Here is a 57671-nt window from a genome sequence, read left to right on the forward strand (position 1 = left end):
TATTCTTCTCCCTTTACAATTTGAACATATCCTAACCGCATAACTAACACTGTAAATAAGATAAAAATTGTAAAAAACAAAATATTCATTCGTAGGGAAAGATTGGCTCTCTGTTTTGCATTGCCGTTGGAGGAGCGCTTAGTTTTACCTTTATTCTTTCGCTTCATCAGTGGGCCTCCCTCTATCCTTTTCATAAATAGTAGTATATCATTTTTTTATGTAAAAAACAGTCTCACGCTACTCTTTATAGGTTCGTTTCCTCTCTTTCATGTATCCAATATCTTACATAAAAAGTCCTGTTTTCTAGAGAACCCATCCTTCTTTTTTTACATAGAAAAAACACGTCAACTTCATGACGTGAAGTTGGCGTGTTTTGTTCCGAAATTACAAAATTATTTTGCTGCTGCGTATAATTCTGCAACTTTGTCCCAGTTTACTACGTTCCAGAATGCTGCAATGTAGTCAGGACGTACGTTTTGATATTTTAGGTAGTAAGCGTGCTCCCAAACATCTAGTCCAAGGATTGGTGTTTTACCTTCCATGATTGGTGAATCTTGGTTTGGTGTAGAAGAAATTTCTAACTCACCGTTTACTACTGATAACCAAGCCCAGCCTGAACCGAAACGAGTTTTTGCAGCGTTGGCGAACTCTTCTTTGAACGCGTCGAATGAACCGAATTTTGCATCGATTGCAGCCGCTAATTCGCCTTCTGGAGCGCCTTTACCGTTTGGAGTTAATAAAAGCCAGAATAAAGAGTGGTTTGCGTGGCCTCCACCATTGTTGCGTACAGCTGTACGTACATCAGCAGGAACAGCATCTAAATTTGCGATGATTTCTTCTACAGTTTTACCTGCAAATTCTTCTTTGCCTTCTAAAGCAGCGTTTAAACCTGTTACATATGTTTGGTGATGACGATCATGGTGGATTTCCATTGTTCTTGCATCGATATGTGGTTCTAGTGCGTCGTTAGCATAAGGTAATTTTGGTAATTCAAAAGCCATAATTCAAATTCCTCCTTGGAATAACTATTATTTACTACACGTTTAGATTAACAAAAAATGATTCGTTATTCAAATGAAAATGCCTATTCCATATGTTTTTCAGTCTTTAGACGGAATTTTTATATTGCAAAAATAAACAGGAGAATCATAATAACTTGAATAATTCCCTTTGTCACAATGGACGTTAAGAAGCCTACTAATGAACCAACTCCCGATAGTACAGCATTCTTAATCGAACTACGTGTCACAATTAACTCTGCAATGACGGCACCTAAAAATGGTCCTAAAATGATTCCAGCAAAAGGTATAACGAACGGTCCAATCAATAAACCGATTGTACTCCCCCACATGCCTGCTTTGGAGCCACCAAATTTTTTCACACCGACAATATTCGATAGCGTATCTGCACTAAATAATAAAACGGTTAAAAGTATTTCAATAACCCAGAACCACCAAGCGAGGTCTCCAAATTCATAAAAAATTCCATAGAATATGAAGCCTAAAAATATAAATAGAACGGAAGGAATAATCGGATAGACTAAACCAATAAACGCGATGACGAAACTGAGAATAATTAAAATCCATGCAAGTATACTCATCCAAATCACTCCTTATTTTTGTAAAGTACTCTCTGTTAAATTGACGGCATGATCACCAATTCGCTCCAAATTACTCATCATATCTGTAAAAACAATGCCTGAATAAGCTGTGCATAACCCTTTATTCAAACGATGAATATGCTTTTTGCGTAATACGCGCTCTAATTGGTCAATTTGTTCTTCTCGCTTTTCAATTTGCTCGATACGTGTATAGTCATTCGTGTTCAGTACATAGAGCGCAGCTTCAACATTTTGTAAGACAAGTTCATACATTTCAGCTAATTCTTGTTTTGCGATTGCACTAAATTGTACACGATTAGCGACAATATCATCAATTAATTCAACAATGTTTTCAAAATGGTCACCAATTCGTTCAATATCTCGTATATTTTCAAGTAAGACGTGATGACGTGTTGAATCAGTATCTGACAACGATTGACTCGATACACGAATTAAATAGTCTGTAATTTTACGATCCATACTATTGATGACTTCTTCTATCTTTAAAGCTTCATTCCCTATTTGTCGGTCAAACGTTTCAAAATAATTCCACGTTTTCTTTAAGCCTTCTATACTATAATCACCCATACGAATTACTTCTTCTTTTGCCTGTCCAATCGCAATCGAAGGTGATGCACTAATGAATTGTTCGTCTAGTTGACTCGCACTAATTTGTACAGTGCTATCTTCTCCAGGTACGATTTTCGTTACAAGCCAGACCATTACACCGATAAATGGTAATTGTAACATGACATTTCCGATATTAAATGAACCATGTGCAAATGCAATCACCATACGTGGCTGTAAATTAAAGATATTCATCAACCATTCCAAATAGAGCGTAAAAAAATTAACGAATGTTAAAAATACGACTGTCCCAATTAAATTGAAAAGTAGGTGCGTGACTGCTGTTCTTCTTGCCATAACCGTTGTACCAATGGATGCTAAAATAACGGTTAGAGTCGTCCCGATATTTTCACCAAATAAAATAGGTAGAGCTGTATGAATTGGTAGCATTCCTTCATCGAACATTCCTTGTAAAATACCGACTGTCACACTCGAGCTTTGAACAATGAATGTCGACATAATACCAATTAGTACACCAAATAGAGGGAACTCGCTAATTTTCATCGACCACTCAACGAAAGAATTCAAGTTGGCAAGTGGCGCCATACCATTTGACATGAGATCCAGCCCGATAAACATGCCACCTAAACCAAATAATAATTGTCCTATATTTTGAAATAGAGGTGTTCTTACAAAATAAATAGATAATGCACCAATTGCTACTAATATGTATGCATAATTCCCTAAATTAAAGCCAATTAAAAATGCAGTTAATGTCGTTCCTACATTTGCGCCCATAATGACACCAATTGATTGTCTTAAAGTAAGAAAACCTGCTGAAACTAAACCAACTGTAATAATTGCGGTTGCGGCGCTTGAATGAAGTAGAATGGTTACAATAATTCCTACAAGTACACCTGAAAGTGGATTGGTCGTATAGCGATCTAAGACGTCCCGCAAACGATCTCCCGCCCACTTTTGTAAACCGTCTCCCATATATTTAATTGAAAATAAAAACAGACCTAAGCCGCCTACAAATTGTACCATCATCTCTTGCCAATTTATGTTCACATTAACATACCCTTCTTGAGTTAATATCTCTATTATGAACATGAAAAAAGAGAATTGTAAACACCCTACATTGGCTAAAAATGGTATTTTTGATATCTCCTCCTTATCTGTGCAACTTGTTTTTTCTTATTTCGTTCCTTTTTACGTATTTTTCAACACGAAAATAGGTAGAACCTATCTTATACAATGTTTCTCCCTTGTAAATTAGTTTCAAAGACTGATAGAATAGGGATAGTGAGGCTACTAGATCAGCCAATGAAGGAGAGAGTTTGATGAGCGAAATAACACACCGCTCCAAAACACGTAAAGTACGTGTTGGAGACTTAACAATTGGTGGCAGTAATGAAGTAATTATTCAAAGTATGACAACAACTAAGACACATGATGTAGAAGCAACAGTTGCTGAAATCCATCGTTTAGAAGAAGCAGGTTGTCAAATTGTGCGTGTTGCATGTCCAGATGAACGTGCAGCTGATGCATTAGCGGATATTAAAAAGCAAATTCATATTCCGTTAGTAGCAGATATTCACTTCGACTATAAATTAGCTTTAAAAGCAATTGAAGCAGGCGTTGATAAAATTCGTATTAACCCTGGTAATATTGGACGTAAAGAAAAAGTAGAAGCTGTTGTTAATGCAGCTAAAGCAAAAGGTGTTCCAATTCGAATTGGTGTAAATGCTGGTTCATTAGAACGTAAAATCCTTGAAAAATATGGCTACCCAACTGCAGATGGTATGGTTGAGTCTGCATTACACCATATTAAAATTTTAGAAGACTTAGATTTCCATGATATTATCGTGTCAATGAAAGCTTCTGATGTAAACTTAGCGATTGAAGCATATGAAAAAGCAGCAAAAGCTTTTGATTATCCACTTCACTTAGGTATTACAGAGTCAGGTACTTTATTCTCAGGTACGATTAAATCATCTGCTGGCCTTGGTGCAATCCTTTCAAAAGGGATTGGTAATACACTTCGTATTTCACTTTCAGCAGATCCAGTAGAAGAAATTAAAGTAGCGCGCGAATTATTGAAATCATTCGGTCTTGCTTCAAATATCCCAACATTAATTTCTTGCCCTACTTGCGGACGTATTGAAATTGACTTAATTTCAATTGCAAATGAGGTAGAAGAATATTTACAAACAATTAAAGCGCCAATTAAAGTATCTGTGCTTGGTTGTGCGGTAAATGGTCCTGGTGAAGCACGTGAAGCTGATATCGGTATTGCCGGTGCGCGCGGGGAAGGTTTATTATTCCGCCACGGGAAAACAGTTCGTAAAGTACCAGAGGAAACAATGGTAGAAGAATTGAAAAAAGAGATTAATATTCTTGCTGAAGAATATTATGCAAAACAAGAGGCTGAAAAAGAAGGTCTTAAAAAATCATAAATTACAATGGAGGCAAGACAATTGAAGGAATATAGTTTTGGAATTGATATTGATGGTACAATTACAGCTCAAGAGTTCTTGCTTCCGTTTATTAATAAACAATATCAAACAAATTTAATGCTAGATGATATTTTGGAATATGATTTATCGAAAGCTTTACCTGTTGACCCGAATGATTTTTATAAATGGTTTAAGGAAACAGAGCTTGAGATGTATCGTAACCCACCACTTCAACAAGATGTTGTACGCATTTTAAATAATTGGCATCCACATACGAAGCTAAACTTTATTACAGCGCGTGAAACGAATGCCACAGTTATCACAAAAACATGGTTACAATCTTCAAATATTCCGTTTGATGCACTTGAGATTGTTGGTAATGCAAGTAAAGTCATCGCAGCCAAAAAACAAGGTGTCGAATTATTTTTTGAAGATAAACATTCGAACGCTGTCATGTTAGCTGAGGAATTAGATATACCTGTTATTTTATTCGATGCACCGTATAATCGTGAAGCAGTTCCTCATAACGTCTTACGTGTTGATACTTGGCGCGAAGCAGAAAACTGGGTTAAAAAAGAATTTGGCATTTAATTATTAAAGAGGCTGAAAAGGCTGAGATAAAATATATCACTTCCCTTTTTAGCGTTCACAACGAAAAAACCGAAATCGCACAGCGATTTCGGTTTTTCTATGTTCATACAAGATGGTATTTCTATACTTATAGCATCTTTTAATTTATTTTGTAAAATCGATTACCATACGCCCTGTAATCTTACCTTCTTCCATCTCTTCAAAGATATCGTTAATATCTTCAATCGGACGAAGTGCTACTTTCGGTACTACTTTACCCTCAGCAGCAAATTGGAAGGCTTCTTCTAAATCTTGGCGTGTTCCAACTAGAGAACCTACTACTTGGATTCCGTCTAGTACAAGACGTGGAATATCTAAGTCCATTTTATCTACAGGTAAACCTACTGCCACAACACGTGCTCCTGCTTTTACAACATCGACAGCTTGGTTGAATGGTGTTTTGGCAACAGCTGTAATAACTGTAGCGTCTAACCCTTTCCCCCCTGTTAGTTCCTTTGCTTTTTCAACTGGATCTTCATTTAGTGAGTTCACTATTGCATCTGCACCTAGCTCTTTTGCGAATGCTAGTTTTTCATCGCTAATATCGAATGCGACTACTTTAGCACCGAATACATTTTTCGCGTATTGAACTGCTAAGTTACCTAAACCACCAATTCCGAAAACACCAATCCATTGTCCCGGACGAATATGAGATTCTTTTACTGCTTTATATGTTGTAACACCTGCACATGTAACAGATGAAGCCGCTGCTGGATCTAAATCATCTGGAACTTTTACTGCATAATCTGCTTTTACAATTACTTCTTCAGCCATCGCACCATCTACTGTATAACCTGCATTTTTCACGTCACGACATAATGTTTCGCGACCAGTTGTACAATATTCGCAATGTCCACAACTTTCATACATCCAAGCAATTGATACACGATCTCCAACTTTTAAAGTTGTCACATCTTCTCCCACTTCAATTACTTTCCCGACACCCTCATGACCTAATACAACACCTGTTACATCGCCAAAGTCAGCATTCTTTACGTGTAAATCTGTGTGGCATACACCACAATATTCCGTTTTAACTAAAGCTTCATCATACTTTAACGGACGTAACTCACGGTCCTCAATTTTAACTGTTTTATCACTTGCGACTACTGCTGCTTTCATTTAAACATTTCTCCTTCCATAGCGGGCAATTTTTTGGTGAAACATAAAATGATAAATCGCATCATTTATAATTATGATTATACCTATTATGGAATATAATGGTCAAATTAAAACATGTATTATCTAATTTTTTCCTTAAAATACTTTTTTTACATTTATTTTATGTAAAAAATAGACATAAGTTATACAAAATAAACTTATGTCTACAAATTATTAAAGAAGATATTTTATTTGTTATGCTGCGCGTTTATAGTATTTATTATTTGTTTGATATACCACATATTTACCTGATACATAAATATTTTTTGTAAATGTACGATTAAGATTTTTTTGCCCCTTACCGTTTGTCTTCATCACGGCTAACTCACCATGATTTGTATAGTTACTGAAGTAAATTTTACCACCTTTATAAGCTAAGTATTGTACACGAGTATTTGATATTTTCTTATGTTTGTTTGTTGATACATTATAGCTGTATAGACGTTGACGATTTTTATCATTTGCATAGTAGATTGTTGAACCGTTTTTTGTAACTGAAGATGTTGATTTAAAGAAGTTGAATTTTGTTGATTTTGCTACTGGTAAACCTGTGTTGTTCCAAGAATGCGTTTTACGTAATTCACTATCACTTAATAAGAAATACTTGTAGCTACGTTTATAGTTATTATTTGGTAGTGGATCATTCCAAGTAATATCTAAGTTGTACCATTGTCCACTTACTTTTACTTTTAACCATGCATGACCAACATTTTTTGAGCGACCTTCTACATATTTAATTGGGATACCCATTTCTTTAAACATACGGTAAGCTGTAATTGCATATCCTTGACATACAGCAACTCGATTTTTTAATACGCCATATGTTGTATATTTTGTTTGTGTACTACCACCATATGTCGCTTTTCCTACAATATAATCATTTACTGCTTTGACACGATCAAAGTTTGTTTTGTTACTTGCTTTAATTTTTCGAGCAATTTTTTTAGATTCTGTTTGTGCATATTTTTCCTGTGCTTTTGTTGCTAAATATGTTACTTGATATGTTACAACTAATTTATTTGATACTGTTTTACCTTTATAACGGTATGTTTTTAAGTTTGCTGCGATTAATGGTTCTTGTTTTTGTTGTGCTTTGACTAAGTTCGGTAACTCTTTACGTAAAGTTGCTTGATTACCAGTGTATGTGATTGAAAAACTCGTATTTAAATTTTTTAAATTACTTTTTAATACTTGATTATATTGTGTCATATTTTTTGCTGTGTTTGATGCTGCGTGCGCTTCTTCTATATTTACTCCGAATAAACCACCAAACACTACAATCATACCAAATAAAAATGCTGCAACTGCTTTTTTTACCATATCTAATCTTCTTCCTTTTTCCTCATATTTACTTTTCAATATATCTTTAGACTTATTGTTTTCTTAATTTGTTTTTATATTTCTAAATTAACATTTCTTTATATCTATTTTATTTTTCAATAAAAACATTTTGTTACTTTAGAACTTATGTAAGAATATTTTTTATTTTTTTCTTACTTTCCTTTACTTACAATCAAAAATTTATCATATATATATTATTTTTCAAGTTAAAATCAGTCTTTGTACCTATTTTAAACTCAAAAAAAAGCTAAAATCAATATAATCTAATCTATAAATAGTGTTTTATAACTAATAATAAGTTATTAATATTAAATTTCATCATTTTATAGTTCTACCGTTTTATCTATGTACTTTTTGGTTGTTTTTTTACAATCTAAGAAGTATTTTAAGCACAAAAAAATGACTGCTAGTGGAATTTACTAACAGTCATTGTTTAAAATAAATAAATTTTTACAAAGATTTAAAGAGAATCTTTTATACTATATAAATTCATTTTATTCACTTCATTAAAAAAATTTAACATGGATGTAATATAGAGTCCTGGACATACTCACGCTAAGTTAGTAAAATAACGAGAACGAGAGGACGTATCCGACATGAGTCAAAAAAAGTACAATCAAGAGTTCAAACAAACAGTGGTGGAGCTTTATCGCTCTGGCACTTCGGTCAATCAACTATCTAGCGAATATGGTGTATCAGAAGTGACAATTTATAAATGGATTAAACTACATTCTCCGATTGAAGGGACAAATGAGTTAACGGCAGCTGAAGTCGCTGCGATCCAGAAGGAAAATCTACGCTTAAAACAAGAGGTAGAGATTCTAAAAAAGGCTATGACCATATTCGCGCAAAAATAGATGACCAAGAATTGATTGACCACATTGAAAAAGAAAGCGAGCATCAGCCTGTTCAACTGATGTGTCGTGTATTAAAGATGCCTAAAAGTACGTATTATCAATCGTTTCATAAGCAGCCAAATAGCTATCATGTCGCCAATGAAAAGCTTTTAGCGCGCATTCGTGAAATCCACGCAGATAGTGATGGACGGTACGGAGCGCCTAAGATTTTCGCCCTTTTAAAGCAAGAAGGCTACACCGGCAGTATTGATCGCATTCAGCGCATTATGAAACACGCTGGCATCCGTTCGAACATCGTAAAAAAGTATAAACCGGCATCATCTAGTGCGCCCGTTGAAGAACGTGAAAACGTGCTCAATCAGGACTTCACAACCGAAGCAATCAACGAAAAATGGGTGGGTGATATTACGTATATCCATACCGTTCAAGATGGCTGGTGCTATTTGGCATCGGTACAAGATTTACACACAAAAAAGATTGTCGGCTATAAGTTCGGTCGCCGTATGACGGTGGACCTTGTTTTAGACGCGCTCGAAAACGCTGTGCAGGCCCAACAACCCGCACCAGGCTTGATTTTGCATACCAATTTAGGGACGCAATATACAAGTGAAGATTTTCGTAAAAAGCTCGAACAACATGGCATCACGCCTTCATACAGTCGCAAGGGCTGCCCGTATGACAATGCGTGTATTGAATCGTTCCATGCGACGTTGAAAAAAGAAGAAGTGTACCGCACGCGCTATGCCAATTTTGAAGCAGCTCGCATGGCGCTGTTTCGCTACATTGAAGGATGGTACAATCGCAAGCGCATTCATGGTAGCATTGGCTATTTATCACCGGATACCTTTGAAAAACTGTGCCATGCCGCAGCATAAATTGGGGTGATTGAAATCCCCACCCAACATTTTTGTGTGGCAACATCCGTATCTTTTTCGCTCTACATCCCAAGTAGGCGGTCAAAGGCTCTTTCCACTTTGACGGGCTACTTGGGATGTGGAACAATCCATTCGGGATGTTGCCCAAGAAAAAACTTAGGTAGAAGGTGTCCAAAGACTTGACGTAGATCCAACAATATTATGAATGAAAAGTGACAAAAATAATATAATTGGACGTTTTTAATGGGTACTGTTCTTTACCTCTATATGATTATCTTAAACCTTTTTATTAAATTAACTAGCTCTTTTACAAAACAACAATAAATTTACTCTTAAATAAGAAGTACTTTAATGCCAAATAACATAATATATTACTACTATTTTAAACTTTTACTTTATACATTTTTGCACCGGATTGATAGTATATATAGCTCCCCTTTACTGCAATGTTTTTAGCAGCTCGTGTTGCTATTTTTTTGAGATTTTTACCACTCGTATCTATACGATATAAATATGCTCCATTTGAATAATTACTAAAATACAGCTTTCCTTTTGAATACGTAATATATTGTACACGTACATTAGAAAGCTTAGTTTTTTTAGCTAATTTTATATCATATGCATATAAACGATGTTGATCTTTACTATTCGAATAATAAAATAGATTACCTACTTGAATAGCTGAACCTGTATCTGCCAAAAAATCATATTTGGTACTTATTGCTACAGGATAGTTTTCTTTTTTCCGTGTATGATCTTTCGAAAATACACGATCACTAATTAAAAAATAATTATAATTTACTTCTGTTGGCCTATTCGGCAATGGATCATTCCATGTTGAATCTAAGTTATACCATTTACCATCTACTTTTACTTTATTCCAAGCATGATTTTGTCCTAATGATGTTCCTACTACATAACGAACTGGAATCTTCATACGTGTTAGTAAATCATAAACTGTTAAAGCATATCCCTGACAAACCGCTTGTTTATTAGTAAGTAACCCATACACTGTATAACGATCTTGAGTTTTCCCGCCATATTGAGTATTCGATACAACATAATCATTCACTGCTTTGACACGTTCATAATCTGTTTTATTCGTTTTCATAATTTGCTGTGCCACTTTATTTAATAATTGACCGGCCTTTTGACTTTTTTCTTTAGATGTATAATATGTAAAATAATATGTCAGTTGTGCATTATCTTGTGTATACATTATTTGATACTTATACGACTTTAATGTCCCAGCCACTTCATCATGCTTTTGAATTATCTCGGGAATAATTTTCTTCACTTGTTGTGTAATATTTTCTGTCTCTCCTACATATTGAATAGTCTTTTCTGTATTTAAATTTTTCAAACTACTAGTTACTTCTTTTGTTAATTCTTCTAAATTTTCTACTTTCACTAAATTAGCAGCTTTTACTTCTGTAAATGGTTGTAACATGAAAAGAAAAAAACCACTCATAACTAAAAGAAATATTTGCTTTAATCTCATGCATAACAACTCCTATAGAACTATTTTTTTCTTTTAAATATAACTTTAGAATTAATATATATATTATAAATAAAAGAGTCAATAGACCTAAAACGAGGTTGTATAGTTATTTTACTTAATGTTTTTTTAACGATATATTTATTTTTATAAAAAAGGTATTATTTATCAAAAAAATGTTATAGCTTCTATTTTTTTATAAACTAAAGACTCTATTCTGAATTTATATTTTCGATATTTTTCGCAAAATAAAACCATAATGCTTATGAAATGATTGTTTTACCTAATAAAAAGTCTTTTGAATCATTTTATTTATAGTGCGTTCACAATGAAACATATTCGAAAAATTTCATGAAAATAAAAAGCACTTTGGCATATAAATATCTACCAGAGTGCTTTTCTTTTTAGCGTTTAATCGGTACAACACGTTGATCCTTTTCATTCGTCCCACGCAGTGTTACCTCTTTTAATTCTCTTGCATGATTTTCATGGATTTTAAAATCATATCCGCCTTTTTTACCTGTAAATTTAGCGGCTTTAATTGATAAATACATTTTACCATCTACAATTGTATAATTGTATCCTGCATAACGATCTGAAGCATTTTTAAAATCACCTGTTACATGTAAATAGCCATCTTTTTCAGATAGTTGTAGATTCGTTAAATCTTCTACAGGTACATTTTTTGCAACATAACCATAAATCGCCACCCAACCGATTACAATAATTACTACTGTTGGAACTATCCATTTCATATGCTTCATATTCGTCACCTTCATCTATCTATTTTGATATCAGTATAGCATAGTTTCGGTAGTCAAAATATTAGCATGCTGTGAACAATATAGAACTAGATTTTTTCTGTCGCAATTCGTACACCTAAACCAACTAAAACAAGTGCTGTGATTTTATTGAATGCACTTTGAACCTTCGGCTGTAAGAACCACTGACGAATCATATTAATGATGAATACAACAATTCCTAACCAAAAAATAGCGATAATCATTAGTACACTTGCTAATATAATCAACTGTATATTCGCTGCTTGATTTGGTTGAATAAATTGAGGCATCAATGTGACATATAACAATAAGGTTTTAGGATTTAATAAGTCCGTTGTCAAACCTTGCATCATACAATTTAACATCGTATTTTTAAACGGCTGTTTTTCAGGAATAGCTGCTTCTTGTAACGTCACACTTTGAGCGCGTGCACGCCATGATTGAATGCCTAAATATACTAAATAAAGCGCCCCTGCGTATTTGATGGATAGAAAAACATATAATGATTTCGATATGACCGCAGCGAGTCCTAGTACTGTTAGAGTCGTCCAGACGATGAGTACTAAAATAATGCCTAGCATCGTTAAAATACCCGCTTTTCTGCCATATAAAATCGTATTTTTTAATACGAGTAATGAATCTACTCCTGGCACCATGACAATTAATAGCGCAACTACCGCAAACATCTATACTTCTTGCATCTAACTCACTCATCCTTTAATTGATTATAAACAATTTTCAGATATTTTTTGAAGCTTTTTATATTTATCTATATATTATGAAGAAGCCTGCAAAATGTATCGCTACATTCTACAGGCTTCTTTGTTTTTTATAGTTATTAAACGTGCGCAACACATTCAGGACATTTTCCATAAATCTCAAATTTATGTTGATCGACTTCATAACCAGGTAATTGTTCCGTTAGCATCTCCATCGGGCAATGATGAATTTCTTTAATCTTGCCACAATCCATGCAGATAAAATGATGATGATGATGTGCTGTTTCACATTGCATACGGAAATGACGTTCTCCTGATAATTCAGTAGACTCTAAAATACCTAAATCTACAAAGGTCGATAGATTGCGATAAATCGTATCGTAGCTCATACCAGGATAATCTTTTTTCATAACATCCAATAAATCACGTGCTGTTAAGTATTTTTCACTTTCACTAAAAAGCGCTAAAATCTGTTCACGTTTATCTGTTTTCTTAAAACCTTTATCTTTTAAAATTTCCCAAGCTCGATGAACGTTCATCTCAAACCACGACTCCTCTCTTAGTTTACATTTGCCGCACGTTTATTCATGATTTTTTTTACGATTAAAACAATTAATAAAATAAGTATTGATGTTATCACAATTGTACCACCTGGTGCTAGATTTAGATAGAAGGCAGTTACTAATCCGACAATCACAGCTAATTCACCAAATAAAATAGCATAGACAATCGTCTGTTTAAAACTTTTTGCAATACGAATACTCGCCGCAACCGGTAATGTAATCAGTGACGACACTAATAAAATCCCTACAATACGCATTGAAGCAGCAATAACAAGCGCTGTAATAATCATAAAGATGGTATGAATCACTTTAACAGGTAAGCCGCTCGCTTTTGCATATTCGTCGTCAAATGATAGAACGAATAACTCTTTATATAGTAAAAAGATGAAAACCAGTACAATCACTGCTATCCCGATGACAATCCATAAATCTTGTCGACTTACAGCTGAAACAGAACCAAATAAATAACTAAATAAGTCCGTACTAAAACCTTGTGCCAGTGAGATAAAAATAGCGCTTAAACCAAGACCTGCTGACATAATAATCGGAATCGATAATTCTTCAAAATGCTTATATAGTCGACGTAATTTTTCAATTAACATCGACCCACCAACTGCTGCAACAATACCTAAGTAAAGTGGATTCAATGTAGCTAACCCAACAACACTCTGACTTAAATAAAGACTTCCTGCAATCCCTGCTAGTGTCACATGCGATAAAGCATCTGCAATTAATGATAGACGACGTACAACAATGAAGACGCCAAGTAATGGTGCAATTAATCCAATAATCATCCCTGCTAAAAAGGCATTTTGTAAAAATTCATAATGCAAGATGGATGTTAACATGTCTCATCCTCCTTGTGATGATGAATTTTTCGAACGGAATAGCCATACCATTCATTCAACTGTTCTTTTGACAAGTTCATATAGTCATTTTTAAAACCATGGAAATGAATCGTTTTATTCAGACATGCAACATGACTGATTTTACTTGAGACAATATCCACGTCATGCGTTACTAATAATAATGTCATATCATGACGACGATTCAAATGTGCCATTAAATCATAAAAACTTTGCACATTTTCATAGTCAATCCCTACTGTTGGCTCATCTAAAATTAAAATCTTTGGATCGGCGACTAATGCGCGCGCGATAAAGACACGTTGTTGCTGACCACCCGAAAGCTCTCCGATATTACGATGAATGAACGCTTCCATTCCTACCGACTGTAGTGCTTCTAAAACGAGTTTTTCTTCATTTTTAGACTTACGCTTAAATAGACCTAGCTTCTTCGTTAAACCACTTGCTACGACTTCACAAACCGTTGCTGGGAAGCCTGAGTTAAATGAATTCGACTTTTGCGATACATAGCCAATCCATTCACGATGATTAAACTTGGCGGCATCTTGTCCAAATAACTTCACCTGTCCAATTGTTGGCTTTAACAACCCAAGAATCAACTTTAACATTGTTGATTTACCTGAACCATTTGGCCCTAATAACGCTAAAAAATCACCTTCATTTACTGTCAGTGATATATCATTTAATACATTGGTATATTCATATTGAAATGAAACATTTTGCAACTCAATGAGGGGTTGCTTCTCCATATACTTCGCTTCTTTCTAATTCAGAATCATTACGATTTACAAATTAAAATTATAATAGAAGAATGTATGAATGTAAAGGATTTTTGCCTACTACTCATAATTAAAAAGTCTCTCGCACAATATGTACGAGAGACTTTTTTATTGTTCCTTCATTTCAGCGATTGGTGATGTTGAAAATACACCTGAACACAACATATCAATTTCATAACTATATGGTGCTTTTGACTTCTTCTTATCAAGTCCTACCCATGGTGTTTCTAAAATTTTCGGTACGTCTACAAATGCTTCATGATGAACAATTTGACGTAATGGCTCAAAACCAATATGACCAAAACCAATATTTTCATGGCGATCTTTATGAGCGCCCATTGGGTTTTTACTGTCATTAATGTGTAATACTTTAATGTTGTTCAAGCCAATATGATGGTCGAATTCAGCAAGTACACCGTCTAAATTATGAACGATATCATAACCCGCATCATGCGTATGGCATGTATCAAAACAAACGGATAGACGTTCATTATTGACAACACCATCAAAAATACGAGCTAACTCTTCAAATGTACGACCACATTCAGAACCTTTACCTGCCATTGTTTCTAAAGCAATTTGAACAGGTGAATCGACTTGCAATACTTCATTTAAACCTTCAATAATTTTAGCAATTCCAACATCAGCGCCTGCTCCAACATGCGCACCAGGGTGCAAGACAATCTGTTTCGCACCTAGTGCTTCTGTTCGTTCAATTTCTTTTTGTAAAAATTCAACACCCAGTTGGAATACTTCAGGTTTTGTTGTATTAGCAATGTTAATGATATACGGTGCATGTACAACGATATTTGAAATACCGTTTGCTTCCATATGCGCACGTCCTGCTGCAATGTTTAATTCTTCAATTGCTTTACGACGTGTATTCTGTGGTGCACCTGTATAAATCATCATCGTTGTGGCACCGTATGAAGCTGCTTCCTCACTTGAGCCAAGTAGCATTTTCTTTCCACTCATTGAAACATGTGAACCTAATAGCATCTTCTCAATCCCACCTATTTTTTATTTCGAGAACGTGCGCGTTTACGACGCTCTTTCTTTTTAATTTTGTCCATTTCCCAGCGCATATTACGTTTATAACCTGGTTTTACTTTTTTCGGTTTACGAACACGCGATTTCGCAATACGATCAATCTCGTCCTCTTTTTTCGCACCATCACGTTTTTGACGTGAGTGACGCTCTTTCATATCTACTAACTCATCATTTTTAATGTCTTTCATTTCAAATGAAATATTCATTTTTTCAATACGAGCTAATGCATCTTCTTCAGACGGTTCAAAGATTGTAATCGCCTGTCCTTTATTCCCTGCACGTGCTGTACGACCCACACGGTGAATGAAGAACTCTAAATCCTGTGGTAATTCATAGTTAATAACATGCGAAATACCTGGAATATCAATCCCACGTGCTGCTAAATCAGTCGCTACGATGTATTGGAATTCTAAATCACGAATTTGCTTCATCATACGCTTACGGTCACGTGGTGTTAAATCACCATGAATACGACCCGTTTTGATACCATTGTTCGCTAAGAAATCAGCTACATAATCTGCTTGCTTACGTGTATTTACAAAGATAATGGATAAATACGGATTAATTGCTTTAATCACTTCAAGTAATTTTTCATTTTTTGATTGACTACGTGTTGGTACTAAATAGAAATCTAAGTTTTCTGCGACCGGACGCTTATCATTCATTTGTACATGCACTGGAGAAGCCATGTACTTGCGTAAAAATGGTTGTAAGCTTTCAGGTACTGTTGCTGAGAAAACGTACATCTCTAAATTCTCACCCATTTGAGAAGCAAACTGATCGATATCTTCAATGAATCCCATATCGAATGCTAAATCTGCTTCATCAACTACAAGCATTTGTGCTGTATGAACAAGTAATGCTTGTTCATTTACTAAATCGCGAATACGTCCAGGCGTTCCTACAACAATTTGTGGTTGTGATTTTAATTTATCAATTGAACGTTGTTTATCTGTTCCACCAATAAATAATTTGGCTTGAACCTCTGCTCCTTCAATTAACTTGCCAAGTTCGATGAAGATTTGTTGTGCTAACTCACGAGTTGGCGCAGCAATTACTGCTTGTACTTCTTCTTTTTTGGCGTTCATACGCTCCACAATTGGAATTAAGAAACTATGTGTTTTTCCTGTTCCTGTATGTGATTGGCCAATGGCACTTTTTCCTTTTAAAATTAAAGGAATCATTTCTTTTTGAATTTGTGTTGGTTCTGTAAAACCTAACTTTCCAATCGCTTCACGAAGAAAAGGTTGGAAATTATAATCTGTATATTTTGACATTTTGTCACTCCTCACATGCTTTCTACATTGTAACATGATTCCCGTTCAAGTAGCACATTTCGTTATCATATCGAATGAATTTATACTCTGTCAATTGATTTTTGTAACAATTTCTTCATTCCTATACGCGTGAATTGTATAACAGCTGGGACTTCGTTATAATAGAACTACTGGTATTGAAAGGAGTTTGAACGAATGAAAGTTGTAAAGATTACCCCTCGTGGTTATTGCTATGGTGTTGTTGATGCTATGGTTATCGCACGAAATGCGGCATTAGATAAGACTTTACCTCGTCCAATCTATATTTTAGGGATGATTGTTCATAATAAGCATGTAACGGATGCATTTGAATCTGAGGGAATTATTACATTAGATGGTGCAAATCGTTTAGATATTTTAGAAAAAGTAAACTCTGGAACTGTTATTTTCACTGCCCATGGTGTCTCACCAGAAGTACGTGAATTAGCACGTCGTAAAGGGCTTGTGTCGATTGATGCTACATGTCCAGATGTAACGGTGACACATGAATTAATCGAAGAAAAAACAAAAGAAGGTTACGATATTATTTATATCGGTAAGAAGGGACACCCTGAACCGGAAGGAGCAATTGGTGTTGCGCCAGACCGTGTCCACCTTGTACAGCATATTCCTGATATCGAGGCACTCGACTTACAAAATGATAAATTGCTTGTAACAAATCAAACAACGATGTCACAGTGGGATGTTCATTCTTTAATGGAAGCGCTCAAACTGAAATATCCACATATTGAAGTACATGAAGAAATTTGCTTAGCTACACAAGTGCGACAAGAAGCTGTTGCAAAACAAGCAAATCAAGCTGAGCTTCTCATCGTTGTTGGTGATCCGAAAAGTAACAACTCGAACCGTTTAACACAAGTATCTGAAGAAATTGCGAATATAAAATCATACCGTATTTCAGATGTATCTGAATTAAAAACAGAATGGCTTGAAGGTATTAATGTTGTCGGCGTAACAGCAGGCGCTTCTACACCAACACCGATTGTAAAAGAAGTCATTAAGTTTTTAGAGCAGTATGAACATGACAATCCTGAAACATATAAAATCGTCCGCACGGTTACACTTGATAAAATCTTACCAAAGATTAAAGAACCTAAACCAGTTGTACGTATTGAACCATACGAAGCACAATAACAAAAATGAGGTATCGCAATTATCGCGACACCTCATTTTTATTAAATGAATTGGAAAGGCTCTGTTGATGGTTCACTTACAATAAATTCACATGGAATGTTTTGTTCTGCACATAAGGCTGTCATCTTATTAGCGACGCCCTCTTTCATCACACTCTCAACATGATGTCCTGGGTCTACAATTGATAAACCAAGCGCTTCAGCATCTTGTGCAACATGGAAGTATAAATCGCCTGTTACAAAAACATCGGCTCCTGCATATTTTGCAGCACTTACATATTTATTACCGTCTCCACCGAGTACAGCAATTTTTTGAACAGTTGATGTAACGTCACCTACTACACGAACAGCTGGTACATGTAATGTGCGTTTAACATGTTCTGCAAATTCTTTTAGGGTCATTGGATTTTCTAATAAACCTAAACGTCCTAGTCCCATCTCTTTTGAAACGGTTTCTAAACGATATAAGTCATACGCTACTTCTTCATACGGATGATTTTGCTTCATTGTTCTAATGGCTTTCTTCTGTAAAGATTCTGGAATCACAACTTCCACTTTCACTTCAGCCTCTAAATGTACTTCACCTTTTTCACCAACAAAAGGTGTCGCACCGTCCAATGCTCTAAAACGTCCTTCACCTGCTGTTTGGAAACTACAGCTATCGTAATCACCAATATGACCTGCACCGATTTGTGCAAGTGCTGTACGCAGTTGTTTTGCATGACTTTCAGGAATATAGACAGCTAGTTTAAAGTAGTGTTCTTTATACGTTGGCACTAATACTTTTGTTTCGTGTAATTCAAGTGCCTTGGCTAATAAATCGTTCACACCACCCTCAGCTACATCTAAATTCGTATGCGCTGCATAAACTGCAATATCATGTTTAATGAGTTTTTCAAATAACTGACCTTGAGGAGAGTCTGTACGTAAATGCGCTAATTTACGGAAAATTGGTGGATGGTGTGCGATGATCAATTCGCAACCTTTTTCAATTGCTTCATCTACCACTGCATGATTCACATCTAATGTAACCAACACTTTTGTAATATTCTTATTTAGTGTTCCAACTGCTAAACCGATGGGATCATTTTCCATTGCCGCATATTTTTTTGGTGACCATGATTCAAATAATTGAATAATTGTTTGACCACTTACTGATTTCATGCCAACACATCCTTTACAATCGCTATTTTTGCGTGTAACTCTTTCTGCTTTTCTTGAATAGCTTCCGTTTGCTCAACTTCTGCAATCGAAGCTAAAATTTGTTGCCACTGTTTGACTTCACCTGTCCATTTTTCAACGAATACGTCATTTTTTTCACGCATAAGGTAAGGTCCAACTAATAATTCTGCTTCTGTTAAATCTTCTGTCCCACGTTCTAATACGAGTACTTCATAAATTTTACGATCTTCTTTTAAAATCGCTTCATCTATCACTTTCCAACCATTTTGCTTTGCCCACACACGAATAGCCATTGCATGAATATTCGGCTGTAAAATAAGACGCTCAACAGTTTGTAAACGTGTTAAATCCTTATTTAAAATAGAGGCAATTAACGGGCCGCCCATTCCAGCAATCGTTACAGTAGTTACACCATCTTCATGTTCTACTGCTTCCATACCATCTGCTAAACGCACCGTAATTTTGTCTTGTAATTGTTCCGTTCTTACTTCTTTACATGCAGATTCATAAGGTCCTTTAACAACCTCACCTGCAATTGCTTTTTGCACAATTCCCTGATGTACAAGATAACATGGTAAATACGCATGATCTGACCCGATGTCAGCTACTACTGCGTTTTGAGGCACATACGCCGCAACTGTTTGTAGTCTTTTCGATAATTTTTGGGCATTCATAAATCACGTGCCCTCCCTTCCCTCCTATTGTAGCGAATTCCCTGAATAAAGAAAAGAGGCTGAGGTTAAATCCCTCGCCTCTCTATCCCTTATAAAAAAATAAAATAATAGCCTAACATTAAAACAATACCTAAAATACCAGAAATCATGAAATAAATAAGCTTTTTCTGAACTCCTACAATAATCCAAAGTATGCAGTTTATTAAGAGAACACCAAGCGTAATGAGCGAATGTCTTGGCGCTAATAAAGTGGATACTTTAATGGAGATTGCAAACAGTAACAGTGCTGCTGTTGCATAAATGAGCGTATTTGTTAAAGTTCGACTATTCGCTGTTTTCAGTAAATAATACACAAGTGCAATGAAAATAGTACAGCTTAATGCGATAGGAATGATTACATATTTTTGTGCAAATAAAAACATGAGTACAATCATCGCTAATGTCGTTAATGCTAACATGAGCATCTGTACTACTTTAATAATCGGTGCAGAGTCATTTTTCAATACAGCTTGTTTCGATAATTCTTCTTCTTGTTCTTCAAGAAGCGCTTCTCCTTCTGTATATAATTGCATTAAAAAATCGCAATAATGTTCAGGTAATAAATGATTCTTTTTCCAAAAAGAAATCTCTCGTATAATTAGCTTCTTCTTTATTTGTTCATTATCCATAAACGCCGCTCCTCCAACTACCATATCTATACATATTATCGGACTAAAACCAATTATGTAAAGTCTAATTTAGCAGGAACAAAAAAACGGTATATAGCTCTTATTAAAAGCTATATACCGTAATTATAATCCTACTCTAAGAAGTCTTTTAGACGTTTACTACGTGATGGATGGCGTAATTTACGTAATGCTTTCGCTTCAATTTGACGAATACGTTCACGTGTTACACCGAATACCTTACCTACTTCTTCTAGTGTGCGTGTACGGCCATCATCTAAACCGAAACGTAAACGTAGTACATTCTCTTCACGGTCTGTTAATGTATCAAGTACATCTTCTAATTGTTCTTTTAATAATTCATAAGCTGCGTGATCAGAAGGTGATTGTGCTTCTGAATCTTCAATGAAGTCACCTAAGTGAGAATCGTCTTCCTCACCGATTGGTGTTTCTAATGATACAGGTTCCTGTGCAATCTTTAAGATTTCACGTACTTTTTCAGGTGTTAAGTCCATTTCTTCACCAATTTCTTCTGGTGATGGTTCACGACCTAAGTCTTGTAATAATGAACGTTGTACACGAATTAACTTATTAATTGTTTCGACCATGTGCACTGGGATACGAATTGTACGTGCTTGGTCAGCAATCGCACGTGTAATCGCTTGACGAATCCACCATGTAGCATATGTTGAGAATTTGAAACCTTTACGGTAATCGAATTTTTCAACTGCTTTGATTAGACCCATGTTACCTTCTTGAATTAAATCAAGGAATAACATACCACGACCGACATATCGTTTTGCAATACTTACTACAAGTCGTAAGTTCGCTTCAGCAAGACGTTTACGCGCTTCATCATCGCCTGCTTCAATACGTTCAGCTAATGAAATCTCTTGTTCAGCTGTTAATAAGTCTACGCGACCAATTTCTTTTAAGTACATACGTACAGGGTCATTAATTTTAACGCCCGGTGGTACACTTAAATCGTTTAGGTCGAATACTTCTGCTGAATTATCCCCTGCTTTTAAAAGACGCTCTAAATTCTCTTCATCGCCTGCTTTACCGCCTAATTCGATACCATTCGTTTCTAATTTATCGATAAATTCTTCGACTTGGTCTGCTTCCATTTCGTAAGAACTTAATTTATCTGCTAGCTCTTTATACGTTAATTCACCTGATTTTTTACCTGCTTCAAGTAAACTTTTTTTCATTTCCTCTAATGTGTGCTCGTGTTCCACTTTTGTTACTTGTACAGCTTTTTTACTTTTTTTCGGTTTTTCTGCCATAGTTGTCTTCCTCCTCCTAACAGCCATATTCTCTAAAGAACTGCTAGTGATTTTTTTAAATCAATTATTTCTTGAGAAAGCGCAATTGCACTTTTTAAGTCATGCAGTTGCTCTGCTTCTTGCAATGCATGTGTTTTGTCTGCGATTTGTTGCTGGATTTTAAACTTTTTAACCTGTTTCAGACAATCGGCAATTTCCTCATCTTTATGGTCTGGATCTCGATCAACTAGTGCAGCTTCCATTACAATTTTACGCAATTCTCTATCTTCTACAATTTCAGCAAAACGCTGATAATCTGCTTTTTCATGTGATTCATAAAAGCCCATGAGATGGACGTAAATAGCCAAATAGTCTTCTCTTACAAAAGGTGCTCCTTCTTGATGTTCGCGAAAATCATCTGCCACATCAATACTATGCAGTAAATGAGCTAATAACAACCTTTCTGCTCGATCAATTGCTGTATAAACACGCTTTGGCTGAACCGCTTGTTGCATCGGTTGTTCTTGTTCATGTCGCGTATTTAGATTTGTCTGTGAGCGTTCTTGTTTTTGTGCTTCTTTAAGACGCAATTGACTTTGTAAGGTTTCGACTGAAACTTGTGTTTCTTCCGAAATACGTTTGACATACAGTTCTCTTTCAATTGGTGAAACACCGCTTGTAAGATAGGATAAAGCTTCATCCGCATACTGCTGGACATCATTTGGGTATTGAAAGTTTTTGTTACGCTTCGCATACATCATCATAAAGCTAATATAAGATAATGGCTCAGCAATGACTTGATTCTGGAACGCTTCCGCTCCGTTATTGCGTATATATTCATCCGGGTCCATACCTGCTGGTAAAGTTGCAACTTCAACGGTTAAATTTTCTGCATGTAACATTTCTGCAGCTCTTTTTGCAGCTTCAAAGCCGGCATGGTCACCATCGTAACAAACGATAATATGATTCGTGATGCGCTTTATTTTTTGAATATGTTGCGGTGTCAATGATGTTCCCATTGTGGCAACACCATGATGAACCCCGACATTCTTAGCAGCAAGTACATCCATAAATCCTTCGAAAATAATGAGCTTTCTTTCTTTCCGAACGATGGGTCTCGCTTGATCTAGGTTATATAATACTTCACTCTTTCGGAATATAAGCGACTCAGGGCTGTTCATGTATTTCGCCTGTTCTTTATCTGCTTCTAAAATTCTACCTGAAAAGGCAATAATTTTCCCCGTATCATCACGAATTGGAAACATAATTCGGCTTCTGAAACGATCGAAGTAGCCTGAGCCATCTTCACGTCGAATTGATAAGCCACTTTGTTCTAACTCTTCATACGTAAATCCTTTTTGATGTAATAAAGTAGTAAGCGATTCCCAGTGTGGCATACTGAATCCGATGCCATAGGTCTTAATCATTTCTTGCGTAAAGCCACGTCCTTCTAAATAACGTAAGCCTTCTTCACCTTCTTCTGTATTCAACAATAAATGTTGAAAATACTGTGCTGCAAGTATATGCGCTTCCTTCATTCTTTCTTCTTCTGGAGAAGTTTCGGTTGTTAATCTATGCTGCGCTTCAGAAGATGACACTTCAACATGTACACCAACTTGTTCACCTAATTTACGAACCGCTTCTTGAAAACTCAAATTCTCAATGTCCATAAGGAATGTAATCGCGTTACCGCCAGCACCACATCCAAAGCAATGAAAAATTTGTTTTTCTGTAGAAACAGAGAAAGACGGTGTCTGCTCACCGTGGAAAGGACATAATCCAAAATAGTTGCGTCCACGCTTCGTTAGCTGCATATAACTGCTAATTACGTCTACGATATCTGCCTGAGAACGAATTTCTTCAATTAACTCCTCAGCGATTCTTTGAGCCATTTCATCACCATCTTTTATACTTGCTATAGGTTACATTCTATATCCATCAATTAATATCCTTCTAATATGAGACATTTTATTTTAAAATATCTAAAATAATTAAAAGTTATTACTCTAATTTTTACCTCAATTTTTTATTCTAAAACATTTGTACCTTTAAATCTAGTATATTTGACGAATTCAACCAAAAAAAGTTTCATCTTTTATTTTCCATTTAGTACAACGTGGTAAAGACTTCTTTTTCTAAGAAAATAATTTATTGACTTAAAAGGAAAATAAAATCCGTCTATCCTCGCAATCATGTAAGAGGAATTAGACGGACTTTTATTGATTTTTTTGCAGTCGATGAATAATATCATTTGCAGTTTCTTCTACTGCTTTATTCGTCACATCAATAACCGGGCAACCGATTCGATCAACGATGCGTTTAAAATGTTCAATTTCTTCGTCAATGCGCTCGAACTTTGCATAATTCGCACCATCATTTAATCCAAGTGCGATTAAGCGTTCTCTTCGAATACCATTCAGTTTCTCAGGCGAAATAATCAAACCAAAGCATTTTTCCGGCGGTACTAAAAATAATTCTTCCGGCGGCTCTACTTCGGGCACAAGTGGTACATTGGCTACTTTATAACGCTTATGTGCTAAAAACTGTGATAATGGTGTTTTCGATGTACGTGACACACCAATTAGAACAATATCTGCCTTTAATAGACCACGTGGATCTCGTCCATCATCATATTTCACCGCAAATTCGATTGCTTCAATCTTTTGGAAGTAATCATCATCTAACTTCCTTACAAGACCTGGTTCTTCAATCGGTTCTAAATGTAAGGAATCACTTAACATATCCATTAAAGAACCCATTAAATCATTGTGTGGAATACGATACATTTCACACTCTGCATGCAAGAAGTAACGAAGCGATTCTTGGACAATCGTATAAACAATCATCGCTTGCTGGCTCACTGCAATCTGAACAATCTCGCTTAATTGTTCCTTACTATCGATATGTGGGAAGCGTTGAAATGTTACATCTTGTAAACCTGGTCTAAATTGGCTAACAGCTGCTTTCGCTACTAACTCCCCCGTCTCTCCGACAGAATCTGAGACTACATATACTAAAATTTTATCCATTTAACGCACCACCTTACAAATCATGATTTTCAGCGAGCGATAAAAACGCACGCGTAATATTTGTTTTTGTAATTCTTCCAATAACCTCATAACCATCTGGGTGCTCTACCACCACAGGTAATGCGTCAATTTGTCTTTCAATTAACTTATTTGCAGCTTGAATCAGTCCATCTGTTTTAACACAAAAAGCGATGTTCGGCATTCTTGTCATAATAATATGTACGGGAATATGATTCAAATCTTGGCTCCCTATACTTGTGCGTAGTAAATCTTTTCGAGATAAAACACCTGTTAAATACGCATTTTTATCAACAACAAAAAGTGTTCCAACATCCTCTAAGAACATTTGACAGATGGCATCATAAACTGACATATCCTCTGCTACAACAATCGGTATTGACTGGAAGTCTTTTACCTTCATATTGGTCATACTTTCAACAACTGCTTGTCCTGTTTTCTTACCAGAATAGAAATACCCAACGCGTGGACGTGCATCTAAAAAGCCCGCCATCGTTAAAATAGCGAGATCTGGTCGTAACGTCGCACGGGTTAAGGACAGGCGCTCTGCGATTTGCTCTCCTGTAATTGGTCCATTATTCTTGACAATTTCCAATATTTCTTCCTGACGTTTGTTGAGTTCGATATCACTCACCGCCCCAAAAGTGTTATACTTAATTCTTAATTATTATATACTACTTTTCTAAAGATTGCTAAGAAAAGTATTGCGTGATACAATATCTTCAAACAATATAGGCGATGAACGGAATATAAGTATGTGGTCATTTAAAAGCGAGTAGGGGTTGGTGAAAGCCTACACGAACACAGAAAAGGCATTCGGGAGCCATTTTATGTTAAAGAGGGCTATGTATATAGCCAATCGGGGTGGAACCGCGGGTTAAGTACTCGTCCCCGGGCAGAAAGTTTGCCCGGAGACGGGTACTTTTTTCATTTTTATTTTTTAGAGGAGGTCATTTTTATGACAAAATCAATGGAGAGTATTGTAAGTTTAGCAAAACACAGAGGTTTCGTATTTCCTGGTTCAGAAATTTACGGGGGCTTAGCAAACACATGGGATTACGGTCCACTAGGTGTTGAATTAAAAAACAATGTAAAAAAAGCATGGTGGGATAAATTCGTTCAAGAATCTGAATACAATGTTGGTTTAGACGCAGCGATTTTAATGAACCCGAAAACGTGGATTGCTTCAGGTCACGTAGGTAACTTCAACGATCCAATGATCGACTGTAAATCATGTAAAGCGCGTCACCGTGCAGATAAATTAATCGAAGATGCTTCACTTGAAAAAACAGGCAAAGAAATTATCGTAGACGGTATGAGCTTTGATCAAATGAAAGAAAAAATGGTAGAACTTGATGTAACTTGCCCGAACTGTGGTGCAAATGACTTCACAGATATTCGCCAATTCAACTTAATGTTCAAAACATTCCAAGGTGTAACAGAAGATTCTACAAATGAAATTTTCTTACGCCCTGAAACAGCACAAGGTATTTTCGTTAACTTTAAAAACGTACAGCGCTCAATGCGTAAACGTACACCATTTGGTATTGCACAAGTAGGTAAATCATTCCGTAACGAAATTACACCAGGTAACTTTACATTCCGTACGCGTGAATTCGAACAAATGGAATTAGAATTCTTCTGCAAACCAGGTGAAGAATTAGAATGGCACGCTTATTGGAAAGAATTCTGTAAAAACTGGTTATTAAACCTTTCAATGAAAGAAGATTCAATGCGTTTACGTGACCATGAAGAAGATGAATTATCTCACTACTCAAACGCAACAACAGATATCGAATTCCGCTTCCCATTCGGTTGGGGTGAACTATGGGGTGTTGCATCTCGTACAGACTTCGACTTAAAACGCCATATGGAACATTCAGGTGAAGACTTCACATACATCGACCCTGTAACAAACGAACGTTATGTACCATACTGTATCGAACCATCATTAGGTGCTGATCGTGTAACACTTGCATTCCTATGTGACGCTTACGAAGAAGAAGAATTAGAAGGCGGCGACACACGTACAGTTTTACGCTTCCACCCTGCTTTAGCACCATTCAAAGCAGCAGTATTACCATTATCTAAAAAATTAGCTGAAGGTGCCCATGACGTATGGGCTGAATTACGCAAGCACTTCCCAGTTGATTATGATGAATCACAATCAATCGGTAAACGCTACCGTCGTCAAGACGAAATCGGTACACCATTCTGTATCACATACGACTTCGACTCAGCTGAAGACGGTATGGTAACAGTACGCCACCGCGACACAATGGAACAAGAACGCATGCCAATCGCAGACGTAAAAGCATTCATTGAAAAAACACTAGAATTTTAATATAGAAAGATGAAGCTTCTGGTCACATCATAGGACATTGGAAGGCACGACGTGAAAGTCGCACTTCACTTTCACCCAAGTGACTGAAATGGACCGATGATGTAGAAGCTGAATCTGGACTTCATAGAAAGATGAAGCTTCTGGTCACATCATAGGACATTGGAAGGCACGACGTGAAAGTCGCACTTCACTTTCACCCAAGTGACTGAAATGGTGTGAAGATGTAGAAGCCGCATTTTAATCCGATTATATACACAAAATAAGCCAACGAATCGAAGTAACAATCGGTTCGTTGGCTATTTTTATAAATTTATTCGATAACAGCAAAAGTCATAATCAAATAGGAAGATACAGGCATATGGATAATTGTTCTAGAAAGTTGTTCACCATTTTCTAAATTAAATTCATTTATTTCACCACGTATATTTTCATCATCTTTACTATTACGAAGATCGTACATCGTAAAAATATAGGCTTTATTTCCTTTAACCGTTATTTGTTCAGTGAGTGTACTTTTTTGATCGAGGGTTGAACGTTGATTCTTCGGTATTTTGAACGTACGTTTTTGAATTTGTTCTTGTTCATTCATCACATACGCTTCTGAATACCCACTTAAAATTACAAGTTGATGATTGACAACTGCAAGCGAGTCCAGGTTGAAATTTTTATCACCAATCGGTATTTTTTTAACGACTTCCAATGTTTTGGGATCAATTTTAACCAGCTTTCCTGCGTTTATAACTGTATGATCATCCGCACCCGTTCTCACTTGACTGACTGCATAATACAAATAACCTTTATAAAAGACTAATGCTGGATTACCTGGTAAGCTAGATTTTGAGTATTCTTCATCATCTAACTCTAATTTCTTTGAAGAAACAACTTCCTCGCTTTTTAAATCAATGTGATGGATATAGGCGATTGCATCAGAGTCAGCTGTCGTAATGTATGCGTCATCTTTTTCAATATGTATGGAATGTGTAAAACCATGTGGGATTGTAAGAGATTTCTTATTACTTGGTTGATTCCGTTGCCAATATACAAGTTTTTGACCATTTTTTAAATCTCCTGCAATGTCATAGATCACATAATCATCATTCGATTGAATTGAAAATGAATGACTTGCATTTTTATTTAAATTAATAGACTCAATCTTACCTGTTTTTAAATCGATTGAAGAACGTTGGGAAGAGCGATTATTTACGACATACGCTTGATTGTTCGTTGATGTCATACTAATGGGTTCTGATAAATCTTGTTTGGTATTCTGCGATAAAAAGTTCCCTGCTTCGTCAATGACATAAAATGCGCCTGTATTCGCTTCATTCATACTTCTTAACTCTGAAAAGGCTAATACATATTTGCCGTTTTTCATATTTAATGCATTCGTTGCTTTAGGGATATTTTCTATAAGCTGCACTTCTTTTTCTCCTAAATGAGAAGAATACGCCATATAAACAATAAGACGTGGTAAAAAGTAAGCTGATGTCGCAATGACAATTAAAATGCTTCCGATGACATAAAACCATTTATATTTTTTCATTAATAGTTCCTTCTTCATATGTTTATGTAGAATTTATATTAAATCCATAAAAACTACGAACTCACTTGATTATTATATATATATACAAAAAAACAATATTTTTCATTTCTTTCTTCTATGTATAAAAGTGTTTTTATTTTTTAAAGTAGCTTATAATGAAAGGTATAGTACAAGCTTGAAAGGACTTGATGTTTTGAAACAAAAACTACATCGCATCTTTTCATATGGCACGCTCGCAATTAAATTCGATAAAGCTTTAACCGTTGGACTTGCTTTAGATGATGAACTCGTAGTGTCAAATGGACAATTCGATATACCACTTAAAGTAATTAGTGCGAACATCTCACCAACATATCCTGATATTCTCAACGTTGAAGTATCAAAAGTGTTTTCTTATGTAGCCAATCGCAAATATACACCGCGACAAATACACAATTTGAACACAAGTATATTAAATCAACAAAACATGCAAATCGATGCAGCACAGTTACCATATGAACAAAATATCGTTATGAGTCAAATTTTCTGGGATACTTCGATGTATCATGAAATGAATGACTTAGACGGCGAAGAATTTTTATATGAATAAAAAACAGCCCCCTGACTATTCTTCAGGGGGCTGTTTCTCTGTTTGATTGAATAACAGTGGCGTGCGCTCTAACTGCGTTATAAAACTTTTCGACTTAAAACGCATGCCGGATTGTTCTTCATAAATCATACTCACAATATTTTTAATAAAGCGTTTCGTTTCTTTTTTTAATGTCAAATTCCCCACTTGGTCAATTGGCATATTATAAAAAACACGAATTAACTTTAATTGTGTTGGCGTTAAACGAATAATATAAGGATCCATATGAAAACAACGATGGCATAAAAAGCCACCTTGACCAAATGAAAAGGCAAACTCCCCTTCTACACTGCCGCAACCTGCACAATGCGATAATGTCGGCTGTACACCTGTAAAGGGCAGCATCTTCCATTCAACAAATAAAGAAATCGCTTCTGGATCATAGCCTTCTTCAATTGCATGAAGTGCTTGTCTTAACATATGAAATACACCAGATTCTGGGCGATCATTTTCAACTAATCGGTCGACCATCTCCATGACATAACTTGCATAGGCTGTTGCTTCAATATCTTGCTGAATATGACGCATCGTCGAAATCGCTTCACCTTGTTGGAGCGTTCCCATACCTTTTCCCTTTGCCACTAAGAAGTTTCCATGTGTAAAAGGCTGTGTTATACCAGAAAGACGGCTAGAAGGCTTTTTAGCACCTCTAGCCATTACTGCAATCTTTCCTGCTTCTTCCGTCATTAAAATAACGACTTTATTCGTCTCACCGTATGCACGAGTTTTCAAGACAATGCCTTCTAGTTTACTGAGCAATGCCTTTCACTTCCTTCTAGTATTCGTCGTCACGATAACCGAAATCGCGTAATTGAGATGAACGGTCACGCCAATCTTTTTGTACTTTCACCCATAGTTCCAAATAGACTTTTGAGCCAAGTAAGTTTTCGATATCTTTACGTGCACGTATTCCGATATCTTTTAACATCGCACCGCGTTTACCGATAATGATTCCTTTTTGCGAGTCACGTTCAACGATAATCGATGCCGTAACACGTACTTTTTCATTTTCGTCACGACGAATTTTTTCAATTTCAACCGCGATTGAATGTGGTACTTCATCGCGTGTTAAGTGAAGTACTTTTTCACGAATCATTTCAGCGATGATAAAACGTTCTGGGTGATCCGTTACCTGATCTGCTGGATAGTATTGTGGACCTTCAGGTAAATATTTTTTTATTGTTTCTAATAGACGATCGACATTATTTCCTTGAAGTGCTGAAATCGGAATAATCTCTGCAAAATCAAATGCAGTGCGGTATTCTTCAATTTTCGCTAACACTTCATCAGGATGAATGGCATCAATTTTGTTTACGACTAAAAACACAGGTGTTTTTGTACCTTTTAGCATTTCCATTACATACTCGTCGCCAGGTCCTAATTTTTGTTCTGCGTTAACCATAAACATAATGACTTCCACTTCACGTAAAGCATTCTTTGATACTTTTAACATGAATTCGCCTAGTTTATGTTTTGGCTTATGGATACCTGGTGTATCGATAAAGATCATTTGTGCATCATCTGTTGTTAATACACCTTGTACTTTATTACGTGTTGTTTGTGGTTTATCACTCATAATCGCAATTTTTTGGCCGATAACACGATTTAAAAATGTTGATTTTCCGACGTTCGGACGTCCAATAATTGCGATAAAACCTGATTTAAATTGTTTATTCTGTTGCATGTAATACATCCTCCGGGGTAAAGGCTCCTGGTAGTAATTCTGCTACCGTTGTTTCTTGTACATCGCCTTTTAAATTTGTTAAATATACGGGCATATCAGGGGCACAGAATTCTGAAATCACCTGTCTGCAAGCACCACATGGAGCTACAGGACCTTCTGTATCTGCTACAACCGCAAGTGCTGTAAATTGTTTTGTACCTTGTGATACGGCTTTAAAAATTGCTGTTCGTTCAGCACAGTTTGTTAAACTATAACCCGAGTTTTCAATATTACAACCATGAAATACTTCGCCGTCTTTTGATAATAATGCGGCTCCGACAGGGAATTTTGAATACGGTACATAGGCGAATGAACGCCCTTTTTTTGCTTCTTCCATCAGTTGTGTGGGATTCATATACTCTCTCCATTCTATTTACTAGAATTCAAACCATTTTGGCAAAAAGATAATTAAGCCAATGATCACACTAAAAATTGCTGCGATTAACACAGCTCCTGCTGCTAAATCTTTCGCTCGTTTGGCAAGGGGATGAAATTCATCCGTCACTAAATCTACTACGCGCTCGATAGCGGAATTCGTCATCTCTAATGATAACACAGCTGCGATTACAAAGAGTAGAATTGTCCACTCATTTGCTGAAATTCCTGTTAAAAACCCAGCTACTATAACGACAACCATTGCAAATAAGTGAAATCGAAAATTCCGTTCACTACATACTGCCCGAATCCCTGCAAAAGCATACACAAATGATTTAAAAAACTTTTTAATCACGTTCATTTTTGTCACGTGACAAACCAAATGACTCTAAAATTTCATCTTGCTTTCCAAACATAACTTTTTCATCTTCTGGTGTCATATGGTCATAACCTAGTAGATGTAAGAAGCCATGAACCGCGAGAAAACCAAGTTCACGTTCAAATGAATGACCGAACTCCTCTGCCTGTTCACGCGTACGGTCAATCGAGATAATGATATCTCCTAATACACGCGGCATTCCTTCAGCAATAATCGCTGTCTCACCTTCACCTAATTCTTCTAAAGCGAATGAGATGACATCTGTTGGTGCATCTTTATCACGATACTGTTTATTAATCTCATGAATCGCTTCATTCGTCACAAACGTAACAGATAATTCTGTGCCTTCTTCAATATTTTCTACTTTTGCAGCATGTTGTAGTAAAGAGGAAACAAGTGCTATATCACTTTGTTGAACCTCTTCTGTTTCATCTAAAAAATCAATTTCTAATAGCATATAATGCCCTCCTAAGCTTTGTCTTGCTTCGGATACTCAATGCGTGAATGGAATGTTCCATTTAGTGTCTCACAAAAAACTTTTTCAATAATTTTAAGTTCTTTAATTGAAAGGTCACATTCATCCAGCTGACCATCCATTAATTTATCTTGTGCGATGGCGTGAACGAGATCACGAATTTTTTCTGCACTTGGCTCTTTCATCGAACGTACTGCTGCTTCTACACTATCTGCAATACAAATAATCGCATTTTCTTTTGACTGCGGTTTTGGACCACTATAGCGGAATTGCTCTTCCTCCACCTGATCATCCAATTCTTTTGCCTTGTAATAGAAAAATTTCACCAATGTCGTACCATGATGTTGCTGTGCAATGTCAATAATTTCTCTCGGCATTTTATGCTTCTCTAAAATTTCCACACCATCTTCAACGTGGGCAATAATTATATCGCTAGATGCGTCTGGTGGCAACTGATCGTGCGGATTCAATCCGTTCATTTGATTTTCAACGAAGAATCCAGGTCTTCTTGTTTTCCCGATATCATGATAATAACAACCGACACGCGCTAATAAACCATTCGCACCAATCGCTTCGCAAGCCGCTTCTGCTAAATTTGCGACCATCAAACTATGATGATACGTTCCAGGAGCTTCCATTAATATTTTCTTTAATAACGGGTGATTTGGATTCGATAATTCAATCAAACGGAAACTTGAAATAATCCCAAAACCTGATTCAATAAACGGTAACGAACCAATCGCAAGCGCTCCCGATAGAATCGCTGAAAATAATGCTGCAAGTAAATAGAATGAGAGTTCATTCCACGTATAATTAGATTGCGTTAACAATAAATAGAATGCAATAAACAAAATATTAATTCCCGCTACTTGAAAACTTGCTGTTAAAATCTTTGAGCGATTTTCAATTCTTCTCGTAAATACAACACTTGCTAGACCACTAATAATCATATAAAGCGCTAATTCCATCTGAATAACAGTCGAATATCCCTCTTGAAAGATGACACCTGCTGATAACCCTAACATGATTGTCGCTAAAATAGCGGCTCGTTCACTCACTAATATTCGAAGTAACAGCGGTGCTACAGCAGCTGGGAATAAGAAACCAACAATCACATCAAACTCGCCATCAATTAGATTTAAAATTTGCATTAAAATAATTGATAGTAAATAAATAAGAGATGTAATCAGAACGTCACGTGTTTTTTCTGTATCTGCTTTTCGCTTATTCGCTGCAAAACTTGCATAGAAGAATAGCATCTGTAGCAAAATTAAAATACCTAGACCAAGCTTTGGCTTAATGGACGCATCATCACTTAACAAACCAGTTAATTGAAGCTGACGGTAAATGTTCCGATCAATAACTTGTCCTTCTTGTACGATAATTTGTCCTTGTAAAATCTTTGTTGGATCTACACTCGCTCGTGCTAAGTCCATTCGCTCCTTTGTTGCTTTTTCATCTTTTGTCTCATTCACGACTAAGGCAGCTCGTCCAATACGGATACCCACTCCTTGAAGTTTACTTGGGAATGTTGAGCTATAACGAATTGTACGCTCTACGCTCGCTCGTGCCTCCATCAGACGATCTTCACGAATAGGTGAAGACATTTGACGTTCTACTGCCTTGACAAGATCTTGTTGCGCTGTTTTTAATTCGGATTCGCTACTTGTTAATAGTAACTTTAAATCCGCTTCATTTAGCTCAATCTTATTTTCGTTGTCTGTAATTTTAGCTAAATCTGACTGCATACTTTTGATTTGTTCATTTAATGCTTTTGAGCGTTCTTTTCCTTTCGTATCAGCTACCTTTTTTTGTCGGTCAATTAAATCATCAAACAATGTATTCAACATTGAAACTGTATTTTTCCCTTTTTCTTCTGAATACGTATAAACGGGCTCTACTTCAGAAGCTGCTTCTTCCCGTTCTTTTTCGGTTTTTTCTGTATCTTCAACTGTTTTAACAGAACGAATCGTATCTGGGGACACTTGGAACAACTTTAAATCGTAATGTTCACCTCGTACATCTTTCATCATTAATAAATATTGAAAAAGGCCTGTTAGAATTAATATACCAGCTAATAGCAGGGGGAAACGTACAATTTTCGTTATTTTTTCTATAAACTTTGACATCTTCACCCTACCTTTCTTTTATGTAGATTCATAGGAAAATTCGAGAACCCTTTTTGCATTCTCGAATTTCCTGTTCTATGCTTCACTTTTTTCATCATCATATGCCGTTATAATTTTCGCTACGAGTGGGTGTCGAACAATATCTCCCGCTTCTAAAATTTGGAAAGACACATCTTTCACTGAACGCAAGATATATTCAGCATGTGTAAGGCCTGAAGCTACACCCCTCGGTAAATCGATTTGTGTTTTATCTCCTGTTATAACCATTTTAGAACCAAAACCAAGACGTGTTAAAAACATCTTCATTTGCGCTTTTGTTGTATTCTGCGCTTCATCTAAAATAACAAAGGCATCATCTAATGTACGTCCGCGCATATAGGCTAGTGGCGCAATCTCAATCGTGCCACGCTCAATCATACGTGTTGTTTGCTCTAACCCTAATACGTCATGCAAAGCATCATATAGAGGGCGTAAGTATGGATCTACTTTTTCTTTTAAATCCCCTGGTAAAAAGCCTAGACTTTCTCCCGCTTCAACAGCAGGTCGTGTTAAGATAATACGCTTCACCGCATTATTTTTTAAAGCTGTAACAGCCATAACAACCGCTAAGTATGTTTTACCTGTTCCAGCTGGTCCAATTCCAAATACAAGGTCTTTATTGCGAATCGCTTTAATATAATTGCGTTGCCCAATTGTTTTTGCACGAATAATTTTCCCTTTTGTATTTCGCGCAATCACTTCATCATATAATTCTGCGAAATATTCAACCGTCCCCGCTTTTGACATCTCGATTGCGGAAACTACATCACGTTGATTGATGTTAATGTCTTTGCGAATCACTTTTAATAACTGTTCGATCAGCGCAGCCGCTTCAGCCTTTTGTTCGTCATTGCCAACGATGACAATCGAGTCGCCTCTTGTAATCATTTGAATATCGTATGTCTCTTCGATTAGCTTCAAATTTGCATCTGAAATACCAAGTAACATAACGGCTTCATTTGGATCTTTTAACGTTAGCTGAATAGGTTGTTGTTCTGTCATTTGAGCTCTCCTTAACGTACATCATATTTTTTATTTTTTTACTTTCATTACAAGTCTAAACATACTAGTACCTGTCTACACTTGTACTTTTTTCTAGCTTATCACTCTCTTTGTTTGCGTGCAAAAGTTTTATTGTTTTTCCGTAAAAGTTCTCGAAAAAAGAGTGAAGAGTTCGTGACATATAAAAAGAGACTTTGAAGTCTTTTTGATTTCAAAATCTCTTTTTGATTTATTTTCTTTTTGAAACAGGTGGCGCCAAAATTTCTGATACGATAATCGATTGAGCTAACTCACGTTGTGTACGTGGTAAGACGGACCGACTAGATGCAACTTTTCTTTTCGCAACCATTTTATTTGTTGCAGCAACCACTTTCGGACGTTCCGCTGCATTTTTAAATGGGCGAGAAGATTCGATAGTGTCGGTCGTAACATTTCGAGGTGCCGTAACACGCTTTTCTCTCTTAACGTGCTTCTTTTTTGGATTTTCTGTTAATTGACGATCTAATTCTTGTGAAACTTTCTTTGCGTAATCACCAAGTGCTTTAGATGTAGATGTCTTTTTTTGCGTTGGTCCTTGTCCCATAGAGGGCATTTGTTTCTTTGCAGATTTCTCTTCATCTTTTGATCCTAAACGACCAATGACAGCACTGATTACGGATATAATGAGAAATATAACCAGACCTTCCATATGCCATCCTCCTTTAGCAAATCAGATGCCTATTCCTCACCTTTTGCGTGGTTTTGATCCATCTTACTAATTGATTGACGCATACTTGTATCTGCTTGTATGTTTTGATAATTCATATAATCCATGACACCTAAATTACCAGATTTGAACGCCTCTGCTAGTGCAAGTGGTACTTCTGCTTCCGCTTCCACAACTTTCGCTTTCATTTCTTGTACTTTTGCGACCATCTCTTGCTCATTAGCAACAGCCATCGCACGGCGTTCTTCTGCTTTTGCCTGTGCAATATTTTTATCTGCTTCTGCTTGTTCAATTTGTAATTCTGCACCAATGTTTTTACCGACATCCACATCCGCAATATCAATCGATAGAATTTCAAATGCTGTACCAGAGTCTAAACCTTTTGCTAGAACGGTTTGTGAAATCATATCTGGATTTTCTAACACTTCTGTATGACTTTTCGCGCTACCAATTGTGGATACAATCCCCTCACCTACACGAGCGATGATTGTTTCTTCACCAGCACCACCAACTAAACGGTCGATATTCGCACGAACGGTAATACGTGCTTTTGCTTTTACTTCAATCCCGTTCATTGCCACACCAGCGATAAATGGTGTTTCAATTACTTTCGGGTTAACAGACATCTGTACAGCTTCTAGTACATCGCGACCTGCAAGGTCGATTGCCGCACAGCGCTCAAATGTTAATTCAATGTTTGCACGGTGTGCTGCGATTAATGCATTGACAACACGATCTACATTACCACCGGCTAAATAGTGACTCTCCAACTGGTTAATCGACACTTGTAATCCTGCTTTATGTGCTTTAATTAAAGGATTAACGATGCGTGACGGAATAACACGTCTTAAACGCATACCGATTAATGTGAAAATACTAACTCTTACACCTGCTGCTAAAGCTGAAATCCATAGTGCTACGGGTACAAATGTAAATAAAATCGCTAATAAAATGACCGCTACAACAATGACAATAATCATACTAATAGCACTACCTGTTAACGCTGCTGTTCCCATGATTTAAAACCCCCTGTTTAATCTTTTTTCTCACGCACAACAATCCGTGAACCTTCTACTTTGACAAAAATGACTTCTTTGTCTGTATCGATAAAATTACCTTCTGATACAACGTCAATTCGTTCCCCATTATACATTACAACACCAGACGGTCTTAGTGCTGTAACCGTTCTAGCAGTTTGTTGCAATAACTCTGTACGGTTGATATTTGACACGTATCCACTTTCTGTATCTGTTGAATCGAATAATACCATTCGATTTAGAACAGATAGCTTCTTTCCAAAGAATTTCATCATAACCACCATCCCTATAATCGCGAGGATTAGTGCGATTGCAACAGCATATGCCATGAACGTAAAATTCGCACCAGCATATAAGAAACTAATAACAATCAACACAAGACCTGTAATACCTATAATCATACCAGGAACCACTAACTCGACAAGCATACAAATAAACCCTGCAACAAATAGTAGCAATAAACCGAATGTCGCATACCCTGCTATTATATGTCCGATAAAAAAAGTCAACACGAGTGTTACAGCAATTATACCACTTGTATTCACTCCAGATGAAAATAAAGCACTGACAAATAACAAACTAATGATGGGCAACATGACGAGTACAACATATGGATTCGTTAGAAATTGTATTATTTCTCCCATAATACAGGCACCTCCAATCTTATAGGGTTCGTGTCTTTATAATGGTATTTACGAATAAATATGAAAATGGTTTCATAAAATTTATTTTTCAAATATTTCTTTTAGAATCCCGAATAACTTGAAGCGCTAATCTCACGAGTAGAAGCAAACTTAAAAAAAGACCTAAATAAGCTGCTGTATTCAAATAAACAACATAACTATTTTGAATAATTTGTGCTACGGCTAAAATACCAACTGATAAAACACCGAATGTAATTGCGACAAGTAGTAACAAAAACTGTGACAACCATTTCACTAAAAAAGCTTTGTTTGTTTCACTTGAAGTGAAGTCCATCTTCACCTTCACTTCACCTTTTTCAATTGTTCGTGCAATCTGATCGACACGATATGGTATTTCTTTAATAACTGGCCACGCAAGGAAGATCTCTTCTTGTGCTAGTTGTTTGAGTGACTTTACTTTTTCAATTGGCTCATGTATTTTAGCTGTATCTTTTGCAAAATCACTTGCTTCTTTAAAGGCGTCGAAGTCTTTTGAAACACTCTGAATTGTTCCTTCTAATGTTACAAGTGCTCTTAGTGCAATACCTACCATTGGAAAAAGTTTCATGTGATGTTTTTGAATAATTTTGAAGAGAGATTGTACGACTTGACTCGTCGAAATATGATCTAAATAAGCCATTTCAACAAGTAGCTGACTTACAGATTGTTCAAAACCTGGATCTTTTGCATGTTCGTCATTTTCCACAAGATGTTTTAATGAATCGACAACAATTCTTGCATTACCACGATGATAACCTAAAAATAATGTTTTGATTCCTTGCTGTTGCCCTTTACTAATACGTCCAACAGCCCCAAAATCTAAAAGCGCAACTTGTCCTGTATTTTTTACGATATGGACATTTCCAGGATGAGGATCCCCATGAAAAATTCCTGCCTTCATAACTTGAGATAAAAAACTTCCGAATAATTGCGTAAGCGCCTCTTCTTTCGTTACGCCATTACGATATAATGTTTCGTCTGCTTCTGTAATTTTCACACCATCAATATATTCCATTACTAGCACTGAAGAATTACTCATATGGCTATACACCTTAGGAATGACAACAGGATACTTACTATCTAAAGTAGAATTCGTAATTTGCTCCATATTTTTAAGCTCTATACAAAAATCAATTTCTTCTCGCATTCCTTTTGCAAAATTTTGCGCAAGTTCTGCAAAATTTAAATTCTCAGCCCACTGCGATTCCTCTGTAAGCCAGTGCGCAAAACTAATTAATAAATCTAAATCTCTTTGTAGCAAGTCTGCAATATCTGGACGTAATATCTTAACAACTACTTTTTCATACGTTCCGCTCAGCGTAGCTTGATGAACCTGACCAATTGAACCTGAAGCGAGCGGCTCAAAATCAAATCGATCGAAAGTTTTCTCCCAATCTTCACCTAATACAGATTGCATACGCATGGATATAGCTTCTTTCGGAATTGGTTTAATATTTTGTTGTAGCTCTGCTAACTCCGTTGTAAATGCCTCTGGTAATAAATCTTTTCTAGTAGATAACATCTGACCAAATTTAATAAAGATTCCATCACATTCTTCTAACATCATACGAAACGAATGTGCATTTTTTCTCTCGGCTTCTGATGTGCGCCAAATACCAAACGCACGACCGATTCCATATTTAAACGCAATTCGAAGTACTGAAGTCAAACGTCTTTGTAAGCGCCATCTTGTCATAATTCTAGCAAAGATATTTTGTTTCGCTTGCTCAGCACTACTAATATGAACTGGCTCAAATAATTCTAAAACAAGATGCAACAACATCGTAATCAATAATAAACTCGCAAACCATATGAGTGTACTAAAAAACATCGACTCATCTTCAATTGGAGTATAGTAATCTTTACGGTGTTGGATAAACATATACCAATAAATAACCGACGTAATCGTTACACTTAAACCAACTGCAAATAAGCGCTTGAAAATACTTAAACGCGTCCCGATTAATCTGCCTGTAAAGAAATAAATTAAAATTCCCACAAGCGTAAATTGGATAAACCAACTCAAAAATTGAATCATTTGGCTTCACCTCCCACTACTTTATATTGAAACATATTTCACAAATTTTTTCCTTTAAAACTATTTTCCTTTATAACGAATGTTACAATTATGTTATTTTAATCATAATGATTGGCAAAGTAAGTTTATGGGTGTAAAATAAATATATCAATTTTATAAAGGTGGCGTATTATAAATGAGAAAAAATTGGATCTTTTTCCTCGGTATCGGGATTTGGATTACTTCCATCGCTGCATTTTTTGAAATTACCAGTGTACCAGCTTTCAAGAGCTTTATAGATAAAATATTCGTTCAGCCGAATCCTGTTACATCAGTTTTAGCCTTTATTATGTTGGGTGTTATTATCTGGTACATCTTAAAAGGAATCGAGCTTGGTAAAAAACAATCTATGGATTGATTGTGAAACTTCTTACATACAAATGTAAGAAGTTTTTTTATTTTTCGGATTATTTCTATCATTTGGTTTTATTCCCTTTATTTTCTTTGCGCTAACGAATTTAGACAAAAAAACTCACATGATTTATTTGTCAATTCATACGAGTTTTTTTCTTATTTAATGCGTATTATTTTTCTTCTATTGTTTCACTTAATCGCGCCTCACGCTTATCCGCTATTTTTTTCTGAATATGATACCAGAAATAACATGCAATCATCGCCGGGGCACCAAAGTATAAAACGGAACGTTGTTCAGGATCTAATAATAGACCAAGTGTTGCACCTAAACAAAGTAAAAATGCTAGAATCGGTACAAATGGATACAATTTTACACGGAATTTTAAATCCTCTAATTTCCCGCCTTCTTTCAAGTATTGTCTTCTGAACATAAATTGTGAAACTACAATTCCCATCCAACCAACTACTACACCGAATCCTGCTACAGCAACTAACATCACATAAACTGTCGCCGGCGCAATAATACTTGATAATAGTGATAAACAAGAGATTAACATACAAACAATGAGCGCGTTCATTGGAACACCACGTTTATTAATTGTACCAAGTGCTTTTGGCACCATTTTTTCTTTTGATAATGACCAAAGCATACGTGTCGAAGCATATAAACCTGAATTTGCTACCGATAATAATGCGGTAATAATGACGAAGTTCATAATATCTGCTGCGTACGGAATGCCTAACATGTCAAATACTGTAACGAAAGGACTTTGCGATACACTCGAATCTTCCCAAGGTAATAATGCACCTAAAACAATCATTGCACCAATGAAAAAGAATAATGTACGCCATACGATGTTTTTAATCGAACGTGGAATATCACGAGATGGGTTTTCACTTTCCCCTGCTGTAATGCCGATTAACTCTGTTCCTGAAAACGCAAAACTAATTGATACCATCGCAATTAAGATAGGTGCAAAACCATTCGGCAGTAACCCACCTTCACCTGTAAAATTCGATAATAATGGTGCATGCTCATGTCCAGTAACTGGTACAATGCCAAAAATTGCTGCAGCACCTAAAAAGATAAATATAATAACAATAATTATTTTTAATCCAGCAAACCAAAATTCTGACTCAGCAAAAAATTTTACTGATAAAGCATTAAAGACAAATATTGTTACCCCAAAAATAGCGCTCCATACCCACACAGGCGATTCTGGGAACCATCTTTGCATCAATAATCCAACAGCTGTAAATTCAGATCCAACTGTTACTACCCAGTTTAACCAATAAATAATACCAACTGAAAAACCAACTCCTGGGCTAATATAACGTGTCGCATACTCATGGAATGATCCATGTATACTGCTAACTCTCCTAAACATAACATTACTAAAAACATTGTTAAACCGCCAACAGCATATGCTAAAAGCGTACCAAAAGGGCCCGCATTATGCATAATATTCCCCGTACTTAAGAAAAAGCCTGTTCCGATTACACCCCCAAGTGAAATCATGAACATATGTCGACTTTTAATCGAACGTTGTAACTCATTTTGTTTCCCCATCCTGTCTCCCCCCTAGTTGAAAAAAGCTAAATTTACTGTTTGTAAACGATTTCTTATAAGTATAAAAATTTTTCTGAAATTTCTTTTTCTACACTTTCTATATTTTTAAAATGTTCACAAAAAGTTCGTTAAGACTAAATTATCTTATATTATACAAAATGACAATACGAAAAATTTCTTTGCACTGCAATTTTTTTTTGCTATTTAATATTGTTTTTTTCTTTTGAATGCTAATTTCCTATGCGTAAAAGCTTATTCTTTCAGCTTTCCTCGAAAAAAGATAATGTGCTTTTCATTTTACGAAAAAAATATTTTTATAAAAATAATTCAAATGTACTACCACTTTTTTATTTGATACGCATTAAAAAAGCCTGAAAATCTCAAGGATTTTCAGGCTTTCATTCATTTGCAAGTTAAATAAATCATGATAGTGCGTGTTTTGAACGTAGGGATTGCATAGGAATTAAATTACCACTTACGTTTTCGTGCAGCTTCTGATTTCTTTTTGCGTTTTACGCTAGGTTTTTCATAAAATTCGCGTTTTCTTACCTCTTGAATTGTACCACTTTTAGAAACAGTACGTTTGAAGCGGCGAAGAGCATCTTCAAGCGATTCGTTTTTTCTAACGACAGTTTTTGACATCTCTCTTTCCCTCCCTCCGACACACGTCAAAGCACAACCAATATGAATAACATATCGTTGTTTACTACAAGATTATATCCTATATACGTATAATGGTCAAGCACTGTGTTACATTAATATTCAGAATCTGATGATAAACCGTTCATAATCTTTACACCTGAGCTTGCACCGATGCGATTTGCACCTGCTGCTACCATTTTTTCAACGTCGTCTAAGCTACGAATGCCCCCCGAAGCTTTTACGCCTAATTCAGCGCCTACAATACGTCGCATAAGTGCAACATCCTCAACTGTTGCACCGCCTGTTGAGAAGCCTGTAGATGTCTTTACAAAGTCTAATTTTGCTTCTACTGCTAATTCACAGGCTTTTTCTTTTTCTTCGTCTGTTAATAAACATGTTTCTAAAATAACTTTTACAAGTTTTTCACCCGCTGCTTCACGTACAGCTTTCATGTCTTCTAACACAACATCATATTGTCCCGCTTTTAATGCACCGATATTTAAAACCATATCAATTTCGTCTGCACCATTTGCAATAGCATCTTTTGTTTCAAAAGCTTTTGTCTTAGCTGTTGATGCACCCAATGGGAAACCAATTACTGTGCATACTTTTGATTTTGCTCCTTGTAATTCTTCTGCTGCTAATTTTACAAAAGATGGATTAACACACACAGATGCAAAGTCATATGTTCTCGCTTCTTTGCATAACTCTTTTACTTGTGCCGCTGTCGCCTCTGGTTTTAATAATGTGTGATCAATAAGTGATGCGATATTTGTTGTCATAAAATAGCTCCTTTTTCAAGTTGTACGTACCTCTTTATTAGCATAGCATGAATTCAATGAAAAGCCCAGTTTTACACAAAAAAATAGTAGAACGTATGCGCACGTTCTACTGCTCTACCGCTTTTTCAATTCCTCTTGCTAAAGCTTCTGCTATACGATTTTGATAAGCTGTTTTTGCTAGTCTTTCGTCATCTTGACGATCATTTAAATAGCCTAACTCTACGATTACAGATGGCATATTGGGCCAATTAAGTGCTGTCATTTGATCTGCATATAATAAACCTTTTTTATGAGTATCCAATTTTGCCGATTTTATTTCTTGTAAAAGCACTTGACTGACTTTACGGTTCTCTTTCGTCAACTTTTTCGTATAACGATTGTTTTCATGCGCCATTATAATGTACATACCACGACCATTTGCATCCTTTGCACCATCTGCATGTAGTTGAATATAAAGATCTGCATTTTGTTTATTTGCAAATTCTGCACGTTCTTTTGTCGACTTGGCAATGACATGTTCTGTACGCGTTAATTTGACTTCATATTTTGAAACATCTAATCGCTCTTTAATACGGTTTGCTACTTGTAGTGTCAATGCATACTCTGCTTGCCCTGTAGATACGCCATATGCACTTGCAGGCATTTTAGGCTTCCATGTATGTGAATCTGGTCCAATTGGCTCTAAACGCTGATCTCGATAACGTTGATGCCCTGGATCAATAACAATTATTTTTTTCTCTTTTTCTTTTACTTGTACGGGCTGTTCCATTGGCTTTTTCACAACTACTTGTTTTTTCGGTTGCACTTTTTGCACAACTTCTTTTTCTTCTACAATTGTTGATTTAGGCGGTATGTATTGTAAAGTTGCCATATGCTTCTTTAAATACGTTTGTCCAAAAAACAAAAAAATGAGCGGTATAACGAGTGCAATTGCCACAATGAACATCCTTAAATATCTCAATACAACACATCCTTTTTGTTGAGATATTCTTAGTATAGCCTTTTTAGACTAAAATTTCATGTACAGTTTATATTTTCACATGAAAAAAGCACTCCTAGATGTTTTAATCTAGAAGTACTTTTTACAATGCTACATATTATTTAGTGAATTTTGCTAAATCTGCAGTTGTTGGGTTCGCTTGGTAGTGTCCACCCTCGATTTCTAATGTTTGACCTGTCATGAATTTAGATTCATCTGACGCCAGGTACACAACACCATAACCGATATCATTTGCTTCACCATTGTAAGGTAATGCATTGTATTTTGTGAAAATATCAAGCATTTCTTGTGGTAAGCTATTTTTTGCTGCTGGAGTTAAAATTAGTCCCGGAGCGATTGCGTTACAACGGATATTATCTTTACCGTATTGTTTTGCAATATATTTTGTTAAGTGAACAACGCCAGCTTTTGAAGTTCCGTATGCTGAACGGATTGCATCTGAAGCGAACGCAGCCATTGAAGCTGTGTTAATAATTGAGCCGCCACCAACTTTTTGCATGTGTGGAATAGCGAAACGAGAACCTAAAAGCACTGATTTTAAGTTTAAGTCCATTAAACGATCTCACTCAGCAAGATCTAAGTTTACAACATCTAAGTCTTTGTGTAAGTTTGTGCCACCTACATTATTGTAAAGAATATCTAGTTTACCGTAAGTGTCTACTGTATAGTCAACAGCATCTTTAATTGATTGTTCTTCAAATGCATTTAAAAATACACCTTCTGCTTCAAAACCTTGTGCTTTTAATTCTGCTGCTGCTGCTTTTGCACCTTCAACGTTGAAGTCTGCTAAAACTACTTTAGCGCCTTCTTTTGCTAATAATTGAGCAGAAGCTAGACCAATACCTGATGCTGCTCCTGTTACTAATGCTACTTTATTTTCTACGCGACCCATAATTAACCCCTCCTAATATTACAATCATCGAATATTTTAACAATATAAGATTAAGAGGTAAAGTAAAAAACTATTCTTTTTCTTTCGGCTTTTCCCAACATTCAATTTCATCTAAGTCAGGCATATCTGATGCATAAAATACAGGATCTTCGCCTTTTTTTCGTTGAGCAGTATAGTGACTTAATAGTCGGAAAGCTACTTTATAAAGTAATAAAATCGCAGTCAAGTTAATAAGTGCCATAATCGCCATGAATAGGTCTGCCAAATTCCAAACAAGTGCAACTTTTGCATATGCTCCGAAAATTAAGAAACCAATTACTGCAATTCGGTAAATGAAAATCATTTTTTTAGAGTTTTTAATAAATTCTAAATTCGTTTCACCGTAATAGTAATTTCCAATTACAGAACTAAATGCAAAGAAGAAGATTGCAATCGTTAAGAAAATACCTACCCAATCACCAAGCTGATTTACAAGAGATTGTTGTGTAATATCAATTCGAGAATCTTCACCAGCTGTTTTGTAAACATCGCTTAATAGTACGATAACTGCTGTTGCTGTACATACTAAAATCGTATCAACAAATACACCTAATGTTTGAATTAAACCTTGTTTTACAGGATGCGATACACTCGCTGTAGCAGCTGCGTTCGGTGCAGAACCAAGACCGGCTTCATTCGAGAATAAACCACGCTTGAATCCTTGCATGATTGCTCCACCAATTAAACCACCAATACCTGATTGTAATGAGAATGCATCACTTACAATTAACGTAATTAAACTCGGAATTTCTGTAATATTTAACACAACAACCACAAGTGCAACTAGAATATAAGCAATTGCCATAATTGGCACAATCACTTGTGTTACATTCGCAATACGTTGTACACCACCAAAAATAATGATTGCTGTTAGAACGGCTACGAATACACCCACCCATACTTTATCAATTCCAAAACTTGTTGAGAAAGAAGCAGCAATTGTATTCGTTTGCACTGCATTAAATACAAAACCATAACAAAACGTAATCGCAATCGCAAACATAATTCCTAACCAACGTTTCTTTAAGCCCTTTTCAATGTAATAGGCTGGACCACCACGAAACGTATGACCATCTTTTACTTTGTATAATTGCGCAAGTGTACTTTCTACGAATGATGAGCCGGCGCCGATTAATGCCATTACCCACATCCAAAATACTGCACCAGGACCACCGATTGCAATCGCTGTCGCAACACCCGCAATATTCCCCGTACCAATACGAGATGCAGCTGAAATCGTGAATGCTTGGAATGAAGAAATACCTTTTTTACCACCACTGATTGTTGCTTTATCTGTTAATACTCGAAACATTTCAGGGAATAATCTAAATTGAACCCCTTTTGATTTAACTGTGAAGAAAATCCCTGTAAATAATAGTAGAACGATGAGTATATATGAATACAAATATCCATTTAACTGATCAATCCAATTGCTCAAAATATCCAACTATAAACTCCTCCTTTTAAAAGTACATCTTCTATTTTATACCTCAATTACGTAAAAAAAACCATCTCTTTTAAAAGAGATAGTTTTTTCGTTAAATTTCGACTTCTTCTAAAATGCGTACAAATTGTGCTTCTGTCTTTGGATATCCTGGTTTTGTAACTTTCACACGAACCATTTTACCAATCATATCTGGCGTACCTTCAAACACAACTTTTAAATAGTTCGCTGTATGCCCAACAAGCATCCCTGCATGCTCACCTTCTGATGTGATATCTTCTGGAATCACTTCTAGTAACTCTCCATCAAAACGAGAAGCATATTCTTTTGCTAATTGATCATTTAGTGTTAATAAGCGATGTACACGTTCATTTTTCACTTCTTCCTCCACTTGGTCTTCCATACGTGCTGCAGGTGTTCCTGTACGTTTTGAAAACGGGAATACGTGTAACTCCGCAAATTGATGTTTAGCAATGAAATTATATGTTTCCATAAATTCTTCTTCTGTTTCACCAGGGAAACCTACGATTACATCTGAAGTAATCGCTAAATCAGGTAATACCTCTTTCAAACGATCTAAGCGTTCACCGAAAAATTCCATCGTATATTTACGACGCATTCTTTTTAGAACCGTATCTGAACCAGATTGAATTGGAATGTGTAAGTGATTCACAATGACTTTTGATTCTTTTAATACTTGTAATACTTCATCTGTTAATTGAGACGCTTCAATTGATGAAATACGCAGGCGACGCAAGCCTTTCACCTGTGCTTCTAAATCACGTAATAACTGCGCTAAGTTATAATCTTTTAAATCTTGACCATACCCCCCTGTATGAATACCTGTTAACACAATCTCTAAATACCCTGCATCGACTAATTGTTGCGCTTGATTGATGACTTCTTTCGGATCACGTGAACGCATCAACCCACGCGCCCATGGAATAATACAAAACGTACAGAAGTTATTACAGCCTTCTTGAATTTTTAAAGAAGCACGTGTACGGTCTGTAAAATAAGGCACATCTAATTCCTCATATACACGATTTTTCATAATATTACGTACTGCATTAATTGGTTTACGCTCTGCACGATATTGCTCAATATAACCAAGCATTTTTGAACGATCCTGTGTACCTACGACAATATCAACACCTGGAATTGCCATAATTTCTGCTGGTGATGTTTGTGCATAACAACCTGTTACACAAATCACTGCATCTGGATTTTGACGTACCGCACGACGAATTACTTGACGTGACTTTTTATCACCTGTATTCGTTACAGTACATGTATTAATAACATATACATCTGCTTGATGGTCGAAATCTTTTCTTTCATAACCTTCGTCTTTAAATAATTGCCAAATAGCTTCTGTTTCATAGTGATTGACTTTGCATCCTAATGTATGGAAAGCTACGGATTTTGAAAGACTATTGCTCATTTTATTTCATCCTTTCATTACATCCACTAAAAAATACCGATAGGCATTATGATACCATACTCTCGCTATTCAATCTACTAACGTGACTGATTCACGCCATTCATTCTTTGTTCAATTATTTCTTGTAATTGTCTTGCATCATCAGAACGAATCGCTATTTTTGTATATAATTTTTTCTTACCTAAAAATAAAGTAGCACATATAATCATTATATATGTCAAATTTTTGTGTTTTCGCACAAAAAAAAGAGTCACACTTCATTGTGCGACCCTTTCGTCATTATTCAAATTCATATGAAATAGCAGATAAAATATAAAAAGGTGCTGTCTCGGCTCGTAAAATACGTGGACCCAGCGCAATGGTATGAGCACCTGCCTCTACAAGCGCTGCTGCTTCTTCACGCGCAATACCACCTTCTGGACCAAATACTACACAAACATTTTGAAGCCCTTGTAAACTCTTTAAACGCTCTTTTAAAGACGTTCTTTGTTCACTCTTTGCATGTTCTTCATCTGCTAAAAGAACCGCATCATATGTAGATGCAAGTGCAAGTAACTGTTTAAAAGAAAGAGGTGCTTCAATTGTCGGTACAACAGAGCGATGCGATTGTTCTGCTGCTTCTTTGGCAATTTTTTGCAAGCGTTGTTGCTTTTTCTCGCCTTTTTTATGATCCCACTTCACAATCGAACGCGCAGCTTCAAAAGGAATAAGCTTTGTCATACCTAGTTCCGTTGCTTTTTGAACGATTAAATCAAGTTTGTCTCCTTTAGGTAGACCACAAGCGATTGTCACGTGAATCGGTAATTCTTTTGATGGAATTTGATATCCGATTTTTTCAACAGTTACGGTTTGATCGCCAAGTTTTACAATTTTACATTGGTCGGCTACATGCGAATGGACGACGATAATCTCGTCGCCCACTTGCATACGCATAACCTTTGTAATATGTTTCGCATCGTCACCTGATAATGTGAATTGATTTTCTTCGAATACATCTTCTACAAAGTATCTTTGCATATTTACACCTCTTGGACCGGTTTTCTTGAAACGATGGTTACCCAATCTTCCATCATCATGACTTCATCAATTTCAAATCCTGCTTCAATTAGAGCTTGCTTCACATCTTCTTTACGTCCTTCGATAATACCTGATGTAATGTAAATACCACCTGGTTTTACAATCATATAGGCATCTTCTACGAACGTTAAGATGATTTCAGCTAAAATATTCGCTACAACGACTTCAGCGGGTTCTTTCACTGTATCCAGTAAGTCACCTTGTACCACATCAATTTGGTTTGAGACATGGTTTAGCTCTACATTTTCAATTGCAGAACGTACAGCTACTTCATCTAAATCTAGTGCATGTACATGTTTTGCGCCTAATAAAGCTGCACCAATCGCTAAAACACCTGAGCCTGTACCAACATCAATAACATTCACCGTATCATTTACATGCTTCTCAAGCGCTTGTAAACTCATAACTGTCGTTGGATGTGTACCTGTTCCAAATGCCATACCTGGATCTAATTCAATGATTAACTCATCGCTTTCAACAGGTTGATAATCTTCCCATGTTGGAACAATTGTAAAGCGATTTGAAATTTTGACAGGATGATAATATTCTTTCCAAGAAGTAGACCAGTCTTGTTCATCTACTTCACATGTTGAGACTTTATTTTCACCTAAATCAATATCAAACGAAGCGAGGTTGTTGATTGCAAGTTTAATTTCTTCAACCGTTTCTCCTAAGAAACTGTTAAGTGGTAAATACGCTTTAATAATAACCCCTTTTGTTGGAAAATCTACAGGATCTAGCGCATAAATTTCACCAAATTCTTGTTCTCTTACTTTTTCTAATTCTAATGAATCTTCAATTACTACACCACTTGCACCTGCTTCATGCAAGATGTTTGAAATTGCATCCACCGCTTCGTTTGATGTATGAATCGAGAATTCTGACCATTTCACTTACAATCAACTCCAATATTAGTCTCTAAATTTTTTCTTAATCTTATCAAATAATGAACTGCCTTGTTCCTCTGGAATATCGCCTGAGATACTTGCAAATTCACGTAGTAATTCTTTTTGTTTTTCGGTCAGTTTTGATGGTGTTACAACTTTAACAATGACATGTTGGTCCCCTGTACCATAACCTTGAACATTTTTAATCCCTTTACCTTTCAGACGGAAACGCTCACCTGATTGTGTACCTGCTGGAATTTTCATTTTTACTTTACCTTGTACAGTTGGTACTTCGATTTCGTCACCTAATGCAGCTTGTGCAAATGTGATTTTAAGTTCGTAGTAAATATCATCGCCATCACGTTCGAACTTATCTGATTGACGTACGCTAAATACGATGTAAAGATCTCCTGCTGGTCCACCATTCACACCTGCTTCACCTTGTCCACTTACACGAATTTGTTGACCGTGATCGATACCTGCTGGAATCGTTACTTTGATTTTTTTACGACGTTTGACTGTACCTTTACCATGACATGTTGAACATTTTTCTTTGATGATTGAACCTTCGCCATGACATACATTACACGTACGACGGTTTACCATTTGACCAAATGGTGTATTCACTACTTCTTCAATTTGTCCTGAACCATGACAGTTTGTACATGTTTCTTTTGAAGAACCTGGTTTCGCACCTGAACCTGAACATGTTTCACATGTTTCATCATGTGTAATTTCAACTTCTTTTTCCGCACCAAACACAGCTTCTTCAAAGCTGATTGTCATACGATATTGTAAATCATCACCCTTACGTGGTGCATTTGGATCGCGTCTACGACCGCCGCCTCCACCACCAAAGAATGAACTAAAGATATCTTCGAAACCGCCGAAACCGCCGCCATCGAATCCACTGCCGCCAAAGCCTTGGTTTGGATCTTGATGTCCAAATTGATCATAGCGTGCTTTTGCTTGTGGATCGCTTAGCACTTCATAAGCTTCTGAGATTTCTTTAAATTTTTGATCTGCATCTGCCTCTTTGTTAATATCTGGATGGTATTTCTTTGATAATTTACGGTACGCTTTTTTTATTTCATCTGCTGTTGCAGATTTTTCAATTCCTAAGACTTCATAATAGTCGCGTTTTTCCACTTTTTTTCAACTCCGCTCTTTTCACATAAATACAATTGTATCATCTTATTTCCTAGAATGTAACTGTAATTCTCTTTTGAAAAAGAAAAGCCAAAGCCCTATAACGGTCTTTAGCTACCACTGTGAACGGACGTAATGTACATGTTATGTTCACGTTACTAAGGAACGATTGGTCTTTGACTTTTCCTCATTCATAAAAACGATTATTTTTTATCGTCGTCTACTTCAGTGAAATCAGCATCTACAACACCATCATCTTTAGTGCCGCCAGCTTCTCCACCTTGTGCTGCTTGTTGAGCCGCTGCTGCTTGTTCGTAAACTTTCATTACAAGTGGTTGTAATAAACCTTCTAGTTTTTCTTTTGCAGCTTTAATGCCTTCAATTTCACCAGCTTCGATTGCTTTAGCTAATTCTTCTTTTGCTTCTTCTACTGGTTTTTTCTCGTCTTCTGTTACTTGTTCGCCAAGGTCTGCTAATGTTTTATCAGTTTGGAATACAAGTTGATCCGCTTCATTACGTAAATCAGCTTCTTCTTTGCGTGCTCTATCCGCTTCCGCATTTTCTTCAGCTTCTTTTACCATACGCTCAATATCTGCTTCAGATAGACCAGAATCAGATTGAATCACAATGTTTTGTTCTTTATTTGTGCCTAAGTCTTTCGCTTTAACAGTTACAATACCATTTTTATCAATATCGAATGTTACTTCGATTTGTGGAACACCACGTGGTGCTGCTGGGATGTCTGTTAATTGGAAACGGCCTAATGTTTTGTTATCAGCAGCCATTGGACGCTCACCTTGTAATACGTGAATATCTACAGCAGGTTGGTTATCTGCAGCTGTTGAGAATGTTTGTGATTTAGATGTTGGAATTGTTGTGTTGCGCTCGATTAATTTCGTGAATACGCCACCCATTGTTTCAATACCTAATGATAATGGTGTTACGTCTAGTAATACAACGTCTTCTACATCACCTGTTAATACGCCACCTTGTACAGCTGCACCCATTGCTACTACTTCATCTGGGTTTACGCCTTTGTGTGGTTCTTTGCCTGTTGCTTTTTGTACTGCTTCTTGTACTGCAGGAATACGCGTTGAACCACCAACTAAGATTACTTGATCGATTTCAGAAGCTGAAAGACCTGCATCTTTTAACGCTTGGCGAGTTGGAATCATTGTGCGTTCTACTAAATCAGCAGTGATTTCGTTGAATTTTGCACGTGAGATTGACATTTCTAAGTGTAATGGACCTGCTTCACCTGCAGTGATGAATGGAAGTGACACTTGTGTTGTTGTTACACCTGAAAGTTCTTTTTTCGCTTTTTCAGCAGCATCTTTTAAACGTTGCATGGCCATTTTATCTTTTGATAAGTCAATGCCGTTTTCTTTTTTGAATTCTGCTACTAAATAGTCGATGATTGCTGCGTCAAAGTCATCTCCACCTAGTTTGTTATCACCAGCTGTTGCTAATACTTCAAATACACCATCACCTAATTCAAGGATTGATACGTCGAATGTACCACCACCAAGGTCAAATACTAATACTTTTTGGTCTACATCCATTTTCTCTAAACCGTAAGCTAATGCTGCAGCTGTTGGTTCGTTAATGATACGCTCTACTTCTAAACCAGCGATTTTACCAGCGTCTTTTGTTGCTTGACGTTGTGCATCATTGAAGTAAGCAGGAACTGTAATAACAGCTTTTGTTACTTTTTCACCAAGATAGTCTTCAGCATATTCTTTTAAGTGTGTTAAAATCATTGCTGAAATTTCTTGTGGTGTATATGTTTTATCTTCTACAGTCACTTTGTAATCTTCACCCATGTGACGTTTGATTGAGATAATTGTATTTGGATTTGTAATTGATTGACGTTTTGCTACTTCCCCAACTTGACGTTCGCCGTTTTTAAATGCGACTACTGAAGGAGTTGTACGTGCGCCTTCTTTGTTTGGGATTACTACTGGTTCTCCACCTTCAAGAACCGCTACGCAAGAGTTTGTTGTACCTAAGTCAATACCAATAATTTTACTCATAATAAAATTCCTCCTAAGATATATAAACGCTAAATGCGCTTAATATGATTTTTAATAAAATGAATTACTCGTTCACTTTTACCATGGCTGGACGTAATACGCGATCTTTCAACTTATACCCGCGTTGTAGCTCTTGTAACACAACACCAGCTTCTTTTGAATCGTCTTGTTCTTGCATCACAGCTTGATGGACGCTTGGATCAAATGGATGATCTACTGTTTCAATAACTTCTAACCCCTCTTTTGCGGTCGCTTCTACTAAAGAGCGATAAACCATCTCGATTCCTTTTTTAATCGATTGACCATCTTCTGTTGTCGCTTCTACTTGTAGCGCACGTTCAAAGTTATCTAACACAGGTAGTAAATCAGTTAGTAGACTTTGTGAACGATACTTCGCTGCAGACTCTCGCTCTGTTTGCGTACGACGTTTGAAATTATCAAAATCAGCACGCAATCGTAAATAGCGATTTTCTTCATCTTGTAACTTCTTCTTTAATTCTTCTACTTCATTTACTTCTGCAATTTCTGTTGCTTCCGCTTCAGCCTCAACTGTTTCTACTTCTTCAGTTGTTTGCTCAGCTGTTTCTTCCACAACTTCTTCTGTCACTTGTTCTTTTTGTTCTTTTTCTTCTTTTTGTTCTTTTTGTTCTTTTTCTTCTTTTTGTTCTTTTTCTTCTTTTTGTTCTTTTTCTTCTTTTTCTTGTGACACAGTAAATCCTCCTTTATACACATGACATTACCACTCTCTACGCATGAGTTTTGATAAGTCTCCGCTCATATGATCTAATAACGTAATGACACGTTGGTAATCCATTCTTTTCGGACCGATAATAGCAATCGATCCAACTTGTTCTTCGTTCGTCGAGTAGGTTGCTGTAATAATACTACAATCTTCTACTGCATTCAGTTCATTTTCTGAACCAATTCGAATTTGAATTCCGGGTGAATCACGATGTAACAATGCTTGAATCTGACTTTGCGTTTCCATCATTTCCATAAGCATACGAATCTTATCTAAATCATGAAACTCAGGTTGATTTAGCATATTCGTCTTACCACCGTAATAGATTTTACTATCACTCTGTTGTTCTATTCCCGTAAAAATCGACTTTAAAAGCCTATTATAAGTCCCAACGTGTTGTCGAATAATATTTGACACTTCACGTTCTAGGTAATATGGAATTTGAACAATTGGAATACCGACTAAACGTTCATTCAAAATATTAACCATTTTTTCAAAATCACTTGGATGTAGGTCCTCAGGTAAATCGACAACTCGATTTTCCACATGACCGTTATCCGTCACAATAATCGCTACTGCATTTTTTGCACTAAGCGGAACAATTGAGAATCGCTTCACTTTGTGCAACTGTACATCTGGTCCTAAAATAATCGAAGTATAATTTGTTAGGTCAGATAGAATAGTGGCTGATTTACGAATCACTTGTTCCGTTTCATAGGCATTCTCTGAAAAAACAGAGCGCAAAAGCTTCATATCATGGTTCGTAATAACCTGAGGTTTTAACAAATGATCCACGTAGAATCTATAACCTTTTTCCGATGGAATACGACCTGATGAAGTATGGGTCTTTTCTAAATACCCTAACTCCTCCAAATCAGCCATCTCGTTTCGAATTGTAGAAGAACTAAATGATATTTCTTCACGTTTCGAAATTTGACGTGAACCAACCGGCTGACCAGACGAAATGAAATCATCGACGATTACTTTAAGAATTTGCAACTGTCGATTGGTTAGCATGATCATCACCTCATTTTTAGCACTCACTCATATCGAGTGCTAACACTATACTTAATTTATCAAAACTCTTTTTTTATGTCAACGGAAAAGCACTTAATCTATTAAAAATTCTTGGAACACTTCATTCCCTACGAATTTCCCTTGATGTGACAAGTAAATCGCTTGTTCATCTTCTATTAAAAGACCTGCTTCAGTTAAAGAATTGATTTGCTTTTCAAATACATCATGTACTTGTTTTCCGTATCGTTCATAAAAATGTTGTTTATTGATTCCTGCTGTTTTACGAAGACCTAAAAATAATTCTTCTTCTATTTTTTCTTTTTCAGTCACATCATGTTCATGATGAATAGGTAATTCACCCGCTTCGATACAGTCCATATATTTTTTTAAAGGACCATGATTCGTATAGCGCGTACTACTTATATAACCACTTGCTCCTGCACCAAAACCTGCATACTCATCGTTATCCCAGTAAATCAAGTTATGTTTCGACTCAAAACCTGTACGTCCAAAGTTACTAATTTCATATTGATGAAGACCTCTCTTCTCCATTTCTTTCATTAATAAGGCATACATTGCTGCTTCAGAATCTTCTCCCGGTAAAGGTAATTTACCTTTGTTCATTAAATTGAAGAAAATTGTTTTTGGCTCCACAATTAATGAATAGGCTGAATAATGTGGTAAATCGAGCGCAAAAGCTTGATTCAATGTATTTTGCCATTGTTCCATCGTTTGCCCCGGAAGACCATACATTAAATCAATACTAATATTCGTAAATCCCACTTCTTTTGCTTGTCGAATGGTTTCAATAACTTGCTCAGGAGCATGCGTACGACCCAATTTTTTCAGAAGTTCTATATCAAATGACTGCACACCTAAACTTAAACGATTAATACCAAATGCTTTTAATACACGTAGTTTTTCAATAGTTAACTCATCTGGATTTGCTTCTGTTGAAAATTCTTTAATATGTTCCATTGGAATATATTCATGGATTAATGTGAGTAAACGCCTCAATTGTTCAGCGGATAATGCTGTCGGTGTTCCACCACCTAAAAAAATAGTTTGAATTTTTTTGTAAGCAGCCGGATTTTTTGAAACAGCTAATGCCATCTCCTTCCCTAGACTTTCAATATATTCATCAACGGGCTGATTTTTAAAGAATACTTTATTAAAATCGCAATAATTACAAATTTGATGACAAAATGGAATGTGTATATATACACCTGTCGTCATAGTTCAACTTCCTCTCTACATGTAACACTTTTTTTAGTTTAGCCGATTTACATAAAAACATACAGTAAACACTTTCTTTTATACGAAAGAACAAATAAAAAAAGAGAAATCATGTACTGACACGATCTCTCCTCTGTTTACAGGTAGTTCTTTATTTGAATTTTTCTATTTATCACCTGTAGCTCATTGACGAATCTGTTTAAAATGGAGCTAAACCGCTTGGTGATATCTTTCATATACCATTCCAGTTAAATCCTCTTGCATTTCACTTAATTCGGCAAGTTTACTTTTCATATGCGATACATTGGTTTCTAATGCAGACAGACGCTTTTCTACACGTGCAACTAACAATTCCAACTGATCTTCATGTGTTTTCATTGTAAACCACCTCTCTTTAGTTACCTTTACATTATGTATATAGTGTAAATATATTTTAACAGATTTTATCTTATCTGTATATATACCAATGAATAATTCGACATTTTTTGTCGAATTCCGTGTATTTTGTCGACATTTCGTTAAGAATATGCAAATTTTATATCATTAGTGCAAAGTACTTTAAATAAATAATAACATTTTATGTCTTAATTTGGAAAATTATTTTTACTATTAGTGTCGTCTTTTACCGCATAAGATATTTACCCTAGCTACATTTTTTTCAAACCATTTTCTTCAAAAAATGATTTTGTTTTTTTAGTTCTACTACTATCTTATTTTCATACTACTTTTTATGCAACATCCATCTTTTTTTATTAAGATAATTGGTAAAAAAGATATTGCTTTATTTTTCCATACAAAGCCATCTTAACTAGCTCTATTTTCACTTTCTATAAAAATACATTTTCATCTATATCTATAGTCCGATTTCCAATTCGACAATAATAGATGAATCCAATGATTATTTATTTGGAAATTCACCTACTTACTAGACGAAATAGACAGTGAAAAAGTTTAAAAAAATGAAAAAATACACCTAACAATTAGCAGCTCTCTCTAATTATCAGATGCACATTTAATCTTTTAATGTATGATATGGTTTTTTAAAAACGGTATGCGCCTCTTTTTCATCGTCTAAGCGTTCATAGAACTCTGAACTATAAGGTAATTCCAAATCATTCATTTCCGCGTCTTCCACACAAGCAATTAATATGTCATATCCTTCTAAATCTTTCGGCCAAAAATCATTTTTAGTAT

At 36.0% G+C, this 57671-nt stretch carries 57 protein-coding genes and 1 pseudogene (2 of these 58 cut by a window edge); 7 read left to right on the top strand and 51 right to left on the bottom strand.

What is annotated here, in order from left to right; all coding sequences use genetic code 11:
* From MHB75_RS06525 to MHB75_RS06540, 4 genes are all read right to left on the bottom strand, one after another.
* On the bottom strand, positions 1 to 89 hold the 5' portion of the coding sequence (locus MHB75_RS06525; protein WP_340996619.1) for a peptidoglycan D,D-transpeptidase FtsI family protein. The gene continues 1981 nt to the left of window position 1, outside the view; only the first 89 of its 2070 coding nucleotides appear in the window; it begins with the start codon at positions 87 to 89; the stop codon falls past the left edge of the window.
* Positions 90 to 392: 303 nt separating this feature from the next.
* Positions 393 to 1001: a superoxide dismutase gene (locus MHB75_RS06530; RefSeq protein WP_141273294.1), complete on the bottom strand. Its 609-nt coding sequence runs from the start codon at positions 999 to 1001 to the stop codon at positions 393 to 395.
* Between the two features lie 119 nt (positions 1002 to 1120).
* Positions 1121 to 1600, bottom strand: a complete 480-nt coding sequence (locus tag MHB75_RS06535) for a DUF456 domain-containing protein (RefSeq protein WP_068452705.1) — start codon at positions 1598 to 1600, stop codon at positions 1121 to 1123.
* Positions 1601 to 1612: 12 nt separating this feature from the next.
* Positions 1613 to 3238, bottom strand: coding sequence for a Na/Pi cotransporter family protein (locus MHB75_RS06540; protein ID WP_340996621.1), 1626 nt, complete (start codon positions 3236 to 3238; stop codon positions 1613 to 1615).
* Positions 3239 to 3510: 272 nt separating this feature from the next.
* Here MHB75_RS06540 and ispG point away from each other — a divergent pair, with 272 nt between their 5' ends.
* A complete protein-coding gene (gene ispG, locus MHB75_RS06545) occupies positions 3511 to 4626 on the top strand; it encodes a flavodoxin-dependent (E)-4-hydroxy-3-methylbut-2-enyl-diphosphate synthase (protein ID WP_141273290.1) in 1116 nt (371 codons plus the stop codon).
* A 21-nt stretch (positions 4627 to 4647) separates the two neighbouring features.
* Positions 4648 to 5217 (top strand): 5' nucleotidase, NT5C type, encoded by a 570-nt coding sequence (locus MHB75_RS06550; protein WP_255314722.1) that lies wholly within the window; start codon positions 4648 to 4650, stop codon positions 5215 to 5217.
* A 144-nt stretch (positions 5218 to 5361) separates the two neighbouring features.
* Here MHB75_RS06550 and adhP read toward each other — a convergent pair whose 3' ends face one another.
* Both adhP and MHB75_RS06560 read right to left on the bottom strand, forming a co-directional pair.
* The gene (gene adhP / locus MHB75_RS06555) at positions 5362 to 6378 is read right to left on the bottom strand and encodes an alcohol dehydrogenase AdhP (RefSeq protein ID WP_340996624.1); all 1017 of its coding nucleotides are present in this window, start codon (positions 6376 to 6378) and stop codon (positions 5362 to 5364) included.
* A gap of 234 nt (positions 6379 to 6612) precedes the next feature.
* Positions 6613 to 7737 (bottom strand): transglutaminase domain-containing protein, encoded by a 1125-nt coding sequence (locus tag MHB75_RS06560; RefSeq protein WP_340996626.1) that lies wholly within the window; start codon positions 7735 to 7737, stop codon positions 6613 to 6615.
* 617 nt (positions 7738 to 8354) lie between these two features.
* Here MHB75_RS06560 and MHB75_RS06565 point away from each other — a divergent pair.
* Positions 8355 to 9490 (top strand): IS3 family transposase gene (locus tag MHB75_RS06565; protein WP_340996627.1). Its coding sequence is split into 2 segments (ribosomal slippage): positions 8355 to 8580 and positions 8580 to 9490, totalling 1137 coding nucleotides; the frame shifts between segments, so codons are not numbered across the junction.
* Positions 9491 to 9872: 382 nt separating this feature from the next.
* On the opposite strand, the gene MHB75_RS06570 is transcribed toward MHB75_RS06565, so the two are convergent.
* From MHB75_RS06570 to MHB75_RS06605, 8 genes are all read right to left on the bottom strand, one after another.
* Positions 9873 to 10940 (bottom strand): transglutaminase domain-containing protein, encoded by a 1068-nt coding sequence (locus MHB75_RS06570; protein ID WP_340996628.1) that lies wholly within the window; start codon positions 10938 to 10940, stop codon positions 9873 to 9875.
* A gap of 452 nt (positions 10941 to 11392) precedes the next feature.
* Positions 11393 to 11752, bottom strand: coding sequence for a hypothetical protein (locus tag MHB75_RS06575; protein WP_068452681.1), 360 nt, complete (start codon positions 11750 to 11752; stop codon positions 11393 to 11395).
* An 86-nt stretch (positions 11753 to 11838) separates the two neighbouring features.
* A complete protein-coding gene (locus MHB75_RS06580; protein WP_340996632.1) occupies positions 11839 to 12456 on the bottom strand; it encodes a LysE family translocator in 618 nt (205 codons plus the stop codon).
* Between the two features lie 152 nt (positions 12457 to 12608).
* Positions 12609 to 13028: a Fur family transcriptional regulator gene (locus MHB75_RS06585; RefSeq protein WP_141274742.1), complete on the bottom strand. Its 420-nt coding sequence runs from the start codon at positions 13026 to 13028 to the stop codon at positions 12609 to 12611.
* Between the two features lie 20 nt (positions 13029 to 13048).
* Positions 13049 to 13900, bottom strand: coding sequence for a metal ABC transporter permease (locus MHB75_RS06590; protein WP_340996634.1), 852 nt, complete (start codon positions 13898 to 13900; stop codon positions 13049 to 13051).
* Entirely contained in the window at positions 13894 to 14667 is a 774-nt protein-coding gene (locus tag MHB75_RS06595; protein WP_340996636.1) for a metal ABC transporter ATP-binding protein, read from the bottom strand. Before MHB75_RS06595 ends, MHB75_RS06590 begins: the two co-directional genes overlap by 7 nt.
* Before the next feature lie 138 nt (positions 14668 to 14805).
* Entirely contained in the window at positions 14806 to 15696 is an 891-nt protein-coding gene (locus MHB75_RS06600) for a deoxyribonuclease IV (protein ID WP_340996637.1), read from the bottom strand.
* A gap of 14 nt (positions 15697 to 15710) precedes the next feature.
* The gene (locus MHB75_RS06605) at positions 15711 to 17024 is read right to left on the bottom strand and encodes a DEAD/DEAH box helicase (protein ID WP_340996638.1); all 1314 of its coding nucleotides are present in this window, start codon (positions 17022 to 17024) and stop codon (positions 15711 to 15713) included.
* Between the two features lie 195 nt (positions 17025 to 17219).
* On the opposite strand from MHB75_RS06605, the gene MHB75_RS06610 reads away from it, so the two are divergent.
* On the top strand, positions 17220 to 18197 hold the full coding sequence (locus MHB75_RS06610; RefSeq protein WP_141274737.1) for a 4-hydroxy-3-methylbut-2-enyl diphosphate reductase: 978 nt from the start codon (positions 17220 to 17222) through the stop codon (positions 18195 to 18197).
* A gap of 41 nt (positions 18198 to 18238) precedes the next feature.
* Here the strand turns inward: MHB75_RS06610 and MHB75_RS06615 are convergent, their stop codons facing one another.
* The 7 genes from MHB75_RS06615 to MHB75_RS06645 all read right to left on the bottom strand — a co-directional run bounded on the left by MHB75_RS06615 (position 18239) and on the right by MHB75_RS06645 (position 25663).
* Positions 18239 to 19360: a Nif3-like dinuclear metal center hexameric protein gene (locus tag MHB75_RS06615; protein WP_340996640.1), complete on the bottom strand. Its 1122-nt coding sequence runs from the start codon at positions 19358 to 19360 to the stop codon at positions 18239 to 18241.
* Complete coding sequence (locus tag MHB75_RS06620) at positions 19357 to 20052, bottom strand: tRNA (adenine(22)-N(1))-methyltransferase (RefSeq protein WP_340996643.1); 696 nt, start codon at positions 20050 to 20052, stop codon at positions 19357 to 19359. Before MHB75_RS06620 ends, MHB75_RS06615 begins: the two co-directional genes overlap by 4 nt.
* A gap of 89 nt (positions 20053 to 20141) precedes the next feature.
* Positions 20142 to 20720 carry a hypothetical protein gene (locus MHB75_RS06625; RefSeq protein WP_340996646.1) on the bottom strand — a complete coding sequence of 193 codons (579 nt, stop codon included), beginning with the start codon at positions 20718 to 20720 and terminating at the stop codon, positions 20142 to 20144.
* A 131-nt stretch (positions 20721 to 20851) separates the two neighbouring features.
* Complete coding sequence (gene rpoD, locus MHB75_RS06630; RefSeq protein WP_068452653.1) at positions 20852 to 22003, bottom strand: RNA polymerase sigma factor RpoD; 1152 nt, start codon at positions 22001 to 22003, stop codon at positions 20852 to 20854.
* A gap of 32 nt (positions 22004 to 22035) precedes the next feature.
* The gene (gene dnaG / locus MHB75_RS06635; RefSeq protein ID WP_141274733.1) at positions 22036 to 23874 is read right to left on the bottom strand and encodes a DNA primase; all 1839 of its coding nucleotides are present in this window, start codon (positions 23872 to 23874) and stop codon (positions 22036 to 22038) included.
* Positions 23875 to 24198: 324 nt separating this feature from the next.
* Entirely contained in the window at positions 24199 to 25011 is an 813-nt protein-coding gene (locus MHB75_RS06640; protein ID WP_141274732.1) for a pyruvate, water dikinase regulatory protein, read from the bottom strand.
* A gap of 13 nt (positions 25012 to 25024) precedes the next feature.
* Entirely contained in the window at positions 25025 to 25663 is a 639-nt protein-coding gene (locus tag MHB75_RS06645; protein WP_170214783.1) for a helix-turn-helix transcriptional regulator, read from the bottom strand.
* A gap of 324 nt (positions 25664 to 25987) precedes the next feature.
* On the opposite strand from MHB75_RS06645, the gene MHB75_RS06650 reads away from it, so the two are divergent.
* Positions 25988 to 27373, top strand: a complete 1386-nt coding sequence (locus MHB75_RS06650; protein WP_141274730.1) for a glycine--tRNA ligase — start codon at positions 25988 to 25990, stop codon at positions 27371 to 27373.
* A gap of 310 nt (positions 27374 to 27683) precedes the next feature.
* On the opposite strand, the gene MHB75_RS06655 is transcribed toward MHB75_RS06650, so the two are convergent.
* Positions 27684 to 28916: a hypothetical protein gene (locus tag MHB75_RS06655; RefSeq protein WP_340996651.1), complete on the bottom strand. Its 1233-nt coding sequence runs from the start codon at positions 28914 to 28916 to the stop codon at positions 27684 to 27686.
* 193 nt (positions 28917 to 29109) lie between these two features.
* On the opposite strand from MHB75_RS06655, the gene MHB75_RS06660 reads away from it, so the two are divergent.
* On the top strand, positions 29110 to 29505 hold the full coding sequence (locus MHB75_RS06660) for a hypothetical protein (protein WP_141274568.1): 396 nt from the start codon (positions 29110 to 29112) through the stop codon (positions 29503 to 29505).
* 15 nt (positions 29506 to 29520) lie between these two features.
* Here the strand turns inward: MHB75_RS06660 and recO are convergent, their stop codons facing one another.
* The 11 genes from recO to MHB75_RS06715 all read right to left on the bottom strand — a co-directional run bounded on the left by recO (position 29521) and on the right by MHB75_RS06715 (position 40130).
* Complete coding sequence (gene recO / locus MHB75_RS06665) at positions 29521 to 30303, bottom strand: DNA repair protein RecO (protein WP_141274567.1); 783 nt, start codon at positions 30301 to 30303, stop codon at positions 29521 to 29523.
* A gap of 16 nt (positions 30304 to 30319) precedes the next feature.
* Positions 30320 to 31228, bottom strand: coding sequence for a GTPase Era (era, locus tag MHB75_RS06670; RefSeq protein ID WP_141274566.1), 909 nt, complete (start codon positions 31226 to 31228; stop codon positions 30320 to 30322).
* Positions 31215 to 31622, bottom strand: coding sequence for a cytidine deaminase (locus MHB75_RS06675; protein WP_068452624.1), 408 nt, complete (start codon positions 31620 to 31622; stop codon positions 31215 to 31217). The genes era and MHB75_RS06675 overlap by 14 nt, the downstream gene beginning before the upstream one ends.
* A gap of 21 nt (positions 31623 to 31643) precedes the next feature.
* Positions 31644 to 32003 carry a diacylglycerol kinase family protein gene (locus MHB75_RS06680; RefSeq protein WP_340998587.1) on the bottom strand — a complete coding sequence of 120 codons (360 nt, stop codon included), beginning with the start codon at positions 32001 to 32003 and terminating at the stop codon, positions 31644 to 31646.
* Complete coding sequence (gene ybeY, locus MHB75_RS06685) at positions 31990 to 32478, bottom strand: rRNA maturation RNase YbeY (protein WP_068452618.1); 489 nt, start codon at positions 32476 to 32478, stop codon at positions 31990 to 31992. The genes MHB75_RS06680 and ybeY overlap by 14 nt, the downstream gene beginning before the upstream one ends.
* Positions 32479 to 32489: 11 nt before the next feature.
* Positions 32490 to 34625, bottom strand: coding sequence for an HD family phosphohydrolase (locus MHB75_RS06690; RefSeq protein WP_340996656.1), 2136 nt, complete (start codon positions 34623 to 34625; stop codon positions 32490 to 32492).
* Between the two features lie 75 nt (positions 34626 to 34700).
* Positions 34701 to 35666 (bottom strand): PhoH family protein, encoded by a 966-nt coding sequence (locus MHB75_RS06695; protein WP_068452612.1) that lies wholly within the window; start codon positions 35664 to 35666, stop codon positions 34701 to 34703.
* 229 nt (positions 35667 to 35895) lie between these two features.
* Positions 35896 to 36354, bottom strand: a complete 459-nt coding sequence (locus MHB75_RS06700) for a hypothetical protein (protein WP_340996659.1) — start codon at positions 36352 to 36354, stop codon at positions 35896 to 35898.
* A gap of 29 nt (positions 36355 to 36383) precedes the next feature.
* Positions 36384 to 37388, bottom strand: coding sequence for a flotillin-like protein FloA (floA, locus tag MHB75_RS06705; RefSeq protein ID WP_141274562.1), 1005 nt, complete (start codon positions 37386 to 37388; stop codon positions 36384 to 36386).
* Between the two features lie 17 nt (positions 37389 to 37405).
* The gene (locus MHB75_RS06710) at positions 37406 to 38053 is read right to left on the bottom strand and encodes an NfeD family protein (protein ID WP_340996662.1); all 648 of its coding nucleotides are present in this window, start codon (positions 38051 to 38053) and stop codon (positions 37406 to 37408) included.
* A gap of 88 nt (positions 38054 to 38141) precedes the next feature.
* Complete coding sequence (locus MHB75_RS06715) at positions 38142 to 40130, bottom strand: ABC1 kinase family protein (protein WP_141274560.1); 1989 nt, start codon at positions 40128 to 40130, stop codon at positions 38142 to 38144.
* Positions 40131 to 40305: 175 nt separating this feature from the next.
* On the opposite strand from MHB75_RS06715, the gene MHB75_RS06720 reads away from it, so the two are divergent.
* A complete protein-coding gene (locus MHB75_RS06720; RefSeq protein WP_141274559.1) occupies positions 40306 to 40527 on the top strand; it encodes a hypothetical protein in 222 nt (73 codons plus the stop codon).
* Positions 40528 to 40693: 166 nt separating this feature from the next.
* Here MHB75_RS06720 and MHB75_RS06725 read toward each other — a convergent pair whose 3' ends face one another.
* From MHB75_RS06725 to MHB75_RS06810, 18 genes and pseudogenes are all read right to left on the bottom strand, one after another.
* Positions 40694 to 41911 carry an amino acid permease gene (locus MHB75_RS06725; protein ID WP_340996666.1) on the bottom strand — a complete coding sequence of 406 codons (1218 nt, stop codon included), beginning with the start codon at positions 41909 to 41911 and terminating at the stop codon, positions 40694 to 40696.
* Entirely contained in the window at positions 41809 to 42093 is a 285-nt protein-coding gene (locus MHB75_RS06730; protein WP_340996668.1) for a hypothetical protein, read from the bottom strand. Before MHB75_RS06730 ends, MHB75_RS06725 begins: the two co-directional genes overlap by 103 nt.
* 468 nt (positions 42094 to 42561) lie before the next feature.
* Positions 42562 to 42735, bottom strand: coding sequence for a 30S ribosomal protein S21 (gene rpsU, locus MHB75_RS06735; protein ID WP_004227078.1), 174 nt, complete (start codon positions 42733 to 42735; stop codon positions 42562 to 42564).
* Positions 42736 to 42848: 113 nt separating this feature from the next.
* Positions 42849 to 43517, bottom strand: a complete 669-nt coding sequence (gene deoC / locus MHB75_RS06740) for a deoxyribose-phosphate aldolase (RefSeq protein WP_340996669.1) — start codon at positions 43515 to 43517, stop codon at positions 42849 to 42851.
* Positions 43518 to 43623: 106 nt separating this feature from the next.
* The gene (locus MHB75_RS06745) at positions 43624 to 44478 is read right to left on the bottom strand and encodes an N-acetylmuramoyl-L-alanine amidase family protein (protein WP_340996671.1); all 855 of its coding nucleotides are present in this window, start codon (positions 44476 to 44478) and stop codon (positions 43624 to 43626) included.
* Between the two features lie 136 nt (positions 44479 to 44614).
* Positions 44615 to 45409 (bottom strand): annotated as a pseudogene (locus MHB75_RS06750) (SDR family NAD(P)-dependent oxidoreductase).
* Positions 45410 to 45479: 70 nt separating this feature from the next.
* Positions 45480 to 46895 (bottom strand): alanine/glycine:cation symporter family protein, encoded by a 1416-nt coding sequence (locus tag MHB75_RS06755; RefSeq protein WP_340996673.1) that lies wholly within the window; start codon positions 46893 to 46895, stop codon positions 45480 to 45482.
* A gap of 91 nt (positions 46896 to 46986) precedes the next feature.
* Positions 46987 to 48336, bottom strand: a complete 1350-nt coding sequence (gene mtaB, locus MHB75_RS06760) for a tRNA (N(6)-L-threonylcarbamoyladenosine(37)-C(2))-methylthiotransferase MtaB (RefSeq protein WP_141274554.1) — start codon at positions 48334 to 48336, stop codon at positions 46987 to 46989.
* Positions 48337 to 48413: 77 nt separating this feature from the next.
* Positions 48414 to 48557, bottom strand: coding sequence for a hypothetical protein (locus tag MHB75_RS06765; protein ID WP_340996675.1), 144 nt, complete (start codon positions 48555 to 48557; stop codon positions 48414 to 48416).
* A gap of 58 nt (positions 48558 to 48615) precedes the next feature.
* The gene (locus tag MHB75_RS06770; RefSeq protein ID WP_340996677.1) at positions 48616 to 49353 is read right to left on the bottom strand and encodes a 16S rRNA (uracil(1498)-N(3))-methyltransferase; all 738 of its coding nucleotides are present in this window, start codon (positions 49351 to 49353) and stop codon (positions 48616 to 48618) included.
* 2 nt (positions 49354 to 49355) lie between these two features.
* Positions 49356 to 50306, bottom strand: coding sequence for a 50S ribosomal protein L11 methyltransferase (gene prmA, locus MHB75_RS06775; protein ID WP_340996679.1), 951 nt, complete (start codon positions 50304 to 50306; stop codon positions 49356 to 49358).
* A gap of 18 nt (positions 50307 to 50324) precedes the next feature.
* Positions 50325 to 51449, bottom strand: a complete 1125-nt coding sequence (gene dnaJ / locus MHB75_RS06780) for a molecular chaperone DnaJ (protein ID WP_141274552.1) — start codon at positions 51447 to 51449, stop codon at positions 50325 to 50327.
* Positions 51450 to 51652: 203 nt separating this feature from the next.
* Entirely contained in the window at positions 51653 to 53482 is a 1830-nt protein-coding gene (dnaK, locus tag MHB75_RS06785; RefSeq protein ID WP_141274551.1) for a molecular chaperone DnaK, read from the bottom strand.
* A gap of 64 nt (positions 53483 to 53546) precedes the next feature.
* A complete protein-coding gene (grpE, locus tag MHB75_RS06790; RefSeq protein WP_340996682.1) occupies positions 53547 to 54191 on the bottom strand; it encodes a nucleotide exchange factor GrpE in 645 nt (214 codons plus the stop codon).
* 27 nt (positions 54192 to 54218) lie between these two features.
* On the bottom strand, positions 54219 to 55241 hold the full coding sequence (gene hrcA, locus MHB75_RS06795) for a heat-inducible transcriptional repressor HrcA (RefSeq protein ID WP_340996685.1): 1023 nt from the start codon (positions 55239 to 55241) through the stop codon (positions 54219 to 54221).
* A gap of 93 nt (positions 55242 to 55334) precedes the next feature.
* Entirely contained in the window at positions 55335 to 56477 is a 1143-nt protein-coding gene (gene hemW / locus MHB75_RS06800; protein WP_141274548.1) for a radical SAM family heme chaperone HemW, read from the bottom strand.
* Between the two features lie 210 nt (positions 56478 to 56687).
* Positions 56688 to 56855 (bottom strand): hypothetical protein, encoded by a 168-nt coding sequence (locus tag MHB75_RS06805; protein WP_156422335.1) that lies wholly within the window; start codon positions 56853 to 56855, stop codon positions 56688 to 56690.
* Positions 56856 to 57489: 634 nt separating this feature from the next.
* Positions 57490 to 57671: the 3' portion of a hypothetical protein gene (locus MHB75_RS06810; RefSeq protein ID WP_340996689.1), read on the bottom strand. Its footprint extends 133 nt past the window's final position; the window shows 182 of its 315 coding nt (coding positions 134-315); its start codon lies beyond the right edge, outside the window — the gene reads right to left on this strand; it ends in the stop codon at positions 57490 to 57492.

The sequence above is a fragment of the Kurthia sp. FSL E2-0154 genome (assembly GCF_038003625.1).
GTDB lineage: Bacteria > Bacillota > Bacilli > Bacillales_A > Planococcaceae > Kurthia > Kurthia gibsonii.

Coding starts and splice junctions, on each gene's coding strand:
- MHB75_RS06600 (WP_340996637.1), bottom strand. CDS start 15,696: ATGCTATTAGGTTCACATGTTTCAATGAGTGGAAAGAAAATGCTACTT.
- MHB75_RS06535 (WP_068452705.1), bottom strand. CDS start 1,600: ATGAGTATACTTGCATGGATTTTAATTATTCTCAGTTTCGTCATCGCG.
- dnaK (WP_141274551.1), bottom strand. CDS start 53,482: ATGAGTAAAATTATTGGTATTGACTTAGGTACAACAAACTCTTGCGTA.
- rpsU (WP_004227078.1), bottom strand. CDS start 42,735: ATGTCAAAAACTGTCGTTAGAAAAAACGAATCGCTTGAAGATGCTCTT.
- MHB75_RS06560 (WP_340996626.1), bottom strand. CDS start 7,737: ATGGTAAAAAAAGCAGTTGCAGCATTTTTATTTGGTATGATTGTAGTG.
- MHB75_RS06655 (WP_340996651.1), bottom strand. CDS start 28,916: ATGAAAAAATATAAATGGTTTTATGTCATCGGAAGCATTTTAATTGTC.
- rpoD (WP_068452653.1), bottom strand. CDS start 22,003: ATGGCAGAAAAACCGAAAAAAAGTAAAAAAGCTGTACAAGTAACAAAA.
- floA (WP_141274562.1), bottom strand. CDS start 37,388: ATGGGAACAGCAGCGTTAACAGGTAGTGCTATTAGTATGATTATTGTC.
- MHB75_RS06615 (WP_340996640.1), bottom strand. CDS start 19,360: ATGAAATCAGTAAGTGGTCAAACAATTATTCAATTATTTGAATCATGG.
- MHB75_RS06695 (WP_068452612.1), bottom strand. CDS start 35,666: ATGACAGAACAACAACCTATTCAGCTAACGTTAAAAGATCCAAATGAA.
- MHB75_RS06690 (WP_340996656.1), bottom strand. CDS start 34,625: ATGTCAAAGTTTATAGAAAAAATAACGAAAATTGTACGTTTCCCCCTG.
- MHB75_RS06715 (WP_141274560.1), bottom strand. CDS start 40,130: ATGATTCAATTTTTGAGTTGGTTTATCCAATTTACGCTTGTGGGAATT.
- MHB75_RS06710 (WP_340996662.1), bottom strand. CDS start 38,053: ATGGGAGAAATAATACAATTTCTAACGAATCCATATGTTGTACTCGTC.
- mtaB (WP_141274554.1), bottom strand. CDS start 48,336: ATGAGCAATAGTCTTTCAAAATCCGTAGCTTTCCATACATTAGGATGC.
- MHB75_RS06720 (WP_141274559.1), top strand. CDS start 40,306: ATGAGAAAAAATTGGATCTTTTTCCTCGGTATCGGGATTTGGATTACT.
- MHB75_RS06770 (WP_340996677.1), bottom strand. CDS start 49,353: ATGCAAAGATACTTTGTAGAAGATGTATTCGAAGAAAATCAATTCACA.
- MHB75_RS06640 (WP_141274732.1), bottom strand. CDS start 25,011: ATGGATAAAATTTTAGTATATGTAGTCTCAGATTCTGTCGGAGAGACG.
- MHB75_RS06700 (WP_340996659.1), bottom strand. CDS start 36,354: ATGGAAGGTCTGGTTATATTTCTCATTATATCCGTAATCAGTGCTGTC.
- MHB75_RS06625 (WP_340996646.1), bottom strand. CDS start 20,720: ATGGATAATGAACAAATAAAGAAGAAGCTAATTATACGAGAGATTTCT.
- MHB75_RS06575 (WP_068452681.1), bottom strand. CDS start 11,752: ATGAAGCATATGAAATGGATAGTTCCAACAGTAGTAATTATTGTAATC.
- MHB75_RS06650 (WP_141274730.1), top strand. CDS start 25,988: ATGACAAAATCAATGGAGAGTATTGTAAGTTTAGCAAAACACAGAGGT.
- MHB75_RS06570 (WP_340996628.1), bottom strand. CDS start 10,940: ATGTTACAACCATTTACAGAAGTAAAAGCTGCTAATTTAGTGAAAGTA.
- MHB75_RS06585 (WP_141274742.1), bottom strand. CDS start 13,028: ATGAACGTTCATCGAGCTTGGGAAATTTTAAAAGATAAAGGTTTTAAG.
- MHB75_RS06730 (WP_340996668.1), bottom strand. CDS start 42,093: ATGGGGAAACAAAATGAGTTACAACGTTCGATTAAAAGTCGACATATG.
- MHB75_RS06675 (WP_068452624.1), bottom strand. CDS start 31,622: ATGAATCCCACACAACTGATGGAAGAAGCAAAAAAAGGGCGTTCATTC.
- MHB75_RS06595 (WP_340996636.1), bottom strand. CDS start 14,667: ATGGAGAAGCAACCCCTCATTGAGTTGCAAAATGTTTCATTTCAATAT.
- ybeY (WP_068452618.1), bottom strand. CDS start 32,478: ATGCTATTAGAAATTGATTTTTTAGATGAAACAGAAGAGGTTCAACAA.
- ispG (WP_141273290.1), top strand. CDS start 3,511: ATGAGCGAAATAACACACCGCTCCAAAACACGTAAAGTACGTGTTGGA.
- MHB75_RS06530 (WP_141273294.1), bottom strand. CDS start 1,001: ATGGCTTTTGAATTACCAAAATTACCTTATGCTAACGACGCACTAGAA.
- dnaG (WP_141274733.1), bottom strand. CDS start 23,874: ATGGCTCAAAGAATCGCTGAGGAGTTAATTGAAGAAATTCGTTCTCAG.
- MHB75_RS06680 (WP_340998587.1), bottom strand. CDS start 32,003: ATGAACGTGATTAAAAAGTTTTTTAAATCATTTGTGTATGCTTTTGCA.
- era (WP_141274566.1), bottom strand. CDS start 31,228: ATGCAACAGAATAAACAATTTAAATCAGGTTTTATCGCAATTATTGGA.
- hemW (WP_141274548.1), bottom strand. CDS start 56,477: ATGACGACAGGTGTATATATACACATTCCATTTTGTCATCAAATTTGT.
- hrcA (WP_340996685.1), bottom strand. CDS start 55,241: ATGCTAACCAATCGACAGTTGCAAATTCTTAAAGTAATCGTCGATGAT.
- MHB75_RS06605 (WP_340996638.1), bottom strand. CDS start 17,024: ATGTCAAAATATACAGATTATAATTTCCAACCTTTTCTTCGTGAAGCG.
- MHB75_RS06725 (WP_340996666.1), bottom strand. CDS start 41,911: ATGTTTAGGAGAGTTAGCAGTATACATGGATCATTCCATGAGTATGCG.
- MHB75_RS06580 (WP_340996632.1), bottom strand. CDS start 12,456: ATGTTTGCGGTAGTTGCGCTATTAATTGTCATGGTGCCAGGAGTAGAT.
- adhP (WP_340996624.1), bottom strand. CDS start 6,378: ATGAAAGCAGCAGTAGTCGCAAGTGATAAAACAGTTAAAATTGAGGAC.
- MHB75_RS06620 (WP_340996643.1), bottom strand. CDS start 20,052: ATGAATGCCCAAAAATTATCGAAAAGACTACAAACAGTTGCGGCGTAT.
- MHB75_RS06805 (WP_156422335.1), bottom strand. CDS start 56,855: ATGAAAACACATGAAGATCAGTTGGAATTGTTAGTTGCACGTGTAGAA.
- deoC (WP_340996669.1), bottom strand. CDS start 43,517: ATGACAACAAATATCGCATCACTTATTGATCACACATTATTAAAACCA.
- MHB75_RS06610 (WP_141274737.1), top strand. CDS start 17,220: ATGAAAGTTGTAAAGATTACCCCTCGTGGTTATTGCTATGGTGTTGTT.
- MHB75_RS06590 (WP_340996634.1), bottom strand. CDS start 13,900: ATGTTAACATCCATCTTGCATTATGAATTTTTACAAAATGCCTTTTTA.